Raw genomic sequence first — 57259 nt, forward strand, 5'->3', positions numbered from 1 at the left:
GCCGTCGACATCCTCACCAAGCGGACCACCGCCCGACCGTCCGTCCGCCGCTACCTGCGCTCCAGCGACCTCATCATCAACGGGGCCGAGCTGCCGGCACGGTGGCGCGGTACGCGCTACCTCATCACCGAGGACGACCTGAGGTTCGTCCTGCGCCCCGGCACGGTCGTCGTCGACCTGGTGGGCGGCTGCGCCACCAACCGCACCGCCGTGGAACCGATCGTCGAGTGCACCGACCCCGCCGAGCCGTACATCGTCCGCAACGGCGTCTGCCTGGCGTCCGTCTGGGGCTGGCCCCTCCTGGGATTCCGGAGGGAGTCCGCGGAGCGCTACAGCCGGCAGATCACCGACGTCCTGCTCGGCGAGGAGGGGCTGATCGACGGGCCGGCCGCCGCGTCCCCCGGCATCCAACGCGCCTTCGTGGCAGGCCCGATGGTGTCCGGGCCGCTGTCCGGGCGGCCCTCTTCCCAGTAGATGGCACTCAGTGCCAGACTCTGGGGATGATCAAGCGATCGACCGAGGCGACGGACCACGTCTGGGCGCTGCTCGGCGGCGACCCCGCCCGCACGGCGGCCGTCCACTTCGGCGGGCCGGCAGGCACGCTCCAAGCACGGCTCCCCGTACGGGAGATGGCCCGGTCGACCGTGGCGGTCTGCGCCCTGGCCGCAGCCGAGCTGGCCGCCGCGCGGCGCGGCGGCGGCCCGCTCCCGGCCGTACGTGTCGACGACGGCGCCGTGGCGGCCGCCTTCGTCAGCGAACGCCACCTGCGCGTCGCCGGCCGGGCCGCCACCCCCTTCGCGCCGCTCTCCCGCTTCTGGCGCACCGCCGACGGCTGGCTGCGCACCCACGCCAACTACCCCCACCACCGGGCCCGGCTCCTGGCCGCCCTCGGGCAGCCGGACGCCGGCGCCGACGGGGACGAGGCCCTGGCCGCCCGCGTCGCCGACGTCCTCGCCGCCCGCGAGGCCGCGCAGGCGGAAGAGGAGATCCACGCGGCCGGCGGGCTGGCCGTCACCGTGCGCACCCCGCACGAGTGGGCCGTCCACCCGCAAGGGGCCGCCGTCGCGCAGCGGCCCCTGCTCTCGCTCGAGCGGATCGCGGACGCCGCCGTGCGTACGCCCGGCGGTGGGAGCGGCGGGCCGCCCGCGCTTCCCGCCGAGGGGCTGCGCGTGCTCGACCTGACCCGGGTCATCGCCGGCCCCGTCGCCACGCGCACCCTCGCCCTGCTCGGCGCGGACGTGCTGCGTGTCGATTCCCCATCCCTGCCGGAGAGTCAGGAGGCCCACGACGACACAGGGTTCGGCAAGCGCTCCACCACGCTCGACCTCGCCCGGGCCGCCGACCGCGCCACCTTCGAGGAGCTGCTCGCCACCGCCGACGTCGTCGTGACCGGCTACCGGCCCGGCGCGCTGGACCGGCACGGCCTGTCGCCGCAGGCCCTGGCCGAGCGGCGGCCCGGGCTGGTCATCGGCCAGTTGAGCGCCTGGGGCACGTACGGGCCCTGGGGCGGGCGGCGCGGCTTCGACAGCCTGGTGCAGGCCGCGTGCGGCATCGCCGCCGTCGAGGCCGGGCCGGACAACCGGCCCGGCGTGCTGCCCGCCCAGGCCCTGGACCACGGCACCGGGTACCTGCTGGCCGCCGCTGTGCTGCGGGGCCTCACGGACCAGCGGACGGTGGGGGGTACGTACCTGGCGCGGCTCGCTCTCGCGCAGACCGCGGCGTGGCTGGCTCGTTCTGTGGGGCGCGACGAGCAGGACGCGTCGCCGACGGGTGCCTATGAGGTGGAGCCCTGGTTGCTGGAGCGTCCTGGGCCGTTGGGGCCGGTGCGGTACGCGCGCTCGCCCGTCGCCTTCGACGGTCGGTCGCTCGACTGGGCCCGGCTTCCGGGGCGTTGGGGTGCCGACGCGCCTGTCTGGGGCGGGGACCAGGGACCGCACCGTCCCGGTCCCGCCCGCCGGTTCGTTCCGGCCGAGCGGGGAACCGATCATGAAGGGCGCCGACCGCACGGCCGCCCGTAATCCGCCTGTGAGAAGTCGAGGTTGCCGTGGCCACTACCGTTCGACCCGCTGTCCTGGCGCTGCCGGCGGCGCGTCTGGGGAGCGAGAATCCCTTGCCTCCGCTCCTGCCCCCTCGTGACGTGCATCAGGACATGCGAGCTGTCGATGCTCTGCCCGTCGACATGGTGCGGCAGATGCGGTACGCGCCCCTGCGTTCCTTGTTGCCTGTGCGTCGGCTCGATGATTACGGGCGTGAGCGCCACCCCGCCGAATTCGACGCGGTCGTTCTGGAGAACGACCGGCTGCGCGTCACCGTCCTGCCCTCGCTCGGCGGTCGCGTGCACTCCCTCCAGCACAAGCCGACCGGCCGATCGCTCCTCTACACCAACCCCGTGCTCCAGCCCGCCGGCTTCGCCCTCAACGGCGCCTGGTTCTCCGGCGGCATCGAATGGAACATCGGCGCCACCGGGCACTCCACCCTGGCCGTCGCCCCGCTGCACGCCGCCCGCGTCCCCGCGCCGGACGGTGGTCACATGCTGCGGCTGTGGGAGTGGGAGCGGCTGCGCGACCTGCCCTTCCAGGTCGACCTCTGGCTGCCCGAAGGCTCCGACTTCCTGTACGTCGGCGTGCGCGTGCGCAATCCGCACGACCGGCCCGCGCCCGTGTACTGGTGGTCCAACACCGCCGTGCCCGAGGGGCCGCGCACCCGCGTCCTCGCCCCGGCCGACACCGCCTGGCACTTCGGGCACGAGCGTGCCCTGCGGCACGTCCCGGTGGGTACCGACGGCACGTATCCGCTGCGTGCGGAGCGGCATGGCGATTTCTTCTACGACCTTCCCGAAGGGGAACGGCGGTGGATCGCCTCCCTGGACGAGGACGGGCGGGGGCTCGTGCAGACCTCCACCGATCTGCTGCGGGGGCGCAAGCTCTTCTTCTGGGGTACGGGAGCCTCCGGCCGGCGGTGGCAGCGCTGGCTCACCGAGCCCGGCACCGGCGGCTACGCCGAGATCCAGGCGGGGCTCGCCCGTACCCAGTTCGAACATCTGCGGCTGGAGGCGGGCGGCGAGCTGGCGTGGCTCGAGGCGTACGGGCCGCTGGCGGCCGACCCCGGCCGGGTCCACGGGGCCGACTGGGCGGCCGCCCGCGCCGAGGTCGCCGGGCGGCTGGAGGAGGCCCTGCCGCGGGCCACCGTGGACGCCGCGTACGCCGCCTGGCGGCCGTACGCCGACCACGAGCCCGGGGAGACGCTGGCCACCGGTTCGGGATGGGGCGCCCTGGAAGTCGAGCGCGGCGGGCTCGACCTGCCCGGCACACCGTTCCGGGCCGCGACCCTGGGCGCCGAACAGGCGCCGTGGCTACGACTGTTGCGCACCGGAGCCTTCGCCGAGGACGGCCCCGAGCCCGGCCCCTCCCTGGTCTCACCGCCCTGGCGGGAACTGCTGGAGGCCGCCGAGCCCGGGCCGTCCGCCGCCTACCACCTCGGCATCGCCCAATGGCACGCCGGCGACCGCTCGCAGGCCGTCCGCAGCTGGGAGCGCGCCCTGCGGGCCGGGCTGACCTGGCCCGCCCTGCGCGCCCTGGCCGCCGCCGACCAGGCGGACGGCCACCCCGAGCGGGCCGCCGACCGCTACGCCGCCGCCGTGACCGAGGCCCGCGCCGCCAGGGTCTCGCGCGCCGCCGCGACCGCGCTGGCGGGCGAGGCGGTCCCCGCGCTGCTGGACGCCGGGCGGGCCGACGACGCGGCCGCCGTGCTGGCGGCCGCGCCGCCCGCCGCCCGCGCCCACGGCCGCTTCCGGCTGCTGCGGGCCCGCGTCCTGCTCGCCCAGGGCGACGCGGCGGGTGCCCGCGCCGTCTTCGACGAAGGATTCGACATGGACGACGTGCGGGAGGGCGAGCACACCCTCGCCGAGGTCTGGTACGCCGTCGCCGAGCGCCTGGTGGCGGGGGAGGGCCCGGTCACCGAGGCCGTACGGGCCCGCGCCCGCGAGAGGCATCCGCTGCCGGCGCGGTACGACTTCCGTACGGGCTGAGGAGTCAGCCCGGGCGGCGGTCCACGTACTCGAAGACCGAGCCGTCCGGGTGGCGGGCCACCAGGTTCCGGCCGATCGGCGTCGGCAGCGGGCCCGCGATGATGTCGGCCCCCACCGCCTGGAGATCGGTGAGGGCCTCGTCCACGTCCGTGACGGCGACCGTCGCGGTGATCTTCCGCAGGACGGAGAGCTCCGCCTCCGGCCCGCTCATGAGGAAGAAACAGCCGACGGCCGCCACCGCCACCCCTCCGCGCCGGAAGCGCAGCGCCTCTTCCCCCGTCAGCCGTTCGTACACCGCGATCGCCGCTTCCAGATCGGCGACGCACACCCGTAGCGAAGTCCCCAGAATGTTCATGGAAGGCAGGCTAGTTGACCCTGCAGAGCAGTTCGCCGTTGAGTACGGAGAACCACGCGTCCTCGTGACGACCCCACTCCCGCCAGGCCCGGGCGATCGCCTCCAGGCCCTCCCGGTCGGTGTGGCCGCCCGCGAGCGCGAGGTCGGCGTAGGGGGAGGAGAGCGTGCGGTCCGCCCACAGGCCGCTCCACCAGGCGCGCCGTTCCTCGCCCGCGTAGCACCAGGCGCCCGCCGTCGCGGTGACGTCGGTCAGGCCCGCCTGCCGCGCCCAGGACAGCAGCCGGCTCCCGGCGTCCGGCTCCCCGCCCTGGGCGCGGGCCACCCGTACGTACAGGCGCTGCCAGTCCTCCAGGCCCGGCACGCGCGGGTACCAGGCCATGGCCGTGTAGACCACGTCGCGGACGGCGACGAGGCCACCGGGGCGGCACACACGGCGCATCTCGCGCAACGCGGCCACCGGGTCGTCGAGGTACTGGAGCACCTGATGGGCGTGGACGACGTCGAAGGAGCCGTCGGGGTAGTCCAGGGCACGTACGTCGCCGGTGGTGAACTCGGTGTTGTCCAGGCCCCGTTCACGGGCCGCCGCCCGGGCGTGCGCCAGGATGCCCGGGGCCGCGTCCAGGCCCGTCACCCGGCCCTGCGGGACCAGGGCCGCCAGGTCCGCGGTGATGCTGCCCGGACCGCAGCCGATGTCCAGGATGTGCTGGTGCGGCTTCAGCTCGGGCAGGAGATAGGCGGCCGAGTCGGCGGCCCTGCGCCTGCCGTGCGACCGCAGCACCGACTCGTGGTGGCCGTGGATGTAGACCGTGCCGGCCTCGTTCCGCTCGTTCCGTTCCTCGGGCATGGTGGTCCCTTCGCCGCCGGATGCAGTGGGCCTCTTCACGGTACGCACTGTTCTCGCATGGTGAGAAGCCCGTCCCGCGATACGGACGGCCCGTCACCCGCCCGCCCGTGTCGGCCCGCCGCGCACCCCGTGATCTGCGAAGGTGGACGGAAGACCCGCCGGGGTAGGTACGGAGGTACGTACGGATGCAGCAGGGCTCTGCGGCACCCCCCGCCCTCCCGGCGCCCGAGCGCCAACTGCCCGTCCTGCCGGAACTCGCCGCGCGCCTGGCCGAAGCCGCCGGCCGCCCGGGACCGGAACCCCCCGGCGGCGGCCCCGACCTGCGCACCGCCGCCTGCGCCTACTGGGCCCGGCGCGGCCTGCACACCGCCCCCGAGTACGTCCTCGCCGGCCCCGGCCCCCGGCCCCTGCTGCTGGCCCTGTTCGCCTCGGCGGGCGGCGAGGTCCTGCTCAGCCGGCCCTGCGCCGCCTGGTACGGCCCGCTCGCCCGCCTCGCCGGCCGGCTCGCCTACCACGTGCCCGTACCGGCCGAATGCGGCGGCGTGCCCGACCCCTTCGCCTTGCTGGAGACGGTGCGGCGCATTCGCGCCGAAGGCGGGCGGCCCCGCTTCCTCGTGCTGTCCGTCGCCGACGACACCACCGGCACCGTGGCCCCGCCGGAGATCCTCCACGAGGTCTGCGAGGCCGCGGCCGCCGAAGAACTGACCGTCATCAGCGACGAGACCTGGCGCGACGTCCTGCACGACCCGCACGCCACGGTCTTCGTCGGACCCGCCGAGATGTACCCCGACCGCGTCGTCGTCCTCACCGACCTCGCCGGCCCCTTGATCCCCGGCGCCTGGCCCGTGGCCGTCGCCCGCTTCCCCGCCGGCGGCGCCGGGCCGGCCCTGCGCGCGCGGGCCGCCTCGCTCCTGACGGCCCTGGGGGCCGAACTGCCGCCGCCCGTCGCGGCCGCGGCCCGCTGGGCGCTGACCGAACCCGGGCCCGTACGCGAGCGCACCACCGCCACCGCACGGCTGTACGGGGCGCTGGGCGTCGCGGTCCGCGAGCGGCTGGACGCCGCCGGGGTGCTCTGCCGGCCGCCGCAGACCGGCCCCCACCTCTACGCCGACCTCGGCGAACTGCGCGACGCCCTCGCCGCGCGCCGCATCACCGACTCCGTCGAACTGGAGGGCTATCTCGGGGCCGTCCTCGGCCATCCCGTCCCCGGGGGGCACCGCTTCGGCGACGCGCCGGACGCGCTGCGGGTCCGGCTCTCCACGGCGCCGCTGCTGGGCGCCTCCGAGGAGGCGCGGCAGCGCGCCCTGGACGCGGCCGACCCGGTGGCGGAGCCGGATGTCGCGGAGGCGTTGTCCACTTTTGGATCGGCGTTCAGTGAACTCGCCGGTATCTGATCTACCGTCGAGCGGTGAGCGTGCCGCGGTGCCCCCGCCCGGGCCCGCCTGCCGCACCGCCCAGGTTCCGGTTCCCCACGAATGGAGCCCCAGATGACCGAACAGACCGAGCGGCCCCTCGCACAGCCGCGCCCCCTCGGCGAGATCCGCTCCTGGCCCCGGTCGTTCGCCGACCGCCTCACCGCGCCGCTGCCGGGCGTGCGCGCCCTGGCCCGCCTCGCCCGCGAGGGCCGGCTGCGGCCGAGCGCCGAGGCGCTGCTGGAGCTCTCCGAGCTGCCCTTCGAGCCCGGCCCGCTGCCGGCCGTCGACGCCGCCTCGCTCGCCGTCACCTGGGCGGGGCACGCCAGCTGGGTCCTGCGCGTGGGCGGGCTCACGGTCCTGACCGACCCGGTCTGGTCCCGCAGAATCCTCGGCACCCCCGCCCGGGTCACCCCGGTGGGAGTGGCGTGGGAGGACCTGCCGAGGATCGACGCCGTCGTCATCAGCCACAACCACTACGACCATCTCGACGCCCCCACCCTCAAGCGGCTGCCCCGCGACACCCACCTCCTCCTCCCCGCCGGCCTGGCCTCCTGGGCGCGCCGCCGCCGCTTCACCCGCGTCACCGAACTCGACTGGTGGGAGGCCGTGGAGCTGCCCGGCCCGGCCGGCCCGGTCCGCTTCGACTTCGTCCCCGCCCACCACTGGAGCAAGCGCACCCTGACCGACACCTGCCGCTCACTGTGGGGCGGCTGGGTGCTCACCGCGCCGGGCGGGCGGCGCGTGTACTTCGCGGGGGACACCGGCTACGGCTTCTGGTTCGAGCGGATCGGCCGCCGCTACCCCGGCATCGACGTGGCGCTGCTGCCCATCGGCGCCTACGACCCGCGCTGGATGCTGGGGACGGTGCACACCGACCCCGAGGAGGCCGTACGCGCCTGCCAGGACCTGGGGGCCCGGGTGATGGGGGCGATGCACTGGTCGACCTTCCTGCTGTCCGCCGAGCCGCCCATGGAGCCGCTGCGGCGGGTGCGCGCGGCCTGGGAGGCGGCGGGGCGGCCCCGGGAGGACCTGTGGGACCTGCCGGTGGGGGCCTCGCGGGTGCTGCCGGCCCTGTGACGCGCCGCTACCCGCTCCAGGCGAAGGTGAAGCGGTTGGCGCCGTGGCCGGTGCAGGTCAGGAACGAGGGGAAACGGCTGGCCCGGGTGTCGACGCCCACGACACCGGTCGGCTCGTCGTAGGTGAAGTACACCGATCCGTTCGCCACGACCTCCTCCCCGCGCCGCACGACGAGCTGCACCGGCACGCCCTCCCTGATGCCGAAGTCCCGGGCACCGGCGCCGGATTCCAGGTGGACGTCGAGGCCGTCCGGGGCGCGCAGGAACCGCAGCGTGACCGCCCGGGCCGGATCCGGCACGGCGGCGAGGTCCACCCGGACCGCCCGGCCCCTGGGCCCGTCGGGCGCGGCCACCGCCAGGCTGTGGAAGCCGCCGGCCGCCACCAGCATGACGTTCTCGCCCTTCGCCGCCGTGAGGATGCCCGACACCTGCCCGTCGCCGTCCTTGCCGGCGCCCAGCAGCGCGCCGTCCCGCGTCACCACGAGACTGTGCAGATAACCCGCGGCGATCGCGGCGATCTTCCGGCCCTGAGCGGCCCTGAGGATGCCCGACACCTGGTGGTTGCCGTCCCGGCCGGCGGCCAGCAGCCGGCCGTCGTCGGTCAGTGCCAGGCTCTGCAGGGCGGCCGCCGCGACGGCGACGACCTTGCTGCCCTCGGCCGCCTCCAGGATGCCGGACACCTGCCCGTCCTCGTCCCGCCCGGCGGCCAGCAGCCGCCCGTCCCGGGTCGCCGCCAGGCTGTGGAAGTCACCGGCGGCCACCGCCGCGACCTGCCCGCTCCTGGCCGCCGCGAGGAGCCCAGAGACCTGCCGGTCACCGTCGTGGCCGGCGCCCAGGAGGGTCCCGTCGTCGGTCACCGCCAGGCTGTGCACGCAGCCGGCCGCCACGGCGGTGACCTTCTGGCCCCGGGCGGCCTCCAGGAGGCCCGACACCTGCCGGTTGTGGTCCTTGCCCGCGGCCAGCAGCCGCCCGTCGCGGGTGACGGCCAGGCTGTGGAACCCGCCGCCGGCCACCACCGCCGCCCGGTGGCCGCGCGCGGCCGCGAAGATGCCCGACACCTGCTCGTAGTCGTCCAGCCCCGCCGCGATCAGCCGCCCCTCCTCGGTCACCGCCAGGCTGTGATAGCCGCCCGCCGCCACGGCGACGACCTTCCTGTCCCGCGCCCCGCGCACGATCCCCGGCACCTGCCCCTGAAGGCTCAGCCCCGCGGCGAACAGCTGCCCGCCGGCGCGGGTCGGTACGACCGCCATGAGCCCTCCTGTCGATTGCGACACGGTGAGGTCCACGCTGGTCGCTCGCACGGGCGGCGGCACGCGAGGCAAGGCCGAACAGGTGAGCGCCGCCCGGCGCCCTCAGCGCAGCCGGCGCCGCAGCGTCGGCACCGCGCCCACCGCCAGGGTCAGCAGCACCGCCGCCACCACGCCCTCCCACGGCCGGGCGAACAGCGCGCCGCCCACCACCCCGATGACCTGGTACGTGGCCGCCCACGCCAGGCACGCGGGGAAGTCCCCGCGCGCGAAGCGCGCCGCCGGCACGCGCGCGAGCAGACAGGCCAGCATCACCGGGACGCGCCCGGCGGGCACCAGCCGGGACAGCACGAGCACGGTCACCCCGTTCTCCTCCAGCCGCGCCCGCGCCTGCGCCAGCCGCTCGGGCGCGGCCCGTTCGCGCAGCCGCCGCAGCCAGCGCGAACCGCCTCGCGAGCCGACGCCGCGCTCGCCCAGCCAGTACAGGCCCATGTCGCCGAGGAAGGCGGCGGACGCGGCGACGAGGAAGACCCACAGCAGCGAGAACGGCGAGCTCTGGTGGAACGCCACCACCGCCGCGGAGCTCACCAGCGCCCCCGTCGGCACGACGGGCACCAGCGCCCCGAGGACCACCAGCACGAACAGGGAGGGATAGCCGACCGCCTGCTGCGTCGACTCCGGCGGCACGGACCGTTGCGCCGCCTCCGCCACCATCCCCGCGAGGACCGCCGTCACGGCCGCACCGACTCGCCGTGCGCCGGCCGGTGGACGGCCGTCCCGGGCGCGTACCGGGCCGCCTGCCGGGCGAACTCCTCGCCGGGCGCGTGGAATTCGTACGGCCGCACCGCGTCCATGCCGATCGGCCAGAACGTGCCGTAGTGCACCGGCACCGCGCTGCGGGCCCCCAGCAGGGCCAGCGCCCGCGCGGCGCGGCGCGCGTCCAGATGGCCGTGGCCCAGGAACGGCCCCCAGCCGCCCACCGGCAGCAGCGCCACGTCCACCGGGCCGACCTCGTCGGCCATCGACGCGAAGTAGGCCGTGTCCCCGGCGAAATACGTGCTCGCCGCGCCCCGCACCACATACCCCAGGGCCGGCGCCCGGTGCGGCCCGCACGGCAGGCGCCGCCCGTCGTGCTCGGCACGCACCGCCTTCACCCGCACCTCCCCGACCGCCACCTCGTCCCCGGGCGCGGCCTCGGTGACCGCCAGCCGGCGCTCGGCCGCCAGCCGGCGCAGGCCGCGCACGGCGGCGGCCGCGCCGCGCGGCACGATCAGGGCGGTGCCGGGGGCGAGCCGGGCCAGCGACGGCAGATGCAGATGGTCGGCGTGCAGATGGGAGACCAGCACCACGTCCGCGACGGCCGCCTCGGGCGGCGGCACGGCACCCCTGCGGCGGCGCAGGTGCGCCAGCCGCCGCCCGAAGAGCGGATCGGTCAGGACCCGGACGCCGGAGTCCTCCACCGTCACGGTGGCATGTCCCCACCAGGTGATTTCCATGGGCGCGTTCGGCACGTTACGAGCGTGCCTCGAGAACGTGCACGCACAGCGGAATCCCGTACGCCGGATGCGTCGTCTCGCGCTCCCGGCGCATGCCGAGCTTGCGCACGACCCCCTCGGCGGCGGTGTTGCCGACGGCGTGCACGCTGACGACTCTCGCCAGCCCCCGGTCCCGCAGCGCGAAGTCCAGCACTGCCCGCGCCGCCTCGGTCGCCAGCCCCTGTCCCCAGAACGGCCGCCCGAGCCGCCACCCGAGCTCCACGGCCGGCAGGATCTCGGGCAGGAAGGCGGGCACCGACAGTCCCGCGAAGCCGGCCAGCCGGCGGCCGGCCCGGTACTCCACGGCGAAGAGCCCCACCCCGCGCTCCTCCCACTCCCGTTCCCACGCGGCGATCCGCTCCTCGGTCTCCCGCCGGTCGCGCACCGACCCGTCCCCGATCCAGCGCATCACCTCCGGGTCGGCGTTGATGGCCGCCATGGGCGCGATGTCGTCCTCGCGCCAGCGGCGCAGCGTCAGTCGGGGCGTACGTAGGCAGGTCATGCCGCCATCCTGCCCAGCCGCCGGACCGAAGCCACCCCGGGCGACAGATCCGGCCACCGCGGCCGGAACACCCCCGAGGGGTCTAGGCTTTGAGGCGCAACGGTCATCGCGCGCAAGGGCTGGTCGGTCCCGGTGAGTGAACACACGTCCCCGCACGGACCGGAGCCGCAGGCCAGGGCGTGCCCGTGGTGCCACGGCTCCGGATACACCACGCGCGCGCTCGCCTACACCGTCGGCCCCCATCCGTTCAGGGGCCCGGCCGAGACCGTCCACCGCGCCGGCCAGTGCCCGCACTGCCGGGGCGCGGGCACCTACGACTCCGCCCTGGACCCCACGCTGGACCAGGCCCGCCGCCCGCCGCGGCCGCCCACGTGAAGTCGGGCCTCCGCCGCCTCCGGTGGCCGGAACCGGAGGTATCGTGACCGGATCCCTTCCGGAGTGATCCGGGCCACCCTGCCGCCCGGCGCGGCCGCCCTACCCTGCAGGCATGGGGCATCTGCGCAGCGTCGTCCGCCGTGCGGGCAGGCTGGTCAAGGAAAGATGGCTGGGGGCGGTCCTGCCCTGGGCCGTGTCCACCGTCACCATGCTCGCCCTCGCCGGCGTCCTGCCCGACTTCCGGCTGCGGCCCGCCGGCGGTGACGGCGCCGCCCGCTTCGTCCTCGCCGCCGCCCTGGGGGCCGGGGCCTTCGGACTGCTCACCGCCGTCGTCTGGCCGGTGCTCGTGCGCGCCTTCCTGCTCGTACCGGCCTGCGTCCTGGGTCTGCTGGTCTTCTTCCTCAACGGCTCGCTGCTGGTGACCGCCCTGGCCCTGGTCCCCGTCGGCGGGGGCACCGCCGAACCCGAGACCGCGGTCGTGGTCGCCGCCGTGGTCTCCGCCGCGTCCTCCGCGGCCGGGGGGTTCGTCGCCGTGCGCGACGACGGCGCCTACCGCCGCCGCCTGGCCCGCCTCGCCGACCGCAAGCGCCGCCGCCGGGGCCAGCCCACCGGCCGGCACTCCTCGCCCGGCACGGTCTTCCTGCAGCTCGACGGCGTCGGCCACGACGTCCTGTGCGAGGCGCTGCGCGAGCGGACCGGCGCCCGCGGCCGCCGCAAACCCCCGCTGATGCCGACCGTGGCCGCCTGGGCCGCCGACAGCCACCGCCTCACCCCCTGGCGCACCGACTGGTCCAGCCAGACCGGCGCCAGCCAGCTGGGCATCCTGCACGGCTCGAACGAGGACGTGCCCGCCTTCCGCTGGTACGAGAAGGAGACCGGCGAGGTGATCATCAGCAACCGCCCCGCCGGCGCCGCCGAGTTGCAGCGCCGCGCGGCCGCCCGCACCGGCGACCGCGGGCTGCTGAGCGCCGACGGCGCCAGCCGCGGCAACCTCTTCACCGGCGGCGCCGACCAGCTCGCGCTCGTCCTGTCGGTCGCCGCCCGGCGCGGCCGGCACAACCGCTCCCGGTCCGGGTACTTCGCCTACTTCTCCGACCCCGCCAACGCCACCCGCACCGCCGTCTCCTATCTCGCCGAGATCCTGCGCGAGATAGGCCAGTCCACGCGCGCGAAGTTCCACCGCGAGACCCCCCGCCTGGGCCGGGGCGGCCTCTACCCCTTCATCCGTGCCTTCGTGACCGTCGTCGAGCGCGACGTGATCGTCGCCGCCGTCATCGGCGACATCCTCTCCGGGCGCACCTCCGTCTACGCCGACCTCGTCGGCTACGACGAGGTCGCCCACCACTCCGGGCCGCGCGGCCGCGACACCCACCAGGTGCTGCGCGGGCTCGACCGCGCCGTCGCGCTGATCGCCAAGGTCACCGAGCACGCCCCGCGCCCGTACCGGATCGTGCTCCTCTCGGATCACGGCCAGAGCCCCGGGGAGACCTTCGCCGCCCGCTACGGGCTGACGCTCCAGGAGCTCGTACGCACCGGGCTGGGCGGCCCGGCCGGGGGGAGGGAACCGGTCGTGCTGGCCTCGGGCAACCTCGGCCTGGTGTCCTTCCCGGACCTGCCGGGGCGGGCGAGCCGCGAGGACATCGAGCGCGACCACCCGGGGCTGCTGCGCACGCTCGCCGACCACCCGGGGGTCGGCTTCCTGCTCGTACGCTCGGCGGAGCGCGGCCCGGTCGTGCTCGGCGCCGGCGGCGGCGAGCACTACCTGGACACCGGCGAGGGCGCCGAGCGCAGCCCGCTGCGCGGGCTGGGGCCCGGCGCGGTGGCGGCCGTCCGCCGGACCGCGGGCTTCCCGCACGCGGCGGACATCATGGTCAACTCCGCCTACGACCCGGTCACGGGCGAGGTGCACGCCTTCGAGGAGCAGATCGGTTCGCACGGCGGGCTGGGCGGCGAGCAGAGCCGTCCCTTCCTGCTGTGGCCGCGCGAGCTGAGCGCGCCGGTGCGGGAGGGCGAGGAGCTGGTCGGCGCCGAGGAGGTGCACCGCGTGCTGCGGCGCTGGCTGTGCGAGGCGAGTGGGCGACCGCAAATACCGGCCGGGACGGTTGCGGCCGAGCGGATTCCGCTTGAGTGTGCCCCGGTGGACGAATCACGGTCCGCGACCCCCGCGACAGCACCTTTTGCGGTCGAGGGCCCGGCCGTGCGGGACAAAAAATTCTAATTTTGCGCCTCGGCGGCCTGCGGTCAATATGTGCTGTCGCACATACCTGTGCTCTTGCATGGGTGTGCGATGTCGCCCCAGAATCGGCGACCTGCCCGCAGCACGAGAGGCGCACCTCCCATGCACGACTCCGACGGCGCACCCGCACGCCGTTTCGGCCTCCCCACCGCCATCACCCTGGTCATGGGGAACATCATCGGCGGCGGCATCTTCATGCTGCCCGCCTCGGTCGCCCCTTACGGCACGGTCAGCCTGCTGGCGTTCGGGGTCCTGACGATCGGCGCGATCGCGCTGGCCCTCGTCTTCGGCCGCCTCGCCGGACGCTTCCCGCGCACCGGTGGTCCGTATGTCTATGCACGCGAGGCGTTCGGCGACTTCGCCGGATTCCTGTCCGCGTGGTCCTACTGGACGATGACGTGGGTGAGCAACGCCGCCCTCGCCGTCGCCGGCGTGGGCTACCTCCACGTGCTCACCGGGGGCAAGGAGTCCAAGGGACTGGACCTCGCCCTGGCCCTGGCCCTGCTGTGGCTGCCGGCGCTGGCGAACCTCGCCGGCACCCGCTGGGTGGGCGCGGTGCAGATGATCTCCACGGTGCTGAAGTTCCTGCCCATGCTCTTCGTGGCGGTCGTCGGCCTCTTCTTCTTCGACCCGGACAACCTCGGTCCCTTCACCACCGGCGGCGGCAACTGGACCGGCGGTCTGACCGCCTCCGCCGCGATCCTGCTCTACAGCTACGTCGGTGTGGAGTCGGCCGCGATCAGCGCCGGCGAGGTCCGTGACCCCGAGCGCAACGTCAGCCGCGCGAGCGTCATCGGTACCGTCGGCGCCGCCGTGGTCTATCTGCTGGGCACCGTCTCCGTCTTCGGCACCGTCGCCCACGACAAGCTGGTCGACTCCACCGCCCCCTTCTCCGACGCGGTCGACGCGATGTTCGGCGGGCACTGGGGCGGCACGCTGATCGCCCTCGCCGCGGTCATTTCCATCACCGGAGCGCTCAACGGCTGGACGCTGATGAGCGCCCAGATGCCCTACGCGGCGGCCAAGGACGGGCTGTTCCCCGCCATGTTCGCGACCAAGCGGCGCGGCGTGCCGACGGCCGGTGTGCTCGCCGCCGCCGCGCTCGCCTCGGTGCTGACGATCGTCAACTACACGGTCGGGGTGAGCGGGGTCTTCGAGATCCTGGTCCTGATCACCACGTTCTCCGCCACCGTCCCGTACCTGCTGGCCACCGCCGCACAGGTGTACTTCCTGCTCACGGGTGCGCGCGACAAGGTCCACCCCGGTCGCATGACGCGCGACATGGTGCTCGCCCTCGGCGGCTTCGCCTTCTCCTTCTGGCTGGTGGCGGGCGCCGGGTACGCGGCGGTCTACCAGGGCGTGCTCTTCCTCTTCGTCGGCATCCTCGTCTACGTCTGGATGGCGGCCCGACGCAAGACGGGAGACGACGCGCAGGCGGCGCAGGCCGGCAAGGGCAAGGCCGAGACCGAGGCCGCCGAGCCGGAGCTGGTGGCCTGACCCCGAGCCTCCAGCCGAGCCTGAGGGCTTGCTCCGACCGCCCGATCCGGCGGCCGGAGCAAGCCCTCAGGCCGTGACGCCCCCGTCGAGCACGAGCTCGGTGCCGACCGCGTAGCCGGCCTCCCCGGAGGCCAGGTACAGCACGGCCGCCGCGATCTCCTCGGGGGTGCCCGCCCGCCCCGCCGGCACCTCCCGGCTCATCCGCTCGGCCTTGTCCGCGTCGGACTCGCCGGGACGGGAGGACATCGAGGTCTGGACGGGACCGGGGCTCACGGCGTTGATCCGCACGCCGTCCCCGATGTGGTCCAGGGCGGCGCCACGCGTCAGCGCGGAGACGGCGGCCTTGCTGGCGGCGTACGCGCTCAGGCCCGGCAGGCGCTTGTGGGCGCCGAGGTTGGACGAGATGTTCACGATGGCGCCGCCGCCGTGGGCCCGCATGTGGCCGATCTCGTGCTTCATGGACAGCCACAGACCGGTCAGGTTGGTGGCCATCAGTGTGTGCCAGTGGTCCTCGGGGATGTCCGCGAGCTTCGTCGGCGGTATGAACGTACCGACGTTGTTCACGGCCACGTCCAGCGTGCCGTAGCGCGCCACCGTCCGTCCGACCAGGGCCTCGACGTCCTCGGAGCGGCTCACGTCGGCGGTGACGGCGGTGGCCTCGCCGCCCTCGGCCTCGACGAGGGACACGGTCTCCTCCAGCGGCTCCGGGCGGCGCCCCGCGACCACGACCCGGGCGCCCTCGCGGGCGAAGGCGAGCGCGATGGCCCGGCCGATGCCGGTGCCGCCGCCGGTGACGAGAACGGTCCGGCCGGTGAAGCGTGCGGTCATGGGGTGACTCTCCTCAGCGTAAGAAAGCGATAAGCGATATGAGAACGATCGGTCTTGAATGAAGGCATGCCGCTGCCGCCCCGGAGGCGGGGCGGGTGGGCGAGGGGTCAGTCCAGCAGGGCCAGCGCCTGGTCGGCGGCGTCCCGCGGCAGGCCGGGCGAGGGGTTCACCTTGCCGACCACCCGCAGCCCCTGCAGGAGCACCAGCAGCATGCGGGCCAGCGCGACCGGGTCACGGCCGGCGGGGAGTTCACCCTGGGCCGCGGCCCGCATGAGGGCCGAGGTCAGCGCCGTCTCCACGGAGTGCCAGCTCTGCTCGACCCGGCGCGCGCTCTCCGCGTCGTGCGCGCCGAGCTCGACGGCCGTGTTGGTCACGAAGCACCCACGCCGCAGCTCGTCGCAGGCGGCCTCCTCCGCGAAGCGCCGCACCAGCGCCCGCACCGCGGGCAGCGCCGGCCCCGGCTGCGACAGCTCCTCGACGAAGCGCGGCCCGTGCTGCTCGCCGTAGCGCTCGAGGGCCTTCAGGTAGAGCTCGCGCTTGCTGCCGAACGTGGCGTACAGGCTCGCCCGGGCGACGCCGAGATGCGCCACGAGGTCCGCCATCGACGTCGCCTCGTAGCCGCGCCGCCAGAACAGCTCCAGGGCTGACTGCAGGGCGGCGTCCGGATCGAATTCCTTGGTTCTGGCCACGTCGATGATCTTAGGAGTATCTGGAACGATCGGTCAATAAAGAGTTCTCGTAGCCTTGCGACAGTCCAGAGAGGGCGAGTGGGAGGGAACGCATGACGCCGCACGAGGGGCAAGGACGGCTGGACCTCAGGAGCAGGGGCCTGGACCGGTGGCCGGCGCTGCCGGGAGGGTTCGAGGGGATGACCGAACTCCACCTGGACGACAACGCCTTGACGGCCGTTCCGGAACCCCTGCGCACCGCCGACGACCTGCGGCTTCTGAGCCTGTACCGCAACCGGCTGGAGTCCGTACCGCCGTGGATCAGCGACTTGAGCGGCTTGCGGAGCCTGAACCTGGCGGCCAACAGGCTCACGACCCTGCCGGAGGAGATCACGGACCTACCGGGCCTGCACACGCTGGACCTGGGCCACAACAACCTCACCGAACTCCCCGATTCCCTGCACCGCCTCACGGGCCTGGACCGCTACCTCTACCTCAGCAACAACCGCCTCACCACGGTCCCGTCCACCCTCTGCCGCCTGACCCGCCTGCGCTACCTGAACATCACCGACAACCACCTCACAGCCCTCCCGCAGGACATGGGTGACCTCGCCGCGCTCCGCGAACTACGCCTCTACAACAACCGCCTCCACACCCTGCCGGACTCCCTGGGCCGCCTGACCGCACTGCGCGAAGCCCACCTGATGGGCAACGCCCTCACCACGCTCCCGGAGTCCCTCGGCAACCTGACGGCCTTGCGCGAACTCCGCCTCATGGACAACGCCCTGACACACCTCCCCCGCTCCACCGGCCACCTGAAACGCCTACGCCTCCTGGACCTCCGCAACAACCACCTCACAACCCTCCCCGAATCCCTCTCGACCCTGCCCCAACTCACCCACCTCGACCTCCGCAACAACCACCTGACCGACCTCCCCGAGTCCCTCTCCCACCTCCCGTCCCTCGAAAAGCTGGACCTCCGATGGAACCCGATCACCAACTGGCCGAAGTGGTTCGCCGCCCTGGAGCAACGGGGGTGCGCGGTGTTGTGTTGAGGGGGAGTGGGCGACCTTGTGGCCGCAGCAGCCCGCCGACCTTGCCCTGCCAGGGGTGACAGCTGACGACTCCCCGACTAGTCTGAATATCGTACTAGTCGGGATCGTGGGTGGGAGGGGACCGGTGTCGGTGGCTGCACCACAAGCGGCGTGGGCGCGCGCGTTTCTGCAACTTTGCCTGCTCGGCGTCCTGGAGGCCGAGGGAACCAGCTACGGCTACGCGTTGTTGAGTCGCCTGTCGGTAGCCGGGCTGGACACCGTGAAGCCGGCAACCCTCTACCCCGCGCTGACCCGCCTGGCGGAGGAGGGCGCGGTGGAGGTCGAGTGGGCGGCCGGGGAGAACGGGCCGGGGCGAAAGTACTACCGCATCACTGAGGAGGGGCGAAGACGCCTCGGTGAGCAGCGCAGGGCATGGGGCGAATTCAACGCCGCGATAACGGAACTGGCGGGAGGTAAAGAAGCATGACGTCCAGGACGTGCATCCAGTGGACGCGCAAGGAGGACGAGAGGTGGGCCGCCGTCTTCGAACTCCACCTCGTCACGGAGTACCACCCGCAGAAGAACCTTGCGGACCAGGCCCTGTCCGAGGTCCACGAGATGGTGACCGAGGCCGGCAGGTCGGCGGAGGACTTGCTCGGCGACCCGCGGCAGTACGCGGCTTCGGTTGCGGCCGATCGTCTCGATGAAACGCACGCGGGCAAGCGCGACTTGCGGGGCGCGACTGCCGGTGAACGATTCACCACTGCTGTCGTGATGGCCGGATTCATGGGGCTCACGCTGTCCGCAGTTCGCTGGATCAGTGACGGCTTATGGGTGAAGGTTTCGTTCGCGTCTTCGGCGGCTGCCGGCGCGCTTGCAGCGGGTGCTGTGATTCTCTGTCTGGCTGTAGCGCTTCGTGCTGCGGGCCGGATGCGGGCCATGTGGGCATGTCTCGGAGCGTTCATCGTGATGGTGGCGTGCGGGATGATCGCGGCGACCGTGTTGCCTCAGTATCTGCTGTTCTCACTGCCGATTCCGGTGCTGTTGGCGGTATCGGTGGCGGTGATGGTCGGCGCCCACTGGCTGCCCGATGCTACCGCTGACAGATGGTTCAGCTCTCGCCATGGCGGGGACGACGCGGCGTGGATGGGTCGCCTGGACGGGCTGCTGCGCGGTCGGCACGGCATCCCGGTCAAGGACGCCCGCGAGTACGTGACCGAAGTTCGCTCACACCTCAGCAGCGCAGAGTGCCGCTCTGCGCAAGAGGAGTTCGGCGACGTGGAGACCTACGCAGCCCGGCTGGCCAACGGCCCGCGCCGGGAGCAGCGGATCCAACGCCGTAAGGCCCATGCGGCCGGGGTGTTCGCGTTGTTGCTCGTTGTGGCGACCTTCGACCGGCTGCTCGATCCGGACGTGACCTCGTTCTGGTTCTGGCTCGCGACGCTGGCCGTAGCCTATGCGCTGGTCGATGCTGTGATGCTGTACGGAGATTTCCGCCGCCGAGGGCAATGACGGGCGGCAGGCAATGAGTGGATGTGGAGAGGGGCGTTGCCCGCCGCCCGCTTGAAGGCATCGATGTCGCGGGAGACGACCAGCAGCTTTGCCGCCTCGGCAACACCACCGAGTTCCTTGATCGCTTTGCATGCCTTGGACGTCGGGATGAAGGCAGCACCCACAGCCGCGACGCACTTGGTGTACTTCCAGGTGGTGTCCCACCAGCCGTACGCAACGATGTCCGCCCGAGCCGCCTGAGCCGATTCGCCGTTCAGCAGTACCCGCAAAGTGACGGCCTGGGACTCCTTGTCCCCCGGGTAAAGCGCCTCAACCACCTTGCTCCATCGTGCGCTCCTTCGGGAGCGCGGCCAGACGGTCGTCCAGACCCTCGGTCTGGATCTTCGGCACGCCGACAGCCGACTCGACGCTGTGGGCAGCCTGCGTAGTGGCAATGGCGCGATCGTGCTTGGCCTGGCTGGCGGAAGCCAGCGGGGCGGTGACACCCAGGGCTACGGCCGCCATGACCGAGGTCGCTGCAACGCTCACGTCTGCGGAGAGACGTGCTACGTACTCGGCCGCCACCCTCTTCGTCGCCCACGGCCCGGTGAGGGGGTACACCGTCCAGACCAGCACGGCATGCGCGGAGGCCGAAGGGCAGAGATCGTGTAGGTGCACGCGTACGCGAACACACTTCGACGCCAGTGCCTGGGTGCTTGTCCCGTCCGGGTGACCCGTGAGGACGGGCGCTCATTTCAACCCGATGCGAGGTAGACCATGGACATGCCTGGCGAATTCGAGAAGCACTTCAGCAAGGCGCTGCCGGCGATGCTCGACGCCCTCACCGACGAGAACAGGCAATGGTTGGAAAGCCAGCCTCGGAAGGTGCAGGAAGAGATCGCGGCGCAGTGGGGTGAGGCGGAGGATCTGGCGGGTAGGGGGGTCGAGGCCGGGGTGCGGACCGTGTCGGTTGGGGAAGCGGGTCTCAACGACACGGAAGCGGGGCCCATCATGGCATCCCGGAATGCCAACCTGCTCGTCCAGGAGAGGCGGGGGATCAGTGGCGGGCCGTAGGTCTCCTGTGACGGGCGCGTCGTCCCCGTGGGACCGTCACGGCATGCGAGCTGTCAGCGCGCCGCGGCGCACGCGGCGCACCGCTCCGCGGGCCAGGAGGGTGCCGGTGGCCCGGTGCAGCGCCACCGTTCCCAGGAGCGGGTTGCCCTCGCGTGATCCGGCCGCACCCGGGGGAAGGGCGTTGCGGCGGGCGAGCGAGGCGGTGAGCAGTTCCTCGTAGCGACGGGCGGCGTCCTGGGGGGCGAAGGCTTGAGCGACGCGTTCGCGGGCGGCCACCCCCATCCGGGCGCGCAGCTGCTGGTCGTCCATGAGTCGCAGCAGAGCGGCGCTGTAGGCGCGGACGTTGTCGCGCGGTACCAGGAGACCGTCGACGCCGTCGCGAATGATCTCGCGTGGGCCGTGCGGGCAGTCCGTGCTGACCACCGGCAGTCCGCAGCGCATCGCCTCCGTGATGGTCATGCCGAAGGACTCCTGCGCCGAGGTGATCGCCGCTATGGACCCCTTGGCCCACTCCGGGTCCAGCCGGGTCACGGCCCCCATGAGCCGCACCCGGTCGCCCAGGCCGCGGCGTTCGACGTCGGCGGCGAGGCGGTCCTTCTCGGGGCCGCCGCCGTAGATGCGCAGGGACCAGTCGGGGCGCTGGGCGCTGATCCGGGCGAAGGCTTCGATGAGCATGTCGTAGCGCTTCACCCGGGTCAGGCGTCCGGCGGCCACGATGACCTTGGCGGTGGGGTCGGCCGCGGCCGCCGGGGTGCTGGGCACGCTGTTGGGAATGGCCGTGATCATGTCGTGCGGAAGGCGCAGGCCGCTGCGGTGCGCCCGGGCATCGGCCCGCGTCATCGTCACCAGCGCGTCGAGACGCGGGTACCAGAGTTGCAGTTGGCGGCGGAGACGGTGCGGATGGGTGTCATGCGTGACGTGTTCCTGGCCGATGCGCAGGGCGTCGCGCGGGCCGAAGCGGGCGAGCAGGACGTTGAGTCCGGTGCGGGCGCTGATCACGGCCTCCGCGTCGGTCGCGGCCAGCCAGTCGATGATCCGCTGCTCGGCGAGGCGGTGGTACTGGCCGGCGCGACTCTCGCCCGCGGGAAAGTAGACGCCGGGCTGTTTGGCGCGCGGATCGGCCATGTCCGACGCGGAGGGGCGGCGGTCCACCAGAGCGGTGAGGGGCATTCCCGGTGGCGGCTCGAGCAGCGGTCTCGCCCGGTGCCGGAAGACGGAGACGAGGCGCACGTCGTGCCGCTCGGCGAGGGACGCGGCCAGGTTGAAGGTGGTTCTGGTCGTGCCACCGATGGCATAGGCGTTGTGCAGCAGAAACGCGATGCGCATGGAGATGCCGTCCTCAGCTTTTCTCTGTTCTTAAAGGGCCGGGGCCCCAAGTCGGGCACCACCCAAGAAACGCTAAAAGCGGGTGACCGCTGAATCATCGGCAGAAAGTCGACGGCGTGCGGTGACGAAAGGATGAGTCACTGCTGCGGAATATACTTTGGTATAGCGCTGCGGCCTGTAGCGGTATGCCGGGCCTTTCGGCGACGTATGCTTCGCCGTTGTGAGCTGGAAAGAAATGTCCCGTGTCCGTCGTGATCGCATCACCGATGCGGCGGTCGTGATCGGGGCGGCGGGTCTTTCGATGGCCGTGGGCTACGCCCGGGCGCGGGGTGTGTGGCTGTACCCGCGGCTCACGTCGGTCGTCCCCCTGGCACTGGACCATGTCCTTCCGCCGCCGCTCAAGGGCCGCACGGATCTGCTGGTGCCGCTGGCGGCTAGTGCGCTGTTGTGGTGGCGGCGCCGGTGGCCGGTCCCCATCGCGGTGGTGCTGGCGCTCTTGTCGGCCATCTGGCCGCTGATCCCCGCCGCCCTCGTCGCCTTGTTCACCGCGGCCGCCCTTCGCCCCTGGCGGACCACGCTCGCTGTCACGGCGTGCGCGCTGCTGCCCTTCGCGCTGTACCTGGCGCTGCACTCGCACCTTGTCGGTGTGAGGATGCCGGCGGCGGCACCCACGGGGACTGTCCTGGTGGGCGTGCTGGTGAGCGCGGCCGTCGGCTGGGGCCTGTTCGTACGCGCGTCGCGCGAGAGCACCGAGCACGCCAGGAGGGAGGCGGCCTTGCGCGCCGACCACGTCCGTCAGCGCGAGCGCGAATCACTGGCCCGCGAAATGCACGACGTCCTCGCACACCGCCTGTCCCTGCTGAGCCTGCACGCGGGAGCACTGGAGGTGAACCCCGGCGCGCCCGCCGACCAGGTCAAGCAGGCGGCAGCGGTCATCCGCACCAGTGCCCACCAGGCTCTGGAGGATCTGCAGGAGGTGCTCGGCGTGCTGCGCGCCCCCCTGACCGACACGACACGGTCCGAACCGCCCCAGCCGGTGCTGGCCGATCTGGTCCACCTGGTGCAGGAGTCGCGCACGGCAGGCATGCGGATCGACCTGGACGAGTCGGTCACCGACGGAGCGACAGCGCCCGGTGCCACGGGGCGGACCGCGTACCGGGTCGTACAGGAAGCCCTGACCAACGCCCGCAAGCACGCCCCCGGCCAACCTGTGACGATCACGGTCCACGGAGCACCGGGTGCGGGACTGACCGTGGAGGTGACCAACCCGGTGCCCGAAGGCACCAGGCCCTGCGTCCCCGGGGGCGGGCTCGGCCTCATCGGCCTCCAGGAGCGCGCGGCCCTGGTCGGCGGTTCCCTCACCTACGGTCGGGATGGACAGACCCATCGGGTCCTTGCGCGGCTGCCGTGGCCCGCATGATCCGGGTCCTGCTCGTCGACGACGATGCCCTCGTCCGCGCGGGCCTGCGCATGGTGCTCGCCTCCGCCGACGACATCGAGGTCGTCGGTGAGGCCACCGACGGCGGTGAAGTCGAGGCACTGGTGGATCGGCACACCCCCGAGCTCGTCCTCATGGACATCCGGATGCCCACCGTCGACGGTCTGGAGGCCACCCGCCGCCTGCGGGCCCGCCCCCGGGCGCCGGAGATCGTGGTCCTGACCACGTTCATCAGCGATGACTACGTCCTGCGCGCTCTCCAGGCCGGAGCCGCGGGTTTCCTGCTCAAGCACACCCACCCCGACCGGATCATCGACGCGGTACGCCGGGCCGCGGCCGGCGAGCCGGTCATGTCGCCCGAAGCTCTGGGCCGGCTGATCGGTACGGTGACGACCGGCCCACGCGGCACCCCCGTACCGGCACCGGCACGGGTAGGTGAAGGTGAAGCTCATCGGCTTCTCGGCCTTCTCGGAGACCGTGAGCTGGAGGTCGCGGTCGCCATCGGCCAGGGAAAGACCAACGCCGAAATCTCGTCCGACCTCTATATGAGCGTGCCCACCGTCAAATCCCATGTTTCGCATATCCTCGCCAAACTCGGTCTGAACAACCGCGTGCAGATCGCCCTGTTGGTCTACCGCTCCGGCAGAGTGTGATCCCGACAACGACCGCCCCCCCACCGCCCCCCATTACCTGTCCGGTAATCGCCCACCCACCCCCCGTCCCGGCACAGTGAGTGCAGCGCCTCCCGGACCCGCGCACTCGGGTCCGGGGGAGCGTAGGGCCGGGGTTGCCGGCTGGTTCTGTTGTTGCTGTGTGGTGTTGAGGAGAGTGTCATGTCGCAGTACGAGAGCGCCGTCGTCCGTTACTTCGAGGCCTGGAACGCCGTGGACGCCGAGGCGCGGGGCAAGGCCGTTGCCGCCGCGTGGAGCGAGGACGGGAGCTACACCGACCCGCTGGCCGATGTCCGCGGGCATGAGCAGGTCGGTGCCGTCATCGCGGCGGCGCGGGAGCAGTTTCCGGGGTTCGAGTTCCGGCTGAGCGGGGTCGTCGACGGGCACCACGACACGGCGCGGTTCTCGTGGGAGCTGGTGTCGGTGGCCGACGGGGCCGCGCCGGTGGCGGGGTCGGATGTGATCACGCTGGCCGAGGACGGCCGGATCCGCTCCGTCCTCGGTTTCCTCGACCGGGTGCCGGCTACGGCGTGAAGCCCTGCCTCAAGGCGGCGGCCGTCTCCGCATCGGCGGGGAGGAAGGTCTCCAGGGCCAGTTCGGAGACGGTCACGTCCATGGGGGTGTTGAAGGTCGCGATGGTGGAGGTGAACGACAGGGTCCGGCCCGCGTGTTCGATCACCATCGGCAGGGCGAAGGGAAGCCCCGTCCCTTCGCCCACCGCCATCTCGGCGGTGCCGCCCTCGGGCAGCGGGTAGGCGCTGACCTCGTCGTAGAGGGCGCGCAGCGGGGCGGAGCGCATCAGGGCCAGCTGGCGTTCCATCTGGTGGAGCAGATGGCCCCGCCACTCGCGGTAGTTGCGGATGCGGGGGGCGAGGCCCTGCGGGTGCATGGTGATCCGCATGGCGTTGAGCGGGGGAGCGAGCAGCGGTTCGGCTATGCCCTCCATCAGCATGGCGATGCCGCTGTTCGCGGCCAGTACCCGGTAGGTGCCGTCCACCACCAGCGCGGGAAACGGCTCGTAGCCCTTCAGGAGCCGCTCCAGCCCCTCCCGTAGGCCGTCCAGCGCCGGGTCGTCCATCGGGCGCTCGGGGTAGTGCGGGGCGTAACCGGCCGCGACGAGCAGGGCGTTGCGCTCGCGGACGGGGATGTCGAGGTGGTCCGCGAGGCGCAGCACCATCTCCCGGCTCGGCCGCGAGCGGCCCGTTTCGATGAAACTGATGTGCCGGGCGGAGGAGTCGGCGCGCAGCGCCAGTTCCAGCTGGCTGACCCGCCGCCGGTCCCGCCATTCGCGCAGCAGCGCGCCCACGCCTACGCCCACGCCCGGCTCCGGGGCAACCGCAACAGTCGTCATGGGCCCGACCGTAACCCGAGCGTTCGCGCCCGTTACCCCAGATCGAAGGCGTTGCGCAGCCCGAGGCCGAGCCGGAACTCGTCCTGCCGCCTGAACCCCTCGAGTTCGGGCGCCCGGTAGAGGGGTGTGATCGTGCACCGCTCGGCACCGGAGCCCGCCTCGTCCAGCAGGGCGTTGACCGCCGCGCGGGCCGAGGCGTTGGCGCCCTCCATGGTGGCCAGATCGATGTCGACGGCCACGTAGTCGCCGGAGAGGAAGAGGTTGGGGATCGCTGTGCGGGCCTCGGGGCGGTTGTACCAGGTGCCGGTGGGGTGGATGAACAGCTGCTCGTCGTTGGTGGGCCGCGGGCCGAGCTCGACGGCCGGGTCCAGGAACCAGGAGTGCAGCTTCGCGTCGCTCAGGACCGTGCGCCCGGTGTCGTTGAGGCTCGCCTTCATCTGGGCCCACACCTCGCGGGCGACCTCCTCGCGGGTGCACTGCTTGGCGGTCTTGCCGTAGAGGATGCCGGGCCGGTCCCACTCGGAGACGTCGACGGAGAGGCAGTCCGCCACCGTGCCGTCGCCGTAGTCGCGCCGGAAGTCCCGTCCGGACCAGTACTGCGCCTGCCCCACGGAGGTGATCGACCACGGCGAGTCGATGTGGTTGATGTGGCCGTGAATGATCGGTGTGGGCTCGGTGAGATAGAACTGGATTCCCGTCATCCAGTCCGTCTCCAGCTTGTCGCACCGCGCCAGCCGCGGGTCCGCCGCCCGGACCTGTGCGTTCCAGGTCGTACGGGCGTGCTCGACCGGCATCGCGGAGACGAAGTGATCGGCGGTCACCGACTGCCGTGCCCCGCTCGCGTCCCGCAGCACGGCCTCGGTGATCCGCCCGCCGGCGAGCCGCAGGTCGCTGACGCCCCAGCCGGTGCGGAACTCCACGCCCAGCGACCGCAGATGGGTGACCCAGGGGTTGATCCACGCCTCGTTGGTAGGGGCGTTGAGGACCCGGTCCGGCTCGCCGTCGGCGCCCCGGCCCATCGCGTTGAACAGGAACGCCTCGATGCAGGTGGCGACGGTCTTGGTGCTGGCGACCTCGGCCTTGGTCGCGACGATGTTGCGCGTGATGCCGACGGCCAGCAGCTGCCGGTAGTTCGCCGACATCCGGGCGGCCTTGGTGAACTCGAACCACGGCACGCGTTCCCACTCCCGCGTCCTGCGCCGCTCGCAGCTGGTGAACCAGACCAGCAGCCGCCCCACGAAGTAGGCGATCTCATGGGCGGGCAGCCGTGCGAACGTCTCGCAGAAGGCCGTCATCATGCGCAGGAACGCGTCCGGCGTGAGCACCGGTGGCGCCTTGCCGATGCTCGCGAACGGTATCTGGATGTCCTCGCGGCCTCCGGTGCGGGCCAGCATCACCTCGCTGGATGCCACGAGGTTGTCGTGGCAGCCGCCCGCGTTCCCGGGGAAGGGGATGCGGCGCAGGGTGTCGGGCAGGTTCCGGTAGAAGCCGGGGATGAAGCGGAAGCCGTGTTCGCCGGGGAGCGGTCTGCGGCCGCCCTTCGCGCTGCCCGGGACGTCCATGCTGCGCGCCTTGCCGCCGAGGGCGGACTTGCGCTCGTACACCGTCACCTGGAAGCCGCGCTCGGCCAGTTCGTGCGCGGCCGTGAGCCCGGCGACGCCGCCGCCGAGCACCGCGACGGTGCGGCCGCCGGTGCGCCGTCGGGGCTGTGCGTGGGCCGTGCCGGCGAGTGCGGCCGTGGCGCCGAGCGCCGTCGCCCCGCCGAGCGTCGCCGTCGCGGCGGCGGCGGTCGCGCCGCCCAGGAACCCTCTGCGTGTGCTGCCCGCGCGATCCACCATGCCTCAGCCCCTACCGCCAGTAACTTGTCAGGTCCGGCGCCGGAGCATAAGAGCGTCCCCCTCGACCCGGAAGGCAGGTGGCGGCTCATCCGCGCCGTCGGCCGCACATTGGCGCGAAACCGCTGCCACCCCATGGGACGCTTGCATCACCGCCGGATCGCGGCGGCACGATCACGGGGCGACGACGAGACGAAGGGATGCGCGATGGCAGTCGAACCGCTCTCGCAGAAGGACGTGGAGGAGCGCCTCCAGGAACTGCCCGGCTGGACCACGGACGGCGACCGGATCACGCGCACGTACTCCTTCGGCAGCCACTTCCAGGCGGCGGCGATGGTGATCCATATCGCGCAGATCCAGGAGGAGCTCAACCACCACTCCGACCTGACCCTGGGCTACAACACCGTCTCCCTCGCCGTGAACACACACAGCGTCGGCGGCAAGGTCACCGGCCTGGACGTGGAACTGGCCCGCCGTATCGAGGCGATCGCCCCCGGGCACGGGGCACGTTGACGCACGACGGCCCCGGGACGGCGCAGGCGTCCCGGGGCCGCGGGAGTGGCGCGGGTGGCCGGCGGTGGCGCCGGACCCGGCGCGTCAGCTGAAGTCGAACTCGGCCGGGTCCGGGCCCAGCCGCGTGCCGTTGTCCAGGCCGGCGATCGCGGCGAGGTCGTCGGCGTCCAGCTCGAAGCCGAAGACGTCGGCGTTCTCCCGGATGCGGGAGGGGGTCACCGACTTCGGGATGACCACATTGCCGAGCTGGATGTGCCAGCGCAGGACGACCTGCGCGGCCGACCTGCCGTGCTTGGCGGCGACGCGGGCGAGCGTCGGGTCCTCCAGCAGGCCCCGGCCCTGGCCCAGCGGTGACCAGGCTTCCGTCACGATGCCGTGGCGCGCGTGGAAGGCGCGGAGCTCGGCCTGCGCGAAGTTCGGGTGCAGCTCGACCTGGTTGACCGCGGGGACGACCGAGGTCTCGGCGATGACCCGCTCCAGCTGCGCGGGCTGGAAGTTCGAGACGCCGATGGCCTTGGCGCGGCCGCTCTCGGCGATCTCCACGAACGTGCGGAAGATCGTCAGGTAGTCGTCGCGCATGGCCCGGGGCCAGTGGATGAGGTAGAGGTCGACGTAGTCGAGCCCGAGCCTGCCGAGCGAGGCGTCGAACTCCCGCAGGACGCTCTCGCGCGTCCACGTCTCGGAAGCGCTGTTCCACAGCTTCGTGGTGACGAACAGTTCGTCACGGGCGATGCCCGAGGCGGCCAGCGCCTTGCCCGTGCCCGTCTCGTTCTCGTAGATCGCGGCCGTGTCGATGCTGCGGTACCCCGCTTCGAGGGCGGTCGTGACAGCGGCCGTCGCCTCGTCGTCCGGGACCTGCCACACGCCGAAGCCGAGCTGCGGCATCTCGACGCCGTTGTTGAGGGTGATGGTGGGGACCTTGCTCACGGGCAATCGATCCTTACGTCCGTCGGATGAACACTTACCCCATGGTCAACCCGTAGCTTCCGGATCGCATTCCCGATACACCTAATTTTTCCGGGCAGGGGGACAACGGGCCACGTCAGGTGGCGTACAGCGCGTCGACTTCCCTCGCATAGGCTTTCTCGATCGCCTTCCGCTTGAGCTTCAGCGTGGGCGTCAGCAGCCCCTGGTCCTCGGTGAACCGGCTCGCCAGGATGCGGAACGTGCGTATCGACTCGGCCTGTGAGACGAGGGTGTTGGCGGCCACCACGGCCCGCCTGATCTCGGCCTCGAGCTCCGGGTCGTGCACCAGTTCGGAAAGGGGTGGCAGGGGCTTGTCGCGCAGGGCCATCCAGTGCGCCACCGCCTCCTGGTCGAGGGTCACCAGGGCCGCGACATAGGGGCGGTCGTTGCCGACGACGAGGCACTGGGCGACCAGCGGGTTGGCCCGGACCCGTTCCTCCAGGGGGTGCGGCGAGACGCTCTTGCCGCCGGAGGTCACCAGGATCTCCTTCTTCCGCCCGGTGATCGTCAGATAGCCGTCCTCGTCCAGCGCGCCCAGGTCACCGGTGGCCAGCCAGCCGTCGCGCAGGACGAGGTCCGTGGCGCGCCGGTCGCCCAGATAGCCGGAGAACACCTGGCCCCCGCTGAGCCAGATCTCGCCGTCGTCGGCTATGTGCACGCTCGTACCGGGCACGGGCCGGCCCACGGTGCCGAAGCGCGTACGCTCGGGCGGATTGGCGACGGCGGCGCCGGTGGTCTCCGTCAGCCCGTACCCCTCGAACACCATGATGCCCGCGCCCGCGAAGAACAGCCCCAGCTCCCGCTCCATCGCCGAGCCGCCCGACATCGCGTGCCGCACCCGCCCGCCGAGCGCCTCGCGGATCCGGGCGTAGACCAGCTTGTCGAAGACCTGGTGCTGTACGCGCAGCGTGGCCCCGGGCCCCGGGCCCCGGCCGAAGGCCTTGTCCTCCTGGGCCCGCGCGTACCGCACCGCGACGTCGACGGCCTTCTCGAACGGCTTGCCGCGGCCCTCCAGCTCCGCCGTGCGCCGGGCCGAGGCGAACAACCCCTCGAACACATAGGGGACGGCGAGGACGAACGTCGGCCGGAACGACTGCAGGGCGGGCAGCAGCGCGGCGGCCGACAGCTGCGGCTGATGACCCAGCTTGACCCGGCCGCGCACCGCCGCGACCTGCACCATCCGGCCGAAAACATGGGCGAGGGGGAGGAAGAGCAGGGTGGATGCCTCGTCACCGGGACGCGAGTGGAAGACCGATGCGTACCGGCGCAGGACGTTGTCGGCCTCGGCCATGAAGTTGGCGTGCGTGAGCACACAGCCCCGGGGACGGCCCGTGGTGCCGGAGGTGTAGATGACGGTCGCCGGGGAATCCGGGGTCACAGCCATGCGGTGCCGGTGCACGACCTCGTCCGCGATGCGCGTCCCGGCCCCGGTGAGCTCACCGAGCGCGCCCGCGTCCAACTGCCAGAGGCGGACCAGGCGCGGCAGCCGGTCGATGACCGAACCGATGGTCATCGCGTGGTCCTCGTGCTCGACGACGCAGGCCGAGACGTCCGCGTCGTGCAGCATGCCGAAGACCTGCTCGGTGGAGGACGTCGGGTACAGCGGTACGGGCTGGGCGCCCACGCACCACAGCGCGAAGTCGAACAGCGTCCACTCGTACCGGGTCCGGGACATGATGGCGACCCGGTCGCCGAACCGGACCCCCTGGGCGATCAGGCCCTTCGCCAGCGCCAGGACCTCGTCCCGGAACGCGCCCGCGGTCACGTCCCGCCACCGGCCGTCCCCGCCCCGGCGGCCGAGCGCCACGCGGTCGGGGTCATCGGCGGCATAGTCGAACACGACGTCCGCCAGTCCTCCGACGTGGGGCGCCGTCACCAGGGAAGGGACGGTGAACTCGCGCAACCTCTCGCTCCTCGCGACGCTCCGCACAGCGCCGTGACCGTACCCGATACCGTCCCCCCGCGAACCCCTTCGACCGGCCTCGTCTCGTGTGATGGACCGGGTCCGACCGGATCTGCACCGAAACTCTTCGATACCTCTCCCAGGTGTGCACGCGGTTGTCCTCAACCGTTCCGGGGCCCGTCGGACCCTCTGACGCTCCGGCTGCCCCTCAGCGGCGGGAAGCGCCGACCCGGCCGCCGGGGTCGAGGCGGTCCAGAGGCAGCCACAGCACCGCGGCGTCGCCGCGAGCGGGCGGCGCGTTCGTCGCCCGCAGCGCCGACAGCTCCCCGTCCGCCAACGCTCTCCCGTACACCCGTACCTCATCCAGATCCCCCTTCAGGAACGCGCGCGCGTCCGGCTTCTGCCCCAGATGCACCCCGAACGTCGAGTTCCGGCTCACCGACCCCGGCACATCGGGCACGGCGCTGGACACACCGTCCACGGTCAACGTCAGCTTCCCGCCCGTACGACGCAGGGCCAGGTGATGCCACCGCCCGTCGCCGTACCCGCCCGTCGACCGGACCGTCGCCGTCCGGGACGGGCCGGGCCCTTCGGCGAGCGCCGTCACCTGCCCGGCGATCCGCCCCTGCCCCGGCTCCCCGCGCAGTGCCACCTGCGGTGCCCCGCCGACGCCGCCCATCCACAGCAACGGCTGCTCGCCCCCGGCCTCCGTGGCGCGGTAGCGGAACCACAGCGCCGCCGTGAAGTCCCGCGCGCCCAGCGGCAGCGAGGCCCGGAAGGGCAGGCGCACGGCGTCGTCCTCGCCGTCGAACCCGAGCCCGGCGCCGAACCGGCCCCCGACCGGCCGCCCGCCGCCGAGCACATCCGCACCCCGCCCGCCCGGCGCCCGGTCCGGCGTCGTCGGGTCCGGCCCCCGCCGGGCGCCCAGCCACCCCTCGGTGAACCGCGCGAAGCGGATCTCCTGCCGGGCATCGGCCTTCCCGGCCTCGTAGAGCAGCCCCGTCGTGCCCTGCCCGATGACCGTCATGTCGGAGTAGCCGGACCAGTCGGCGGTGACCCGTCTGCCACGCTCGGCGCTCTCCCAGGTGCGCCCCTGGTCGTAGGAGGAACGGATGGTCAGCGTGCGGCGGCGGTCGGGGTCGGCGGGCGCCGAGAACAGCCAGCGCCCGGGCCACAGCGGGGCGACCGCCCCCTGCACCATGGGCGAGTACAGGTCGGGCAGGGCCCGGAACGGCGCGGCGAAGCTCGCTCCGCCGTCGCGGCTGACGGCCTCGTCGCGATGGCCGAGCTCCGTGCCGTCCTGCTCCCGCCCGTTGACATACACCGCGCCGTCGCTCCGCTCGGCCAGGGTCAGCTCGGAGGGCTTCTGACGGTAGGTGCGGTCGGTCGTGACCTGGTGCGTGTCCACCGCGCCGAGCCGCCAGTGCGCCCCGCCGTCGTCGCTCAGCGCGAGCGCCGCGTGGTTGGCCGAGGTGCGGGACCCGTCATGGCTCTCGGCGTTGAGGCCGATGACCAGGCGGCCGCGGTGCGGCCCCCGGGCGAGCTGGATGCCGTGGCCCGGGCCCGTCGCGTACCAGGAGTTCCAGCCGGCGGGCCGGATCCTGGGCGTCAGATCCCTCGGCCGCGACCAGCTGAGGCCGTCGTCGTCGCTGTACCGCAGGTGCGGGGTGCGGTCGCAGGGCACTTCGCAGTTCCCGGCATCGCGGCGGCCCTCGTTATAGGTGGTGGCCAGCACGATCCGGCCGGTGCGGCCGTCCACGACGGGCGCCGGGTTGCCGTGCGTGTCCCCGTGGCCGGGGTCCACGATCCGCAGCGGCTCCCAGCTGCGGCCCCCGTCGGTGGAGCGCTTGAGAACGAGATCGATGTCGGTGGCATCACCGCAGTTGTCCTTTCTCCCCTCGGCGAAGGCGAGGAGCGTGCCCCGGGTCGTGGTGACGATCGCCGGGATGCGGTAGCAGGCATAGCCGTGCCCCGGTTCCCGGCCGGCCTTGAACAGGACCTGTTCCTCGAACCCGGCGGACGCCGGAGCGAGGGACGCCCCGGGCTCCCCGGCGGCCGCCGGCGTGAGGCAGAGGGCGAGCAGCGCACCGCACAGAACGGCGGGGGCGGCAGCGGCCCGCCATCCGACGCGGGGGCCGGGCAGAGGGCCCGACGGGATCAGGGGAGTGGGAACGGGCCGCCGGTAACCGATGGGAGGATGCGCCGCCATGGCCCAGCCCTTTCGCGTCAAGGCCGTTTCAGGCCCCACGTGTCCGGTGCGCCACCGTACGGGGCAGGCGTCGCTCCCACAACGACCGTCCGGCAAAACGACTCACACGGGTCGCAATATCACCTTGCCCTGGTTGGCGCGGGCTTCGATGATCTCGTGCGCCTTGGCCGCGTCCTCCAGCGGCAGCTCGACGTGCACCCGCGGCCGCACCCGCCCGGAGGCGTACAGCTCCCACAGCTCCCGCCGCCACCGCTCCATCAGCTCCGGCCGGTCCCGGGCTATGAGCGCCATCTGGAAGCCGATGGCCGATTTCGCGCCCACCAGCAGGTCGTACGCCTCGATGGTTCCGCCGCCGGAGCTGTAGGCCACCAGCCGGCCGCCCGGCGCGAGCGCGGCGAGGGCGGGAGAGAGCAGCTCGCCGCCGACGGCGTCGAGCACGATGTCCACCGGCTCGCCCCACGACGCGTCCTCGTACGTCACGACCTCGTCGGCCCCCAGCGACCGCACGAAGTCCGCCTTGGCCGCCGAGCCGACCGCCGCCACGACCCGGCCCGCCCCGCGTGCCTTGGCGAGCTGCACGGCCAGATGGCCGGAGCCGCCGGCCGCGGCCGTCACCAGCACCGACTCGCCCTCGGCCGGCCGCGCGGCCTCGTACGCGCCGAGGGCGACCAGGCCGCACCGCACGAGCGCCACGGCGTCGGCGGCGTCCACGCCGGGAGGGACCGGGGACGCCATGGCGGCGCGCAGGACGGCGTGGTCCGCGTAGCCGTCGGCGAAGCACAGGCCCGTGACCCGATCGCCGACCGCGAAGCCGGTCACCTCCGGGCCGACGGCGATGATCTCGCCGGCCACCTCGCCGCCCACGCCCGCGGGCAGCGGCATCCCGCCCTCGCGGACCTTGCGGACGACCGGCAACGTGACACCGATCGCCTCGGTCCGCAGCAGCAGCTCCCCCGGCCCGGGGCTGGGCACCGCCGTCTCCTCGACGCGCAGAACCTCGGGGCCGCCGTACTCGTGATACCGGACGCGCCGCATGGGCACACACCTCCACTGACACATACACACACTGACGGGACGACAGACCGGACCGGCATAACGTTGGGGCTCCCAATATTGGGAGCCCCAACGTTGGTGGTCCCTATGGTACCCGACTTCGTTGGGAAGTCCAATGGTTTGTTGGATACGCTCACCCCATGACCGCCATGAACTCCGCGAGCTCCACGGCAGGCCCGGCAGGCCCGGCAGGAACAGCAGGAGCAGCAGGCCCGGCAGGAGCAGCAGGCCCGGCAGGAGGCGAGTCCTCCGCCGGTGAGCCCGCCCTCGCCCGCATCCGCACCCTCCCCAGCTGGCTGCTCAACCGCGCCTCCGCCCGGGGCCGTCGCCTCGTCGCCGAGGCGCTGGCCCAGGACGGCATGCGCATGCCGCACCACGCCGTGCTCTCCGCGGTCGCCGACCTCGGGCCGGTCGCCCAGGCCGAGCTGGGCCGGACCACCGGCTTCGACCCCAAGGACATGGTCGGCATCCTCAACGACCTGCAGGCCCAGGAGCTCATCACCCGCGCCCCCGACCCCGCGGACCGCCGCAAGAACGCCATCGACCTCACCCCCGCCGGCCGCCGCCGGCTCGCCCGCCTCGCCAAGCTGGGCGACGAGGCGAACGAGGCGCTCCTCGCGGCGCTCTCGCCCGCCGAGCGTGAACTCTTCCTCGCTCTCCTCACCCGCGTGGTCGAGGGCGACGACTGAACTTCCCCCCAAAGCCGGGGCGACGACGCGCCGGATCTGGTGGGATGTCACCCGCAAGTGGGGCGAAGGTGGAGAGCCGGAGGCGTGGCGGCCGTCCGCCGGCCCCCACTGGCCGTACACAGGGCGTGAGCGCGGAAAGAGCCAAGCGGGAACAGGCAAGGCGCACGGGCGGACGAGAGGCGAGAGCGGGCCGCAGGAGAGGCGGGAACGGCCGGACGAGAGGCGGGAACGGGCGAGCAGGCGCGCACGAACAGGCGGACAGGTGCGGTAAGCGGACGGCCGGGCGCGGTAAGCAGTAAACGGAACGCAAGCAGCCGAACGCAGCCGACGCAGCCGACGCAGGCGAAGCGGCCGACGCACACGCCGCCGTCAGCAGCGAAGGCAACGCAAGCACCGGGCAACACAGGCACCGGCAACGCAAGCACAGGCAACGCAAGGGCAAGACGCGCCAGCACAAGGCAACGCAAGCGCAAGACGCGCCAGCACCAGGCACAGAAGCACCAGGCACAAGCACCAGGCACACAAGCACCAGGCAAACGCACGGCAAGGACCAAAAAGAACAACAAGGCGAAACGGGGTGTCGCGTGAATCTGCAGCAGCTGCACTACACCTCCACCGCCGCCACGGGCCCGGACGGCTCGGGCTTCCGCTTCACCGCCGCGAGCCCCGAACTGCCCATCACCCTGCTGGGGGAGGCGGAGCAGCTGATCGGCTACGAGCCCCCCTCCGACGCCCCCGACTGCCCGTCGCCCGAGGAACTCGCCGGGTTCCCCGTCGCGTTCAGCCACAACAGGCTCTCCGACGGCAGCCGTCTGCTGTGCCGGACCATCCGCACCGGCCCGGGCCGTGGTGGCCGTCACGGCAACTTCCACGCCCACGCCGTGCGGCTGCCCGAGGGCGGCGGGCTGCCCGGCGGCCTACTGCCGATCGAGGCGTGGGAGTCCCCGTCCTGGGCCGACCGGACCCCCGGCGACGGCGTGCCGGAGCCGCTGGCCGCGCTCACGCCCGCGCGGCGCATCGACAAGAAGGGGCTGTTCGACTTCGTCCACGCCCGCGCGGACCGCCTCGAGCACTTCCTCGCGGACGTACGGACCCTCTTCCGCACCCCCGACGCCCCACAGCTGCTCGTCATCGAGCGGGACAGCGCCCACACCGCGCTCTGGATCGCCATCGCCAGCGCCGTCCTGCCCCGCGAGCTCGCCGACCGGCTCACCTTCACCACCTACACCCGCCGCCCCATGCTGGCCCGGCAGCAGATCGTCGGCGCCTACCCCGACGCCGATTTCGACTTCGTCTCCGCCGCCGCCCAGCGCCGCTACCGCGTCCACGACTGCACCGGAGGCTCCTCCAGCCCCGCCCGTGCCGAACGTGACCTCTGGGCGGCCGTCGCGGCCCGCATCTGGCTCGCCGGCCACCCCGCGCTGTTCGCCGAGGCGTCCCGCCGCGGCGGGCCCGGAGCCGGACGGGACTCCGGGGACGAGGCGGAGCGCCTCGCCGCCCTGGCCGCCCGCGAAGGCATCACCCTCGACTCGAACGGTCGTACGGCCGCGGCTCGCTGGGCCCGCCAACACCTCTCCCGCGACGGCGTCGACGACCCCCTCGGGAGCCGGCTCCTCGCCACCCTCGCCGCCGGCGGCACGGACCGCACCCCGGAGGAGTGGACGGTGCTCGCGTCGCTCACCGACGAGCTCTCGACGACGACGTCGTCCCGCTCCTCCCTCGCCCCCCTCCGGCGCGACCTGCGCGCGGAACTGGACCGCGCGGCCGACACTCCCCAGACGCCGCTCGTCCGCTTCCTGACGCTCCTGCGCCTCGCCGAGGCGCTCAGAGTGGACCGCAGCGCCGTCATGCCCGTCCTCACCGCCCGTCTCACCGCCGCCCTCCTCGACGAGACATCCCCCGACCGCAAGGTCGTACGGGCCGCCCTCGACACCCACCCCGCGCTGCGGACCGCGGTGCTCGACGCCCTCGACCGCACCGCGGCCACCGAGGACCCGCGCGCCCTCACCCACCTGCTCGCCGCCGAACTCCCCGGCGCCGACCTCACCGGCCGGCCCCATCTGCGCATGGCCGCCGCCATGGCCGAGGACTCCGCGCCGTTCGTCGACTACAGCTACGGCCGCGGCTACGGCTACACCTGCAACTACGACGACGACCAGGACGACGACAAAGACGGCCAGGGCTACGAACAGGGTTACGACCGGGGCTACGGCCAGGGCTACGACGAGGACGACGGCCGTCCCAGCCCGGCCCACACGCAGGACGAAGCCGGCCCCGACGGCCCCCGGCCCACCGCCCGCCGCCACGACGCGGCCCCCCAGGACCCGCCTCCCGAGCAGGACCGGATCGCGCTCCTGCACAAGCTCATCGAGGCCGCCGACCCCGAGCACCAGGACGCCCCGTCCGTCCTGCGCACCGCCTACCGGCTCGTCTGGGGCGACGAACCGCTGGGCTCCGACGAGGCCGTCGTCCTGCTCGACACGATCCCGGCGGCCTCGCACCAGGCCGCCGGCCTCGCCCAGCCGTTCGTGCGCGCCGCCCTCGACAGCACCCCCGACGACCCCGCCGCCCCCCTCCTCGCGAAGAGCCTCCTCAAGAGCGTCCTGGTCAGCGGCGCCGACCTGACCCCGCGGGAACGGGCCGCGCTGCTCCTCCTCGAACAGGCCGGTGACCTCGAGACCGGTGAGGCCCTGCCCGGTTACACGGCACGCGTGGTCGGCCTGCGCCGCCAGGCCGCCCCGCTGGAAGCCGGCATCGAGCAACGCCTCAGCGACGCCCTGGCCCGGCGGCTGCTGTGCATGGACCCACCCCCCGCCCCCGGCGAACTGCCCGACCTCATCCACTCCGACGACCGGCACCTCCTGCACGCGTACGCGCGCGAGGCGCGCGGCGCCGCGGTGGCCGGCCTGCTGCGCCGCGAGCGCACGTACGTCGCCGTGTGCTTCGTCGCCTGGCACACCGCGCCCGACGTGAGCGAGCTGTGGGAGGAGATCCGCGCCGATCTGCTGGCGTCGGTGCTGCGGCCCGAGGTGCGGCGGATGTCCACCGAGGACGTGGAGGAGATCCGGCGGACCCTGCGGCAGGTCGGCGGCCCGTGGGCGGAGATGTTCCACGAGTGGGACCGGTTCGGGGTGCTCGGCAGGCTCAGCGGCCGCTGGCGCGGCCGGCCCGGCGGCTGCAAGCACGGCCGCCCGTAGGCCCCGGCACTCCTCTCACCGCGGTATCCCTCTCACCCCGCGACGACGCGTCTCACCCCAGGAGGACGCGTTCCACCCCAGAACGGCGCGTCTCATCCCAGGACGACGCGTCTCACCCCAGGGACCCAGGGCCCCGAGGACCCAGGGACGACGCGTCTCACCCCAGGACCACGCGCTCTTCCCCCGCGTAGACGTTCATCGACGCACCGCGCAGGAAGCCGATCAGCGTCATGCCCGTCTCGGCGGCCAGGTCGACGGCGAGTGACGACGGCGCCGACACGGCGGCGAGCACCGGGATGCCGGCCATGACCGCCTTCTGGGCCAGCTCGAACGACGCCCGGCCGGAGACCAGCAGCACGGCCCCGGACAGCGGCAGCAGCCCCTGCTGCAGGGCGCGGCCGACGAGCTTGTCGACCGCGTTGTGCCGGCCCACGTCCTCCCGTACGTCCAGGAGCTCGCCGTCCGGTGAGAACAGGGCCGCTCCGTGCAGGCCGCCGGTGCGGTCGAAGACGCGCTGGGCCTCGCGCAGCCGGCCGGGCAGCAGGGCCAGGAGCTCCGGCTTCAGGCGCACGTCCGCCGGGCCGTCGGCGAGGGGCCAGCGGGCGGTGGTGCGCACCGCGTCCAGGCTCGCCTTGCCGCACAGGCCGCAGGAGGAGGTGGTGTAGACGTTGCGTTCGAGGGTGATGTCGGGGACGGACACGCCGGGCGCGAGGCGGACGTCGACGACGTTGTACGTGTTCGCGCCGTCGTCGGTGGCGCCCGCGCAGTAGACGATGTTCGCCAGTTCGTCCGCGCTGCCCAGCACCCCCTCGCTGACCAGGAACCCGGCCGCGAGCGCGAAGTCGTCGCCGGGGGTGCGCATGGTGATGGCGAGCGGCTTGCCGTTCAGCCGGATCTCCAGCGGCTCCTCGGCCACGAGCGTGTCCGGGCGGGTGGTGACGGCCCCGTCCCGGATGCGGATGACGCGGCGTCGTTCGGTGACCCGTCCCATGTCGATCAGTCCCGGTGGTCGGTGGGTTGGCGGTGGACGGTTCATTCTCGCGGGTGCGCGCGGGGCGCCCGCGCCCGGCCGGGCGCCGGCACGTGACGTGGGCCTCATCGGCGGCAGGCGCCTCACCTTCCGTACGCCCCGTGGCTACCGTTCGGTAGGAAGCGCCAATTCCCCGCCCGACCGTGCACCGAGAGCGGAGATCACCGATGGCACCCACCCTCACCCTCAAACCCGGCACCGAGTGGGCCACGGCCTGGCAGCGCTGCCGGGCCGTCGCCCCCGAGGCCTTCCGCGAGGACCGCGTCCTCAACCTCTGGAACGGCGCCTGGCAGGCCGACGGCCGCCCGCTGCCCGCCACCACCCCGGTCGACGGCACCCCCATCGCCGGCCCGCCCCGCCTCGACGCGGCCACCGCGCGCTTCGCCGTACGGGCCGCCCTCGACCAGCACCGGGCCTGGCGCGAGGTACCGCTCGCCGACCGCAAGGCACAGGTCGGCGCGGCACTCGACGCGATGGCCGAGCACCGTGACCTCCTCGCGCTGCTCCTCGTCTGGGAGATCGGCAAGCCGTGGCGGCTGGCCCGGGCGGACGTGGACCGGGCGATCGACGGCGTGCGGTGGTACGTGGCGGAGATCGACCGCATGGTGGCGGGCCGCTCGCCGCTGCCCGGCCCCGTCAGCAACATCGCCAGCTGGAACTACCCGATGAGCGTGCTCGTGCACGCCATGCTCGTCCAGGTGCTGGCCGGCAACGCGGTCATCGCGAAGACGCCCACGGACGGCGGCGTCGCCTGCCTGACCCTGGCCAGTGCGCTGGCCACCCGCGAGGGCCTGCCGGTCACCCTGGTCAGCGGCAGCGGCGGCGAGCTGTCGGAAGCGCTCGTGCGCGCCCCGGAGATCGGCTGCGTGTCGTTCGTCGGCGGGCGGGACACCGGCGCGCGGGTCGCCACGGCGGTCGCGGACCTGGGCAAGCGCCACATCCTGGAACAGGAGGGCCTCAACACCTGGGGCATCTGGAACTTCACCGACTGGGCCGACTTCGCCCCGCGGATCCGCAAGACCTTCGACTACGCGAAGCAGCGCTGCACGGCCTACCCGCGCTTCGTCGTCCAGCGGTCGGCGTTCGCGGACTTCCTGGCCCACTACCTCCCGGCCGTGCGCGAGGTGACGCTGGGCCACCCGCTGGCGGTGTCCGACCCGGCCGGGCCGCTGCCCGAGCTGGACTTCGGTCCCCTGATCAACGCGGCGAAGGCGAAGGAACTCGGGGACCAGGTGGCCGAGGCCATCGACCGGGGCGCGATCCCGCTGCACCGCGGCGACCTCGCGGCCGGCCGCTTCCTGCCGGGCCAGGACACCAGCGCGTACGTCCCGCCCGTCACCCTCCTCAACCCGCCCTCGACCTCACCGCTGCACCACGCGGAGCCCTTCGGCCCCGTCGACACCATCGTGCTGGTCGACACCGAGGCCGAGCTGCTCGCCGCCATGAACGCCAGCAACGGCGCCCTCGTCGCCACCCTCTCCTGCGACGACCCGGTGGTGTACGAGCGGCTGGCCCCGCAGATCCGCGCGTTCAAGGTCGGCCACGGCACGCCGCGCTCCCGCGGTGACCGCGAGGAGCTCTTCGGGGGGTTCGGGGCGTCGTGGCGGGGCGCGTTCGTCGGCGGTGAACTGCTGGTGAGGGCCGTGACGCAGGGGACGACGGCGGACGAGCGCGTACCGGGCAACTTCCCGCACTACCACCTCATGCCGTAGGCGCCGCGGCTCAGCCGATGCCCTGCCGGTCCGGCCGCAGCGCGAAGTCCCGGTCGGCCGGCTCGCGCACCGTACGCTCCACGGCCTGTTCCAGGAGCGTGCGGTGGCGCTCGAGAGGCTCGCGCCGCCCGGCGGGCGCCAGTCGCGCCAGATCCTCCAGGGCGGCCATCAGCCGCCGGGTCACCTGGGGGCTGCCGACGGCGCAGCCCCGGATCTCCGCGAAGCCGAGGTCGACGAGGTCGGCCCACTCCGGTACGTCCTGCACCAGCCGGACCGTGCCCTTGCGGTCGTAGTGGTGCAGGGCGCCCAGCGGTCGCCCGGACACGGCCGCCAGGATCTGCACGATCCGGTCCAGGCACTGCACGGCCGTCGTCGGGTCGTTCACGGCCGGGGACAGGGCGCGCTGGGCGATGTCCGACAGCTGCCGCAGACCGAACCCCAGGTCCTGGTGGAACGTGCGCTCCACCCCGACGGAGACGGTGTAGCGCAGGGCCCGCTGCGGCGGCGCCACGGCCCCTCCGTGCACCGCCAGCACGGGCGTGCCGGGGACGACGAAGTCCCCGATCCGCGGGATGAGCCGCAGCACGACGCCCTGCCGCCGGGCCGCCCGCACCAGCCGCGCGATGTGCACGTCCCGCAGCACCCCGGCCCGGCCCCGGTGCGGGATCTCCGCCCCCGCCGCCGGCAGCCCCGGGTGCCCGGCGTCCGCCACCCCGTGCCGGTCCAGCACCCGGAACGATTCCCGTGCGATGCGGTCGATGACGTGGCTGATCCGCATCAGCCGCAGCGTGGAGTTCACGTACGCCACGAACAGCCCCAGGCTCAGCAGCACCATCAGCACACACGTGACGCTGGAGAACACCGGCACCGTCGAGACGGTCCGTGGGTCCTCGTTCCCCTCGTAGGAAGCCTGGACCAGCAGCGCGAAGAGGAACGTGGCGAGGAAGACGGCGAACGTGCACTTGGTGATCCGGCTGCGCACATACAGCCGCACCACCCTCGGCGAGAACTGCCCGCTGGCCATCTGGAGCGCGACCAGCGAGATCGAGAAGACCACACCGATGAAGGTCAGCATCGCCGACCCCACCGTCGTGATGATCGTCTTCATGTCGTCCGCGATCGCGATCAGCGACTCGATGTCCCCGTACTGCCCCTCCTCCCGCAGCTCCCGCACCACGAGGTTGTCCAGCTCCAGCACCCCCAGCGCCAGCACCGCCGCCCCCACCAGGCCGACGGTCGGCGTGAACCAGAAGGTGTCCCGCAGGTGCTCCCGCAGCGGCGAGAGGGGCCGTGGCCGCCGGCGGACGGCACCCGCTGCGGGGAAATGTCCCTCTTTGTCCATGATCGGACCCTATGGCGCGGAAGAAATCCCTGGTGAAAGGCGCTCCGAAACCTTGATAGAGTTATCCATGTCGCCGCGGGGAACACCCCGCGAAGACAGACACCTTGTCCGGGTGGCGGAATGGCAGACGCGCTAGCTTGAGGTGCTAGTGCCCTTTATCGGGCGTGGGGGTTCAAGTCCCCCCTCGGACACCACAGAGAAAACCCCAGCTCAGCTGGGGTTTTTCTGTTTCTCGGGCTGTAGCGTGACCCCGCCGTGTGCTCCGCTCCGCCCGGATCGGGCGCCGCGGACGCCAGTGTCAGTGGCGGCACCTACTGTGCGTGCATGAACGACAACCCACAGAAGCCGATGACGGCTCAGTGCTCAGCCCGCCCCGAGGCCACGCACAGCGCAGCCCCTCCTGAGGGGTCGGGCGCCGATGCGGAGCCGAAGGGCGTCGCGCTGTATCACGACATGCGGGTCGAAGAGGACTTCACCAAGTGCGCCACCCGCCTCTTCTCGATCCTCAAGAAAGCCGCGGCGACGAGCCCCGGCGCTCCGCGCCACCTCTACCTCGACATTCAGGGGCACCGCAACGCCGCCGGCGACTACGACGAGGACGCCTTAGAGATCATTCATGATTTCCTGCGGGGATTCCTCGGTCCGTATCTCACGGAGATCAACACACCGCTCTACCAGGCGAGGAACCCCGAGCCGCAATGTGAGGACATCCCTGATGTCCTGAACATACGGGACCCCGGCCGTGGACACGCCTACGACCACCGCGAGCTGCCCGTACGCAATCGGGACAGTCACCCCGACCGGCGCCGGTCCAGACCCCCGGTCCGGGCCATCGCCGACTATCTCGGTCTCGATGAGCCCATCTGCCTGATCTGCTGGCAGGCGCCGGTGGAGAGAGCCCATGTGGTTCCGGAGTCGCTCGGCGGTTCCAACGATGTGCGCAACTTCGCCCTCCTCTGCCCGCGCCACCACCGTGAGGCGCCCGATGTCGCGGACGCCGAGGCGTTCTGGTCCTGGGTCGACTACGCCTGTGAACGCGACGGCCATATGAAGTGGGAGGGTGTGGAGCCTGAAACGCTGGCGAAGGCGGAACGCGTCGGCCTTCACATCGAGACGTCTGGGTCAGTGCGGAAGAGCCTGCGTCATTTCGATCGGGTCCGTGACGAACTTGTGCGTCACTACGGCTGGTGCCCGGAAGACTTCGCGGGCGGCGACCACTGGGGATCACTGATGGCAGAGTTCCACACGGTGATGGACGCGGCGACCAGCACTCACTTTAACGTCGCCAAGAAGGCATCCACCGAGGCATGGGCTTTCGAAGTGGCTCGCAGACGCCTGAGAGGCTGGGCTGTGGAGCACGAGGCCGGCGATGACCGGCCGGCGGTGCCGAGCCGTCCGTCGGTTGAATTGGCGGAACGGACGGTGCGCAAGTCGCCTGACAATGGTGGCGCGCGGAGCCTGGTCGATGCCGCACGGCGGGCCGACATCGCGATCGAGGCGGCGGCACTCGTGCGCGACATCATCGGTTCGACCGGGGTTTCGAGCGCTGAGGAGGTGCTGCGGGGCATCAAAGAGGAGGTGGCAGACCGCACAGCGCAATTCGAACGTCTGGCTGATGAGTTGACGGGGTACACAGTCTGTCGGTACTGCGGCCACGCTATAGCCCGGATCGGGGACGCTCCCTGGCGCCACAGCGCTGCGGCGCCCATGTCCCGTGGCTGCCGCGCGGCCAGTTTCGACCGGGACGGCACTTGGGACGATTCCCTCGATCGAGCGTGGAAGGCGAGTCCGCCGAAGACGTATCGGTGAGCTGTCCGCAGACGCCAGTAGGGCCGCGGCGGTGGTGCGTTGTTGCCATCGTCGAAACTCGACCAGCCCCGCGCCGGACGCGCTTTCCCCGGCGTTTCCGGCGCCCCTACCGCCCCGCCCCGTCCCTCCCCGAGTCATCTCTTCCGCATTGCCCCATTGAGTCCCGGTCTTGCCGTGCCACACGATGAGGGCACAGGCGGCGGTGCCGTCCGCCGCGGGGTAGGGGGGAGACGCCAATGAACGACTACCGCGACGTCGTGGTCATCGGGGCCGGGCCCACGGGGCTGGCTCTGGCCATCGGGTTGCGTCAGTACGGGGTGGACGTCGCCTTGGTGGAGAAGGCGGACCGGGGGAAGCGGGAGGCTCGGGCCGGGATCGTGTGGCAGCGGGCGCTGGAGGTGCTGGGCGATCTCGGGTGTGCCGCGGAGGTGCTCGAGGAGGGGCTGCGGCTGCGGCGGGTGGAGGTGATCGCCGAGGGGCGGCGGGTCGGGGGGATGACCTTCGGATGCGGGGGAACGGCGTTTCCGCATCCGGTGTCGATCGAGCAGGACGCCGTGGAGCGGCTGCTCGGGCAGCGGCTCGCGGCGGTGGGCGGCGAGGTGGAGTGGTCCACGGAGGCCGTGGCGGTGCGGGCGGGCCAGGACGGGGCCGAGGTCGATCTGCGCTGCGCGGACGGAAGCACGCGGACCGTGCGGTGTGCCTGGGTGGTCGGGTGCGAGGGGGCGCGCAGCGTGGTCCGCAAGGAGCTCGGCATCCCCTTCGAGGGCGAGCGGCGGCCGAATCTGCAGTGCCTGCAGCTGAACGCCGTGGCCCAGTGGAAACACCCCTACGCCCCCGACCTCACCTATTTCTTCCTCGAGCGCGGCGTCTCACTGGGGGTGTCCCCCCGGCCCGGCGGCGGGCACCGGTTCTTCTGCTTCCGCACCGACCCGGACCCCTCCGTCGAGCAGCCGCCCGGCGTGGAGGAGATGCGGGACCTGGTCGCCGACGCCGCCCACGACCCCGGCGTCCGCCTGGTGCCCACCGAGCCCGGCTGGGCCAACCGGGCCCGTTTCCAGGACCGGATCGCCGGTTCGCTGCGCCAGGGGCGGGCGCTGCTGGCCGGTGACAGCGCGCATCTGTGGGCGCCCATCGGTGGGCACGGGCTCAACACCGGGCTGCGCGGCGCCCACAACCTCGCCTGGAAGCTGGCGACGGCGCTGAACAGCTGGGCGGCCGACCCGTACGCCCTGCTCGACACCTACGCCACCGAACAGCGGCTCACGGCACGCAAGGTGATGGGGGAGATGCGGCACAACGTGCTGGAGCTGCCGCCCACCGCGGCGACCCTCCTGGGGATGCGCGTCCTCGGGCCGCGCCTGACACGCAGCCGGTGGTTCTCGCAGAGAATACGCACGATGCTCAGCGACCTGTCGATGCATCACCAGGAGAGCGCCCTGTCGCGAGGGACGGGGGCCGGGGACCGGCTGCCGGACGGGCCCGTCACGGTGGACGGGCGTCGCTGCCGCCTGCACGACCTGCTCTCCTACGGCCGTTGGACGCTGCTGGTCGCCCCCGGCGCGCGGGGGCGCGGCGTGGACGACGACCGGCTGCGGGCGGTGACCGGCGCCTGCGCGCTGCCCGTCGAGGTCTTCCGGCCGCGGCTGGACCCGGGCGAGGGGGAGCGGCGCCTGCCCGGCCGGGCGCTGGTGCTGGTGCGCCCCGACCGGCACATCGGACTGAGTACCGACCGCGTGGAGGAGCTGGAGGCGTACATACACCGGTGGTTCGTACGAAAGGGCTAATATCCTGCAATAGGCCCCATTGAACCCCCGCCCCTTCATCCCGGACCATGTGAGCGTCGAAGAGCAATGAAGGGGACGGTGGCCACGTCGGTCGGGCCACCGCCGTTCCGCACGGGGGAGACCTGGATGAGTGACTTCTGCCGGGACGTCGTGGTCGTGGGGGCGGGCCCCACGGGCCTCGCGCTGGCCATCGCGCTGCGCCAGTACGGCCTGGACGTGGTCGTCCTCGAGAAGGAACCGAGTACCAAGCGGGAGGTGCGGGCCAGCGTCATCTGGCAGCGGGCCCTGGAGATCCTGCGCGACCTCGGCTGCGCGGACCGGTTCCTGGGCGAGGGGCTGAGCCTGTGTCAGGCCGAGGTGTACGTCCGGGGGCGCCGCGTCGGCGGCCACGAGACCCAGGTCCCCGGCACCGCCTTCCCCCAGCCGCTGGCCATCGAACAGATCGCCATCGAGCGGCTGTTGGTGGAGCGGCTCGGCGAGCTGGAGACCGAGGTGCGCTGGGGCACCGAGGCGGTGGCCCTGCGGATGGGCGTGGACGGCGCCGAGGTCGACGTGCGCGACGCCGGCGACCGGTTGCAGACCATCGGCTGCCGCTGGGTCGTGGGCTGCGAGGGCGCCCACAGCCTCGTGCGCAAGACGATGGACGTGCCGTTCGAGGGCGAACGCCGGGTGGATCTGCAGGCCGTGCAGATCAACGCCAAGGCCGACTGGAAGTTCCCGTGCGCCCCCGACACCACCTACTTCTTCCTTGAGCACCGCGTGTGCCTCATCGCCTCCCCGCGCCCGGGCGGCGGCTACCGCTTCTTCAGCTTCCTCGACGACCCCGACCCCCAGCGCGTGGCCCCGCCGGACGTCGAGGAGATGCGCGACCTGGTCGCCAGGGCCGCGCACGACCCCGCCACCCGCCTGGTGCCGACGGTCCCGCCCTGGTACAACCGGGCCCGCTTCCACGACCGGGTCGCCGCCTCCCTGCGCAAGGGACCGGCCATGCTCGCGGGGGACAGCGCCCACATGTGGGCCCCGATCGGGGGCCGCGGCCTCAACACCGGGCTCCGGGGCGCGCACAACCTCGGGTGGAAGCTCGCCGCCGTGCACCACGGCTGGGCCGCCGACTCCCTGCTCGACACCTACTCCCGCGAACAGCGCGGCACCGCACAGGAAGTGATGCGGCAGATGCGCCGCAACGTGATGGAACTGCCGCCCTCCGTCCTCACGCTGGCGGCGATGCGCGTGCTGGGGCCCGCGCTGCTCTCCAGCGACCGTATCCACCGGCGAGGCCGCGCCATCCTCAGCGAGCTCGCCCGGAACCTGCGCGAGAGCGTCCTGTCCACCGACGGGGCCGGGCGCGCCGGCCGGGGCACCCTGTGCGCCGGCGACCGGCTGCCCGACGTGCCCGTCACCCACGGCGGCCGGCAGCGCAGGCTGCACGACCTGCTCTCCTACGGCCGCTGGACCCTGCTGGAGGTCGCCGGCCGCAAGCCGGCGCCCGACGCCGCCGAGGACCTGCGCCGCGCGGTCGGCCGCTTCCCCGTGCCCGCCGAGGTGTTCCGCGTCCAGCCGCCCCAGGACGGCGGCAAAGGCCCGCTGGCACGCGGCTCGTTGCTGCTCGTCCGGCCCGACGGTCACATCGGCCTGCGGGTGCGGACCGGCGATAACCAGGCGCTGGACGCCTACCTGGACCGGTGGTTCGTCCGCAAGAGCTAGCAAGAGCCAGCTAGCGTCGGGCCAGCGGTGTGCGTACGGCCCCCGTCAGACCCCCGTCCGTATCGTCAGCCGCGACGGGCCGTGGAAGACCAAGTCGTCCGCCCACCGCACCGGTTCGTCCGCCAGGGCGAGCCGGGGCAGGCGCCGCAGCAGCTCGCCCAGCCCGATCTCCGCCTCGGCGCGCGCCAGCGGGGCCCCGACGCAGTAGTGGATGCCCATGCCGAAGCCGGTGTGCCGGCGGGCGTCACGGCGGATGTCCAGGCGGTCGGGGGCGTCGAAGTGCTCCGGGTCCCGGTTGGCCGAGCCCAGCACCAGCACGACCTTGCCGCCCTTCGGTATGTGGCGCCCGCCGACCTCCCCGTCCTCGCCGGCCCACCTGCTGATCATCTGTACGGGCGAGTCGTACCGCACGAGCTCCTCCACCGCCTCCCGCATCAGCTCCGGCCGCGTACGCACCAGGGCGAGCTGGTCAGGGTGGGCGAACAGCGCGAGCAGGCCCTTGGCGATCAGGTTCGTCGTCGTCTCGTGGCCCGCCGTCAGGAGGTGGATGCACGTGCCGACCAGTACCTCGTCCCCGAGCGGCAGTTGCTCCTCCGCGTGCAGCATGGCCGCGATCAGATCCGCCGCGTTCGGGCTGCGCCCCGCCCTGCGACGGGCCAGCTCGGCACGGAAGTACGCCTCCAGCTCCCGCGCCGCCGCGTCCGCCACCTGGAACCCGTCGGCCCGCCGGGCCACGCGCGAGCTGGTGGCCTGCTGCAGGTCCACGGCCTGCGCCCGGAACCAGGGGCGGTCCTCGCGGGGCACGCCCAGCAGCTCGCTGATGACCAGGATGGGCAGGGGCGCGGCGAAGGCGTCGACCAGGTCGGCGGCGGGCTGCCGGGCCAGGTCGGTGACCAGGTCGGCCGCCAGCCGCCGGATGCGCGGACGCAGACCTTCCACGATCCGCGGCGTGAAGGCCTTCGCCACCAGCGCGCGGACCCGCGTGTGCCGCGGAGGGTCCATGAAGACCATCCAGTTGGCCGTGGTCCGTCGCAGATGGGGGCATTCCTCGGGCAGCCGGGCGGGCGGCGCGCCGCGGCCGTAGAGCCGGTTGGTCAGCACGCGCGCCACGTCGTCGTGGCGGAAGAAGTACCAGGCTCCCTCCGACAGATGGACCGGGTCCCCCTCCCGGTATCGCCGGTAGAGCGGGTACGGATCGGACAGGTCGACGTCCGCCGTACGGAACGGGGGCAGGCCCGTCGTGTTCTCGCCGCCCATCACGCGCCCCGCATCCTGTCCGCCCACGCACCGGGCTCCGCGGGCAGCCGGGCGCCGCACCAGGCGACGTGGCCGTCCGGGCGTACGAGCACGTACGGGCTGCCGTAGAGCTCCGCCACCGCGCGGTGCGCCTCCAGCCGGACCGTCTCCAGGGGCACGCGCCGCCGCGCGAAGGCGTCCTGCGCCGCCTTCTCCGCCGCCTCCGTGCCGTGCGCCTCGGTGAAGCACAGCAACACGAAGGCGCGGCCGAACAGGTCGAGGGTGGAGGCGCCCTCGCCGAGCCACGTGTGCGGCGCCCGCGCCCCCGGGACGGCCTTCGTACGCCAGTCGCCCTCGCCCTCACCTTCGTCGCCGCCGGCGATCAGCGGTGAGGTGTAGCGGAAGCCGAAGTGCACGTCGGGGGAGTCGAATTCCTCGCGCACCCCGCCCCGCTCCATCCCGGCCGACAGCTCGGCCCTGGCCCTGGCGCCCTCGGCCGAGTCCAGGAGGATCTCCCCGGGCAGCTCCCGGCGCATCGTGCGCATCAGATGGACGTTGGCCTCCTCCAGGCTGCGCTCGGCCACCGGGCGGCGCTCGGTGGCGTACGCGTCGAGCAGCCCCGGCCCCGCCCATCCGGCCAGTTCGCCGGCGAGCTTCCAGCCGAGGTCGGCGGCGTCGGCGATGCCGGTGTTCATGCCGAACCCCCCGGACGGCGACAGGGTGTGCGCGGCGTCGCCCGCGAGCAGCACCCGGCCGTCGCGGAAGCGCTCGGCGACGCGATGGGTCAGGTACCAGACGTTCTCGGAGAGGATCTGCACGGGCGTCTCGGGCGCGATGGCCGCCCGCACCATGGTCAGGGCGTCCCCGTGCGCGGCGGGCTCCCCCTCCCGCACCCCCACCGTCAGCCGGTACAGCCCCTGCCCGTCCATCGACCGCAGCGGGAAGCGCAGCGCCGGCGGCCGGGTGAGGAAGTACACCAGGGCGTTGCGCTCGCCCAGTTGCCCGCGCAGCCGGGGGGCGCGGAAGAGGATGTTGCGGAAGACGCGGGTGGCGTGGCGGCGCGGCGCCTCGATGCCGGCCGCCTTGCGTACGGGCGAGGCGGCGCCGTCGCAGGCCACCAGGTAGCGGGCCCGCACCGTCAGGGTCGTCCCGCCGTCCGCCAGGTCCGTCAGTGTGGCGCTGACCCCCTCGGGGTCCTGGGTGAAGCCGTCCAGCCGGCACCGCAGGCGCAGCGGGCCGTCCGGGTGGACGCCCACCTCCCGGGCGAGCAGGGGTGCCAGCCAGTGCTGCGGGCACGGATGCTCGGGCTCGGGGGTGTAGGGGAGCTCCGGGCGGCTGTCGGCCGTGCCGAAGTCCAGGCGGTGGATCTCGTGGTCGCCGACCGCCGTGACCCAGGCGATGTCCAGCGGGTGGTCGCCGGGCCAGCCGGCGGTCCGGATCCGGCCGGCGACGCCCCAGCGGCGGAAGAGCTCCATCGACCGCGGGCCGACCGTGCCGACCTTCGGGTGGGCGATCGTGCCGTCCGAGGCCTCGACCTCGATGAAGTCGACGCCCCGCTGCCTCAGGTCCAGGGCCAGCGCCATGCCGACGGGGCCCGCGCCCACGATGAGTACCTCGGTGTCGTAGTTCCTCATGGCTGTTCCCCACTCCGGCGGAAGAAGTCGGCGTAGAAGGCCATCATGTCGGCGACCTGGGCGGGCACCGGCCCGCACTTCCCGGCCGTGGCCGCCACGTGCTCGAAGCGCAGCGCGAGCGAGCGCCGCGCCACGTCGGGCCGGGGGGTGAACGCCGGAGCGGCGTCCAGTTCGAAGGTGGGGCCGGCCGTGCGGCCGCGCCGCCCCGACTCCATCGTGACGAGCAGCTCCGCCAGCGGGCGCATCACACCGGTCATCACGTCGATGGAGGCGTTCATCAGCTTCGAGCGGCGCAGGCTGCCGTCGGGGCTCTCCCCGAAGTGCTGCGCCATCAGGTGCAGCATCAGGTGGTACGAGCGGTTGAAGAGCCGGGCCACCGTGCGGGCCTCGGGGTCGGTGATCTGGTCCTTGGCCGCGTCGCCCGCCCCCAGCGTCGGGTTGCGCAGCACCGGGTAGGCGGGGTTCCAGGGCACCAGCCGGCCGTGCGGACCGGCGACGCGCTCGCTGGTCAGCACCTCGCCGATCCGCAGGAAGCTGTGGAAGTGGGAGGTGTCCGAGGGCGCGGCGGAGCCCAGGACGCCGCCCTCGCCCTGTTCGCTGATGAAGTCGACGGCGAACAGCGCGCTGGAGAGGTCGTCGACCTCCAGCTGGTAGTCCGGGTGAACGGTGTTGACCGACTCGCGCATGAACACGTGGTGTTCCCCGCCGCCGCGCCCCTTCTCCACCAGGAACAGGTCCGGGACGCGCTGGAGCCCTTCGCGGATGCCCGCGTACAGCTCGCTCACCGAGCCCCAGGTGAAACCCAGCGGGCGGACGGCGTCCGGGCCGGTGCCGCCCTCCCGCCGGACCTCGGGGGTCAGGCCCGCCGGCTGTTCGATGGCGATGTAGCGCTGCACGCTGCCGACGCTCAGCCCCTCCAGGGCGAAGTCCAGCGGCACCGGCAGCTCGCTGTTGATCGTCGCGAAGTCGATGAGCGGCACGTGGAAGGGCTCGCCCATCGCCATGATGATGTTGTTGACCAGCAGGAAGTGGATCATCTCTTCGCGGGCCACGTTCAGCAGGCCGCCGCGGATCCCGTCGTCCAGCGTCGCCCCGCCCTGCCCGCAGGCCAGTTCGAGCTGCTCGGCCGTCCATTGCCCCCGCCGTACGTACTCCCGGCCGGCGCCGTGGGTGGGCACCGAGAACGCCGCGTACAGGTACTGCAGCATCACGGCCAGCTCCAGGGTGGCCGCCTGCTTCAGCACGGTCCACAGTTCGCCGCGGGTGGCGATGGCCGGGCCCCGGCCGAGCACGGCGGGGACGGTCAGCGGCGGGCGCACCCGGGCCTGCTGGTTGCGCAGGTACGCCAGCAGCAGACGGGCCTTGGGGTCGGACAGGTCGCGGGTGGGCGGCATGTAGTACGTCTTCGCCTTGTTGCGCGGGTCGCACATCTGCCACACCAGCTCCGCGTACGTCTCGACCTTGCAGCGGTCGGCGAGGCTGAAGACCTCCGAGCGCATGAAGGAGGAGACGTGCTCGTAGTAGGCGAAGATCTCCCGGTGCAGCAGCTCGAAGTCGACGCTGTCGCGGGGGATGTCGTCCAGGTGCCAGTCGTCGGGCAGGACGCGAACGGCCAGGGAGCCGGCGCCCGCCCAGTAGCCGAGCGCGTCCTCGTCGTCGTACGCCGTCCAGGCGGAGCCCGGCCCGCCGGGGTCGGCGGGGGCCGGCAGGTCGGCGGGGCCGGTGGAGAGCAGGACCCGGCAGGTGCCCGCCCGTTCGCCGCGCAGGGTGAGCAGGCCGTGCCCGTGCTCGTCGGTCTCGACGACGCATTCCTCGGCGTAGGCGTCCGCACCGCCGCGCATCTCCAGCACGACCGCGTCGCCGCGGCGTGCCCCGGGGCTCCCGGCGACGGCGTCGCCGGGCAGGGCGCGGGGGTTGAAGTACTGCCGTACGCGCACGGGCCCGGCGCTCGCCGGGCGGCCGCGCACGTAGGACCGCAGCGGTACCTCCACCGCGTGGTCGCGGTGCCGGGCGCGGTCGCGGTGGTGCACCACCACCAGGGCCTCGTCGCTCTGGACGTTGACCTCCCGCTCGGTGAGCAGCGTCGTCCGCCGCCCGTCGGGTGACGTGCCGGTCAGGCACAGGGCCTCGTCGGCGGCGGCCTCCCAGCCGGGTTCGGCGTCCACGGTGACCAGGCCCGCGGTGCTGTCGGTGTCCCCGGTGTACGAGGCGGCCGGTACGCGCGCCACGAGCCGGTCCGTGCCGGCCGTCCGCAGCTCGAGGTCGCCGGCGTCCAGCGGCGGGCCGAGCCGGTGCAGGGGGCCGGGGCCCGCCTGGCGGGCCCGGCAGGTGACCGGCACCGCGGTGATCATGTCGAGTCCGGCCCGCCCCCGGGCGAGGTGGACCGTGAGGTGGTGCAGCCCCCCGCCGCCCGCCCCCGGACGGGGGGCGAGCAGCCGGCCGGCCGGATACGTGCGCAGTTCGTGCGCGTACCAGGGGGCGATCGTCCCGCGCACCCGCCAGTGGCTGGGCGTGTCGGGGACGAGGGGGGAGGCCATGTTGTCCAGCGCGAACCGCACCACCAGGCCGTCCGCCTCCTCCAGAGCCGCGCGCAGCGCGTCGACGGCCGGGGAGAGCCGGGCGTCCGGCAGCCACCGCGGCCCTGGTCCGGTGTCGTCGGCGCCGTCCGGGGCGTCGCGGCCCGTGACCACGAACTGGTGGACGGCGCTGTAGCGCAGGTGGGGTGCCAGGACGTGCTCGCCCACGTCGAGGATGTGCCCGAAGTCCACCCAGCGCGGCGGCTGGAAGCCGTGGACGGGGCCGGTGAGCATATAGCCGTCGTCGTGCGAGCGCCCCAGGCGGCCGAAGCCGAACTGGCCGATCATCAGGGCCGTGGTCCACCGGGAGGCGGGGTCGAGGTCGAAGACCCGGGCGCGGTTGACGGTGGTGCGCAGGTAGTCGTTGTAGTGGCCCCAGACATCGACGCCGCGGCCGACGACCGGGTCGGTGGTGTCCGGCGGCCCGTCGGCGACCTCCGCCGACACGATCCGGGCGTCTATCAGGAAGTGCCCGTTGCCGTCGAAGTTCCAGCCCTTGGCGAGGCTGAACTCCCCGTCGGGGCAGGGCCGGCCCGACGCGTCGAAGTGCGGGCCGCGCCGTTGCAGGTAGGCGTGGTACTCGGCGGCCGGCCGGTCGGCGGGGAAGGGCCCGTCGTCGGTCAGGGCCCGGTTGGTGGCCAGGTCGGCCAGCCCGCTGCGCGGGCCGGTCGGCAGCTTCGTGGTGGCGGTGCCGGCGAAGTGCAGTCGCGGCAGGTCGAAGACGCTCATCACAGGGCTCCCGCGGGGTTGGGCCGCCCGGTGACGGCGGTGGGGCGGTGGGCCGGCCGGTAGCGCTCGACGTCCTCGACGGCCCGCAGGGCGGACTCGATCGCTCCCTCGATCCAGGCGGGCGCCGTGGAGCAGTGCTCGCCGGCGAAGAAGAGCCGGTTGACCGGGCGGGCGGCCCGCAGGCGCTCCTCCTCGCACTCGGCGGGGCTCTTGCCCCAGCGCGTGGCGCAACCGCCCCCGCTCCAGGGGTGGTCCCCCCAGGCCACGCTCACCGCGTCGAGCACCATGCCGGGCGTCATCAGCTCGGGATGGACGACGCTGAGCTCCTCCAGGACGACGCGGTGGCGGCGGCGGGCCGACATCCTTCCCAGCCGGGCCGCCTCGTCGCCGATCGTGTAGCTGGCCAGCAGGGTGGCCCCCCGGCCCGGATCGCCGTCCACGGGCGGGTAGTACGTCTGCCGGATGCGCCCGCCGGTGAAGGAGGCGCCGCCCTGGATGCCGCCCTGCCGCCAGAACGGCTCCCGGCAGTGGAAGGCCACCTTGGTGGCCGGGCAGTAGACGACGTCCCGCAGGACGGCCAGCTTGTCCTCGTCCAGGCCGCTGAGGCGCATGCGGCGCATGGCGGGGAAGGGGACGGTGCTGACGACGAAGTCCGAGCGCCTGACGACCGTGCGGGAACCGGCCCGGACGTGGACCAGGACGTGGTCGCCCCGCACGTCGATCCCTGTGACCCGGCGGCCGGGGATGATGGGCCCGCGGATCCGCGCGGCCAGGCGGTCCGTCAGCTGGTCCATGCCGCCGTCGAGCCGCAGCAGGTCGGGGCTGGTCTCGGCGAGGATGTCGTCGAGGAAGCTGTTGAGCCTGCCGCTGCAGCCGGCCCGGATGCCCGGGTGGGCGGAGAACAGCGAGTGCAGGTCCACCCGGTCGCGTCCCCGCCCGCGAAGATGCCGGGTCAGGTCGACGCGCGCCACCAGGTCGAGCAGTTGGCGGCGCAGGTCCTCGCGGAGCGCCTCGCGCAGGTCCGGCGGTGCGATGGCGTCGACAATGGCCGTCAGCCACGCCCCGAAGACGATGGTGCCGTGGTCGTACCGGTGGCCGGGCAGGTGCCGCTCCAGCTCGCGCCGGAAGTTCTCGCGCAGCGGCCCGGCCGCGTCCCGGATGCGAATGAAGCCGGCGGCCGTCTGGAGGAATGCGTTCTCCTCCGACATCAGCGTGGTGAAGGCGCGGAGTTTGCCTTCGAGGCCCATCATCCTGATGTATTCCAGGGTGTTGTGGTGGTGGGTCGGAATGCGCATGGCGCCGAGTTCGACGGACGGTGCGCCCGGGGTGTCGCCGAACCGGTGGGTGTGGATGCGCCCGCCGATACGGGTGTTGCCTTCGAGGATCTCGACCCGGTAGCCGAGCCGCTCCAGCTCGTACGCCGTCACGAGGCCGGAAATCCCGGCGCCTATGACGGTGACCCGACGGGTGTCCTGTTCGAATTTATCGAGCGCGTGCACATGCCAAACTCGCGAGCTGCCGGACATTGAAGCTTCCCCCCGTAAACGTGCATGTATTCCCCGTTTGAGCCTACATAGCGTTTTCCTGTACGTAGGCCCTACACAATGGTATTTCAGGTCACCCTCATTCCCGCGGTGGATTTCCCGGGAGGCGTCGACCAATGCGTAGACGCCATACGCATAAAAGCGGTCCGGGATCATCCGGATAAGTCGTGGAACAATGCGCCGGGTAAAGTCGGGTGCGCCTGACGGGTGTCGCCAATCACGCGGCACTCATCCGTGCCGCCTACCCGTACTCCATCGGGAGTACGGAAAAGCCCGTACCCAAGTACGACGACGAAGGGCCCCGCGGCAGGCATGGTTGAGGTCATGGAGCACGAGGGGACCGAGCACAGAGCCGGGCGGGAACACGGGGGCGGAGCCGAGCACAGAGGCGGCTCGTGAGCGCGCTCGTGGCATCGGTGCTGCTGTGCCTGGTGTCCGCCGTCTGCTACGCCGGGGCGGCCATCGTGCAGGAGCGCGTCGCCGCCACGGGCGACAGCGGCGCGTACGCCCCGCTGCGCCGCGCGGGGTGGTGGGCCGCGGTCGCGATGACCGCGCTGGGCGCCGGCCTGCATGTCGTGGCGCTGGCGTACGGGCCCCTGAGCCTCGTTCAGCCACTGGGCGCGCTGACGATCGTCTTCGCGCTGCCGATGGCCGCGCTGTTCGTCCACCGGCCCGTCGGAGCGGCCGGCTGGCGCGGCGCGTTCCTCGCCACGGCGGGCCTGGCGGGGCTGCTGAGCCTGACGGGACCGCCGAGCGCCGAGTCCATCGACGGCACCCAACGCCCGGCGCTCGCCGCCGGGGTACTGGCCGCCGTGGTCCTCCTCGCGTTCGCCGCGCGCTGGACGCGCCGGCCCGTCGTACGCGGCGTGGTCCTGGCGACGGCGGCCGGTGCCGCCTTCGGGATGGGCTCGGTCTTCACCAAGGCCGTGGCCGAGGACTGGACCTCCCATGACGCGGACGTCGCCGCCCTGCTGCCGAGCGTCGGCATCATCGCGCTGTTCGCCTCGGCCGGCATGCTGCTCTCCCAAGCCTCCTACCGGGGCGCGGGCCTGGCGGCCCCGCTGGCGACCGTCACCGTCGTCAATCCGGTGGTGGCGGCCGCCGTCGGCATCGTGGTGCTCGGCGAGGCCTTTCGCTTCGGCGTGACGGGCGGTCTGCTGGCCGGTGCGGCGGGGGCGGTGGCCGCGGCCGGGGTGGTGACGCTGACGCTGCAAAATGCGACCAGGGCGACGGATGCCGGGAACAACGAGCTCAGCGCCCCCGGTCCCGATGCGGTAGGCGCCCCCACACCGGATGGCGTAGGCGAACCCCGGGTGCCCGGAGCCCGGCAGCCCGGACGGTGTCTGGTTTCCACCCGTTCGGGCCCGAAGTCCCGCTGAAGGGCGGGCGCCTGCGCCCGTCGCCGGTCCTCGACGGCCCGGGCGACGCGGCATGGCGCCCACGGGGCGGCACGCGTCACCATGGTGATCCGGGCCGACCCCCTCCCCAGGAGCCACCGTGGACTTCGACGTCGTCGTGGAGATCCCGCAAGGCAGCCGCAACAAATACGAGATGGACCATGACTCGGGGCGCATCCGGCTCGACCGCATGCTGTTCACCTCGACCCGCTACCCGGCCGACTACGGCTACATCGACGCGACGCTCGGCGCCGACGGAGAGCCGCTGGACGCGCTCGTGCTGGCGGGCGACCCCACCTTCCCCGGCATCGTCATCCGCTGCCGTGCCATCGGGATGTTCCGGATGAGGGACGAACAGGGCGAGGACGACAAGGTGTTGTGCGTCCCCTCCGGCGACCCCCGTCACGAGCACCTCCGGGACCTCAGACATCTGCCCGAGTTCGACCGGCTGGAGATCCAGCACTTCTTCGAGGTGTACAAGGCCCTCGAGCCCGGGAAGTCCGTCGCCGCCGCCTGCTGGGCCGGCCGCGACGCCGCCGTCACCGAGATCATCGCCTCCCGGGTGCGCGCCGAGCGGGCGGGGGAGAGCGCGTTCTGGTGACGCCGTAGGGGCACGGCGATGCGATAGACAGGGGCCATGGTCACGACCGACCGGCGTGCCGGAGCCGCCCCCGGCACCACAGGCGCACCGTCCCTGCTCCGCCGCACCATCCTCCTCGCGGCCGTCGCCCTCGCCTACGCGGCCCTCCAACTGTGCTTCGCCGTCGCCCACATGGACCTCGGCTGGGACGAGAGCGTCTACCTCTCGCAGGTGGACCCGCGCCGGCCCGCCGCCTTCTTCAGCGCGCCCCGCTCGCGCGGCGTCACCGTCCTCGTCGCACCCGTCATCGCCCTCACCCCCTCCGTCACCGCCCTGCGCGTGACGCTGGCGCTGGCGTCCGCCGCGGCTCTGTACGCCGCGTTCGCGGTGTGGGAGCCGCTGCTCGGCCGGGCCCGCGCCGCCCTCGCGGCACTGCTCTTCGCCGGCCTGTGGATCACCGTCCTCAGCGGCCCCGAGGTCATGCCCAACCTCTGGGTCGCCCTGGCCTCCCTCGCCGCCGTGGGCTGGTTCCTGCGGGCCCGCGACGACGGCCCCCGGCGCCGCCGTGCCCTCGTGGGCCTGGCCGCCTCGCTGGCCGCCGCCGCGCTGCTGCGCGCTCCCGACGCCGGCTGGCTCGCCCTGCCCCTGCTCATCGCCTGCGCGGGCGTGCCGGACTGGCGGCGGCCCGCCACCGTGGCAGCCGTCACCGGCGGCCTCGCGGCGGGCGGCGCCCAGTGGGTGGCCGAGGCGTACGTGCGGTTCGGCGGCGTCGGCCGGCGGCTGTCGGTCTCCAGCGGCACCGAAGGCGGCATGGGCGAGCACCCGGG

General features: G+C 73.0%; 48 protein-coding genes and 1 tRNA gene (2 of these 49 only partly in view). 26 read left to right on the top strand and 23 right to left on the bottom strand.

Annotation, left to right across the window (positions count from 1 at the left end):
• The 3 genes in view from ABZ956_RS12880 to ABZ956_RS12890 are tightly spaced (at most 26 nt apart) and all read left to right on the top strand, a layout consistent with a single transcriptional unit that may run on beyond the window.
• On the top strand, positions 1 to 474 hold the final stretch of the coding sequence (locus ABZ956_RS12880) for a hypothetical protein (protein WP_361891253.1). 930 nt of this gene lie to the left of the window's left edge; only the last 474 of its 1404 coding nucleotides appear in the window; the start codon falls outside the window, past its left edge; its stop codon occupies positions 472 to 474.
• 26 nt (positions 475 to 500) lie between these two features.
• Positions 501 to 2018, top strand: coding sequence for a CoA transferase (locus ABZ956_RS12885; RefSeq protein ID WP_361891256.1), 1518 nt, complete (start codon positions 501 to 503; stop codon positions 2016 to 2018).
• 26 nt (positions 2019 to 2044) lie between these two features.
• Positions 2045 to 4027: a DUF5107 domain-containing protein gene (locus ABZ956_RS12890; RefSeq protein WP_361891258.1), complete on the top strand. Its 1983-nt coding sequence runs from the start codon at positions 2045 to 2047 to the stop codon at positions 4025 to 4027.
• A 4-nt stretch (positions 4028 to 4031) separates the two neighbouring features.
• On the opposite strand, the gene ABZ956_RS12895 is transcribed toward ABZ956_RS12890, so the two are convergent.
• Both ABZ956_RS12895 and ABZ956_RS12900 read right to left on the bottom strand, forming a co-directional pair.
• Complete coding sequence (locus ABZ956_RS12895; protein WP_361891261.1) at positions 4032 to 4382, bottom strand: VOC family protein; 351 nt, start codon at positions 4380 to 4382, stop codon at positions 4032 to 4034.
• A 10-nt stretch (positions 4383 to 4392) separates the two neighbouring features.
• Complete coding sequence (locus ABZ956_RS12900; protein ID WP_361891264.1) at positions 4393 to 5226, bottom strand: class I SAM-dependent methyltransferase; 834 nt, start codon at positions 5224 to 5226, stop codon at positions 4393 to 4395.
• Between the two features lie 185 nt (positions 5227 to 5411).
• On the opposite strand from ABZ956_RS12900, the gene ABZ956_RS12905 reads away from it, so the two are divergent.
• Both ABZ956_RS12905 and ABZ956_RS12910 read left to right on the top strand, forming a co-directional pair.
• Complete coding sequence (locus tag ABZ956_RS12905; RefSeq protein ID WP_361891267.1) at positions 5412 to 6620, top strand: aminotransferase class I/II-fold pyridoxal phosphate-dependent enzyme; 1209 nt, start codon at positions 5412 to 5414, stop codon at positions 6618 to 6620.
• Positions 6621 to 6713: 93 nt separating this feature from the next.
• Positions 6714 to 7718: an MBL fold metallo-hydrolase gene (locus tag ABZ956_RS12910; protein ID WP_361891270.1), complete on the top strand. Its 1005-nt coding sequence runs from the start codon at positions 6714 to 6716 to the stop codon at positions 7716 to 7718.
• 7 nt (positions 7719 to 7725) lie between these two features.
• On the opposite strand, the gene ABZ956_RS12915 is transcribed toward ABZ956_RS12910, so the two are convergent.
• The 4 genes from ABZ956_RS12915 to ABZ956_RS12930 all read right to left on the bottom strand — a co-directional run bounded on the left by ABZ956_RS12915 (position 7726) and on the right by ABZ956_RS12930 (position 11001).
• Positions 7726 to 8967: a hypothetical protein gene (locus ABZ956_RS12915; RefSeq protein ID WP_361891273.1), complete on the bottom strand. Its 1242-nt coding sequence runs from the start codon at positions 8965 to 8967 to the stop codon at positions 7726 to 7728.
• 102 nt (positions 8968 to 9069) lie between these two features.
• Positions 9070 to 9678, bottom strand: a complete 609-nt coding sequence (locus tag ABZ956_RS12920; protein WP_361891488.1) for a VTT domain-containing protein — start codon at positions 9676 to 9678, stop codon at positions 9070 to 9072.
• 17 nt (positions 9679 to 9695) lie between these two features.
• Positions 9696 to 10460 carry an MBL fold metallo-hydrolase gene (locus tag ABZ956_RS12925; protein ID WP_361891491.1) on the bottom strand — a complete coding sequence of 255 codons (765 nt, stop codon included), beginning with the start codon at positions 10458 to 10460 and terminating at the stop codon, positions 9696 to 9698.
• Between the two features lie 16 nt (positions 10461 to 10476).
• Positions 10477 to 11001: a GNAT family N-acetyltransferase gene (locus tag ABZ956_RS12930; protein WP_361891276.1), complete on the bottom strand. Its 525-nt coding sequence runs from the start codon at positions 10999 to 11001 to the stop codon at positions 10477 to 10479.
• Between the two features lie 132 nt (positions 11002 to 11133).
• On the opposite strand from ABZ956_RS12930, the gene ABZ956_RS12935 reads away from it, so the two are divergent.
• The 3 genes from ABZ956_RS12935 to ABZ956_RS12945 all read left to right on the top strand — a co-directional run bounded on the left by ABZ956_RS12935 (position 11134) and on the right by ABZ956_RS12945 (position 15109).
• Entirely contained in the window at positions 11134 to 11376 is a 243-nt protein-coding gene (locus tag ABZ956_RS12935) for a hypothetical protein (RefSeq protein ID WP_361891278.1), read from the top strand.
• A 112-nt stretch (positions 11377 to 11488) separates the two neighbouring features.
• A complete protein-coding gene (locus ABZ956_RS12940) occupies positions 11489 to 13594 on the top strand; it encodes a hypothetical protein (protein WP_361891281.1) in 2106 nt (701 codons plus the stop codon).
• Positions 13595 to 13714: 120 nt separating this feature from the next.
• Positions 13715 to 15109 (top strand): amino acid permease, encoded by a 1395-nt coding sequence (locus tag ABZ956_RS12945; protein WP_361891284.1) that lies wholly within the window; start codon positions 13715 to 13717, stop codon positions 15107 to 15109.
• 66 nt (positions 15110 to 15175) lie between these two features.
• On the opposite strand, the gene ABZ956_RS12950 is transcribed toward ABZ956_RS12945, so the two are convergent.
• Positions 15176 to 15937 carry a glucose 1-dehydrogenase gene (locus tag ABZ956_RS12950; protein ID WP_361891287.1) on the bottom strand — a complete coding sequence of 254 codons (762 nt, stop codon included), beginning with the start codon at positions 15935 to 15937 and terminating at the stop codon, positions 15176 to 15178.
• Between the two features lie 107 nt (positions 15938 to 16044).
• Positions 16045 to 16626 (bottom strand): TetR family transcriptional regulator, encoded by a 582-nt coding sequence (locus ABZ956_RS12955; RefSeq protein ID WP_361891290.1) that lies wholly within the window; start codon positions 16624 to 16626, stop codon positions 16045 to 16047.
• Positions 16627 to 16718: 92 nt separating this feature from the next.
• Here ABZ956_RS12955 and ABZ956_RS12960 point away from each other — a divergent pair, with 92 nt between their 5' ends.
• The 3 genes from ABZ956_RS12960 (at position 16719) to ABZ956_RS12970 (ending at position 19151) form a co-directional block, all read left to right on the top strand.
• Complete coding sequence (locus ABZ956_RS12960; protein ID WP_361891293.1) at positions 16719 to 17660, top strand: leucine-rich repeat domain-containing protein; 942 nt, start codon at positions 16719 to 16721, stop codon at positions 17658 to 17660.
• Between the two features lie 130 nt (positions 17661 to 17790).
• Positions 17791 to 18126 carry a PadR family transcriptional regulator gene (locus tag ABZ956_RS12965; RefSeq protein WP_361891296.1) on the top strand — a complete coding sequence of 112 codons (336 nt, stop codon included), beginning with the start codon at positions 17791 to 17793 and terminating at the stop codon, positions 18124 to 18126.
• Positions 18123 to 19151 carry a hypothetical protein gene (locus tag ABZ956_RS12970; RefSeq protein WP_361891299.1) on the top strand — a complete coding sequence of 343 codons (1029 nt, stop codon included), beginning with the start codon at positions 18123 to 18125 and terminating at the stop codon, positions 19149 to 19151. The genes ABZ956_RS12965 and ABZ956_RS12970 overlap by 4 nt, the downstream gene beginning before the upstream one ends.
• On the opposite strand, the gene ABZ956_RS12975 is transcribed toward ABZ956_RS12970, so the two are convergent.
• A complete protein-coding gene (locus ABZ956_RS12975) occupies positions 19094 to 19468 on the bottom strand; it encodes a hypothetical protein (RefSeq protein ID WP_361891301.1) in 375 nt (124 codons plus the stop codon). The two genes, ABZ956_RS12970 and ABZ956_RS12975, sit on opposite strands and share 58 nt — an antisense overlap.
• Positions 19461 to 19679 carry a hypothetical protein gene (locus ABZ956_RS12980; protein WP_361891304.1) on the bottom strand — a complete coding sequence of 73 codons (219 nt, stop codon included), beginning with the start codon at positions 19677 to 19679 and terminating at the stop codon, positions 19461 to 19463. The genes ABZ956_RS12975 and ABZ956_RS12980 overlap by 8 nt, the downstream gene beginning before the upstream one ends.
• 234 nt (positions 19680 to 19913) lie before the next feature.
• Between ABZ956_RS12980 and ABZ956_RS12985 the strand changes: the two genes are divergently transcribed.
• Positions 19914 to 20204: a hypothetical protein gene (locus ABZ956_RS12985; RefSeq protein WP_361891307.1), complete on the top strand. Its 291-nt coding sequence runs from the start codon at positions 19914 to 19916 to the stop codon at positions 20202 to 20204.
• Between the two features lie 36 nt (positions 20205 to 20240).
• Here the strand turns inward: ABZ956_RS12985 and ABZ956_RS12990 are convergent, their stop codons facing one another.
• Positions 20241 to 21530 carry a glycosyltransferase family 4 protein gene (locus tag ABZ956_RS12990; RefSeq protein WP_361891310.1) on the bottom strand — a complete coding sequence of 430 codons (1290 nt, stop codon included), beginning with the start codon at positions 21528 to 21530 and terminating at the stop codon, positions 20241 to 20243.
• A gap of 220 nt (positions 21531 to 21750) precedes the next feature.
• Between ABZ956_RS12990 and ABZ956_RS12995 the strand changes: the two genes are divergently transcribed.
• The 3 genes from ABZ956_RS12995 to ABZ956_RS13005 all read left to right on the top strand — a co-directional run bounded on the left by ABZ956_RS12995 (position 21751) and on the right by ABZ956_RS13005 (position 24173).
• The gene (locus ABZ956_RS12995; protein WP_361891313.1) at positions 21751 to 22950 is read left to right on the top strand and encodes a histidine kinase; all 1200 of its coding nucleotides are present in this window, start codon (positions 21751 to 21753) and stop codon (positions 22948 to 22950) included.
• A complete protein-coding gene (locus ABZ956_RS13000) occupies positions 22947 to 23621 on the top strand; it encodes a response regulator transcription factor (protein WP_361891316.1) in 675 nt (224 codons plus the stop codon). The genes ABZ956_RS12995 and ABZ956_RS13000 overlap by 4 nt, the downstream gene beginning before the upstream one ends.
• A 180-nt stretch (positions 23622 to 23801) precedes the next feature.
• Positions 23802 to 24173 carry a nuclear transport factor 2 family protein gene (locus tag ABZ956_RS13005; protein WP_361891319.1) on the top strand — a complete coding sequence of 124 codons (372 nt, stop codon included), beginning with the start codon at positions 23802 to 23804 and terminating at the stop codon, positions 24171 to 24173.
• Here ABZ956_RS13005 and ABZ956_RS13010 read toward each other — a convergent pair.
• Positions 24163 to 24990: a helix-turn-helix transcriptional regulator gene (locus ABZ956_RS13010; protein WP_361891321.1), complete on the bottom strand. Its 828-nt coding sequence runs from the start codon at positions 24988 to 24990 to the stop codon at positions 24163 to 24165. The genes ABZ956_RS13005 and ABZ956_RS13010 overlap by 11 nt on opposite strands.
• A gap of 32 nt (positions 24991 to 25022) precedes the next feature.
• Complete coding sequence (locus ABZ956_RS13015) at positions 25023 to 26828, bottom strand: FAD-dependent oxidoreductase (RefSeq protein ID WP_361891324.1); 1806 nt, start codon at positions 26826 to 26828, stop codon at positions 25023 to 25025.
• A gap of 204 nt (positions 26829 to 27032) precedes the next feature.
• Between ABZ956_RS13015 and ABZ956_RS13020 the strand changes: the two genes are divergently transcribed.
• Positions 27033 to 27338, top strand: a complete 306-nt coding sequence (locus ABZ956_RS13020) for a 4a-hydroxytetrahydrobiopterin dehydratase (RefSeq protein WP_361891327.1) — start codon at positions 27033 to 27035, stop codon at positions 27336 to 27338.
• Positions 27339 to 27422: 84 nt separating this feature from the next.
• Here ABZ956_RS13020 and ABZ956_RS13025 read toward each other — a convergent pair whose 3' ends face one another.
• From ABZ956_RS13025 to ABZ956_RS13040, 4 genes are all read right to left on the bottom strand, one after another.
• On the bottom strand, positions 27423 to 28265 hold the full coding sequence (locus ABZ956_RS13025) for an aldo/keto reductase (RefSeq protein WP_361891330.1): 843 nt from the start codon (positions 28263 to 28265) through the stop codon (positions 27423 to 27425).
• 115 nt (positions 28266 to 28380) lie between these two features.
• Complete coding sequence (locus ABZ956_RS13030) at positions 28381 to 30207, bottom strand: AMP-dependent synthetase/ligase (RefSeq protein ID WP_361891333.1); 1827 nt, start codon at positions 30205 to 30207, stop codon at positions 28381 to 28383.
• 208 nt (positions 30208 to 30415) lie between these two features.
• A complete protein-coding gene (locus ABZ956_RS13035; protein ID WP_361891336.1) occupies positions 30416 to 32416 on the bottom strand; it encodes a sialidase family protein in 2001 nt (666 codons plus the stop codon).
• 102 nt (positions 32417 to 32518) lie between these two features.
• Positions 32519 to 33451 (bottom strand): NADP-dependent oxidoreductase, encoded by a 933-nt coding sequence (locus tag ABZ956_RS13040; protein ID WP_361891338.1) that lies wholly within the window; start codon positions 33449 to 33451, stop codon positions 32519 to 32521.
• Positions 33452 to 33609: 158 nt separating this feature from the next.
• On the opposite strand from ABZ956_RS13040, the gene ABZ956_RS13045 reads away from it, so the two are divergent.
• Both ABZ956_RS13045 and ABZ956_RS13050 read left to right on the top strand, forming a co-directional pair.
• Positions 33610 to 34158: a MarR family winged helix-turn-helix transcriptional regulator gene (locus tag ABZ956_RS13045; RefSeq protein WP_361891341.1), complete on the top strand. Its 549-nt coding sequence runs from the start codon at positions 33610 to 33612 to the stop codon at positions 34156 to 34158.
• Between the two features lie 584 nt (positions 34159 to 34742).
• Positions 34743 to 37355 (top strand): GTPase-associated protein 1-related protein, encoded by a 2613-nt coding sequence (locus tag ABZ956_RS13050; protein ID WP_361891343.1) that lies wholly within the window; start codon positions 34743 to 34745, stop codon positions 37353 to 37355.
• A gap of 157 nt (positions 37356 to 37512) precedes the next feature.
• Here ABZ956_RS13050 and fdhD read toward each other — a convergent pair whose 3' ends face one another.
• Positions 37513 to 38346: a formate dehydrogenase accessory sulfurtransferase FdhD gene (gene fdhD / locus ABZ956_RS13055; protein ID WP_361891345.1), complete on the bottom strand. Its 834-nt coding sequence runs from the start codon at positions 38344 to 38346 to the stop codon at positions 37513 to 37515.
• A 206-nt stretch (positions 38347 to 38552) separates the two neighbouring features.
• Between fdhD and ABZ956_RS13060 the strand changes: the two genes are divergently transcribed.
• A complete protein-coding gene (locus ABZ956_RS13060; protein WP_361891347.1) occupies positions 38553 to 40097 on the top strand; it encodes an aldehyde dehydrogenase family protein in 1545 nt (514 codons plus the stop codon).
• A 10-nt stretch (positions 40098 to 40107) separates the two neighbouring features.
• On the opposite strand, the gene ABZ956_RS13065 is transcribed toward ABZ956_RS13060, so the two are convergent.
• Positions 40108 to 41439, bottom strand: a complete 1332-nt coding sequence (locus ABZ956_RS13065; RefSeq protein ID WP_361891350.1) for a DUF2254 domain-containing protein — start codon at positions 41437 to 41439, stop codon at positions 40108 to 40110.
• A gap of 106 nt (positions 41440 to 41545) precedes the next feature.
• Between ABZ956_RS13065 and ABZ956_RS13070 the strand changes: the two genes are divergently transcribed.
• From ABZ956_RS13070 to ABZ956_RS13085, 4 genes are all read left to right on the top strand, one after another.
• A tRNA-Leu gene (locus ABZ956_RS13070) sits at positions 41546 to 41633 on the top strand.
• A gap of 130 nt (positions 41634 to 41763) precedes the next feature.
• Positions 41764 to 43248, top strand: a complete 1485-nt coding sequence (locus ABZ956_RS13075; protein WP_361891353.1) for an HNH endonuclease — start codon at positions 41764 to 41766, stop codon at positions 43246 to 43248.
• 236 nt (positions 43249 to 43484) lie between these two features.
• Positions 43485 to 45032, top strand: a complete 1548-nt coding sequence (locus tag ABZ956_RS13080) for an FAD-dependent monooxygenase (protein WP_361891356.1) — start codon at positions 43485 to 43487, stop codon at positions 45030 to 45032.
• A 126-nt stretch (positions 45033 to 45158) separates the two neighbouring features.
• Positions 45159 to 46736: an FAD-dependent oxidoreductase gene (locus tag ABZ956_RS13085; protein WP_361891359.1), complete on the top strand. Its 1578-nt coding sequence runs from the start codon at positions 45159 to 45161 to the stop codon at positions 46734 to 46736.
• Positions 46737 to 46781: 45 nt separating this feature from the next.
• On the opposite strand, the gene ABZ956_RS13090 is transcribed toward ABZ956_RS13085, so the two are convergent.
• From ABZ956_RS13090 to ABZ956_RS13105, 4 genes are read right to left on the bottom strand one after another with little or no spacing between them, the layout of a single operon-like run.
• Positions 46782 to 48020 carry a cytochrome P450 gene (locus ABZ956_RS13090; protein WP_361891361.1) on the bottom strand — a complete coding sequence of 413 codons (1239 nt, stop codon included), beginning with the start codon at positions 48018 to 48020 and terminating at the stop codon, positions 46782 to 46784.
• Positions 47993 to 49606, bottom strand: a complete 1614-nt coding sequence (locus ABZ956_RS13095; RefSeq protein WP_361891364.1) for an FAD-dependent monooxygenase — start codon at positions 49604 to 49606, stop codon at positions 47993 to 47995. The genes ABZ956_RS13090 and ABZ956_RS13095 overlap by 28 nt, the downstream gene beginning before the upstream one ends.
• Positions 49603 to 52911: a ferritin-like domain-containing protein gene (locus ABZ956_RS13100; protein ID WP_361891367.1), complete on the bottom strand. Its 3309-nt coding sequence runs from the start codon at positions 52909 to 52911 to the stop codon at positions 49603 to 49605. Before ABZ956_RS13100 ends, ABZ956_RS13095 begins: the two co-directional genes overlap by 4 nt.
• Positions 52911 to 54410, bottom strand: coding sequence for an NAD(P)/FAD-dependent oxidoreductase (locus ABZ956_RS13105; protein ID WP_361891370.1), 1500 nt, complete (start codon positions 54408 to 54410; stop codon positions 52911 to 52913). Before ABZ956_RS13105 ends, ABZ956_RS13100 begins: the two co-directional genes overlap by 1 nt.
• A 440-nt stretch (positions 54411 to 54850) precedes the next feature.
• Between ABZ956_RS13105 and ABZ956_RS13110 the strand changes: the two genes are divergently transcribed.
• From ABZ956_RS13110 to ABZ956_RS13120, 3 genes are all read left to right on the top strand, one after another.
• On the top strand, positions 54851 to 55834 hold the full coding sequence (locus tag ABZ956_RS13110; protein ID WP_361891373.1) for a DMT family transporter: 984 nt from the start codon (positions 54851 to 54853) through the stop codon (positions 55832 to 55834).
• 118 nt (positions 55835 to 55952) lie between these two features.
• Complete coding sequence (locus tag ABZ956_RS13115; protein ID WP_361891376.1) at positions 55953 to 56453, top strand: inorganic diphosphatase; 501 nt, start codon at positions 55953 to 55955, stop codon at positions 56451 to 56453.
• 36 nt (positions 56454 to 56489) lie between these two features.
• A protein-coding gene (locus ABZ956_RS13120; protein WP_361891378.1) for a hypothetical protein crosses the window boundary here: on the top strand, positions 56490 to 57259 show its 5' portion. The gene runs 724 nt beyond the window's last position; the window shows 770 of its 1494 coding nt (coding positions 1–770); the start codon lies at positions 56490 to 56492; the stop codon falls past the right edge of the window.

This window comes from Streptomyces sp. NPDC046261 (assembly GCF_040646235.1).
Classification (GTDB): domain Bacteria; phylum Actinomycetota; class Actinomycetes; order Streptomycetales; family Streptomycetaceae; genus Streptomyces.

Coding starts and splice junctions, on each gene's coding strand:
- ABZ956_RS12900 (WP_361891264.1), bottom strand. CDS start 5,226: ATGCCCGAGGAACGGAACGAGCGGAACGAGGCCGGCACGGTCTACATC.
- ABZ956_RS12925 (WP_361891491.1), bottom strand. CDS start 10,460: ATGGAAATCACCTGGTGGGGACATGCCACCGTGACGGTGGAGGACTCC.
- ABZ956_RS13075 (WP_361891353.1), top strand. CDS start 41,764: ATGAACGACAACCCACAGAAGCCGATGACGGCTCAGTGCTCAGCCCGC.
- ABZ956_RS12985 (WP_361891307.1), top strand. CDS start 19,914: ATGCCTGGCGAATTCGAGAAGCACTTCAGCAAGGCGCTGCCGGCGATG.
- ABZ956_RS13095 (WP_361891364.1), bottom strand. CDS start 49,606: ATGAGGAACTACGACACCGAGGTACTCATCGTGGGCGCGGGCCCCGTC.
- ABZ956_RS12940 (WP_361891281.1), top strand. CDS start 11,489: ATGGGGCATCTGCGCAGCGTCGTCCGCCGTGCGGGCAGGCTGGTCAAG.
- ABZ956_RS12950 (WP_361891287.1), bottom strand. CDS start 15,937: ATGACCGCACGCTTCACCGGCCGGACCGTTCTCGTCACCGGCGGCGGC.
- ABZ956_RS12960 (WP_361891293.1), top strand. CDS start 16,719: ATGACGCCGCACGAGGGGCAAGGACGGCTGGACCTCAGGAGCAGGGGC.
- ABZ956_RS13035 (WP_361891336.1), bottom strand. CDS start 32,416: ATGGCGGCGCATCCTCCCATCGGTTACCGGCGGCCCGTTCCCACTCCC.
- ABZ956_RS13020 (WP_361891327.1), top strand. CDS start 27,033: ATGGCAGTCGAACCGCTCTCGCAGAAGGACGTGGAGGAGCGCCTCCAG.
- ABZ956_RS12990 (WP_361891310.1), bottom strand. CDS start 21,530: ATGCGCATCGCGTTTCTGCTGCACAACGCCTATGCCATCGGTGGCACG.
- ABZ956_RS13085 (WP_361891359.1), top strand. CDS start 45,159: ATGAGTGACTTCTGCCGGGACGTCGTGGTCGTGGGGGCGGGCCCCACG.
- fdhD (WP_361891345.1), bottom strand. CDS start 38,346: ATGGGACGGGTCACCGAACGACGCCGCGTCATCCGCATCCGGGACGGG.
- ABZ956_RS12920 (WP_361891488.1), bottom strand. CDS start 9,678: ATGGTGGCGGAGGCGGCGCAACGGTCCGTGCCGCCGGAGTCGACGCAG.
- ABZ956_RS12885 (WP_361891256.1), top strand. CDS start 501: ATGATCAAGCGATCGACCGAGGCGACGGACCACGTCTGGGCGCTGCTC.
- ABZ956_RS12910 (WP_361891270.1), top strand. CDS start 6,714: ATGACCGAACAGACCGAGCGGCCCCTCGCACAGCCGCGCCCCCTCGGC.
- ABZ956_RS13005 (WP_361891319.1), top strand. CDS start 23,802: ATGTCGCAGTACGAGAGCGCCGTCGTCCGTTACTTCGAGGCCTGGAAC.
- ABZ956_RS12970 (WP_361891299.1), top strand. CDS start 18,123: ATGACGTCCAGGACGTGCATCCAGTGGACGCGCAAGGAGGACGAGAGG.
- ABZ956_RS13080 (WP_361891356.1), top strand. CDS start 43,485: ATGAACGACTACCGCGACGTCGTGGTCATCGGGGCCGGGCCCACGGGG.
- ABZ956_RS13060 (WP_361891347.1), top strand. CDS start 38,553: ATGGCACCCACCCTCACCCTCAAACCCGGCACCGAGTGGGCCACGGCC.
- ABZ956_RS13000 (WP_361891316.1), top strand. CDS start 22,947: ATGATCCGGGTCCTGCTCGTCGACGACGATGCCCTCGTCCGCGCGGGC.
- ABZ956_RS12930 (WP_361891276.1), bottom strand. CDS start 11,001: ATGACCTGCCTACGTACGCCCCGACTGACGCTGCGCCGCTGGCGCGAG.
- ABZ956_RS13065 (WP_361891350.1), bottom strand. CDS start 41,439: ATGGACAAAGAGGGACATTTCCCCGCAGCGGGTGCCGTCCGCCGGCGG.
- ABZ956_RS12895 (WP_361891261.1), bottom strand. CDS start 4,382: ATGAACATTCTGGGGACTTCGCTACGGGTGTGCGTCGCCGATCTGGAA.
- ABZ956_RS13040 (WP_361891338.1), bottom strand. CDS start 33,451: ATGCGGCGCGTCCGGTATCACGAGTACGGCGGCCCCGAGGTTCTGCGC.
- ABZ956_RS12905 (WP_361891267.1), top strand. CDS start 5,412: ATGCAGCAGGGCTCTGCGGCACCCCCCGCCCTCCCGGCGCCCGAGCGC.
- ABZ956_RS13015 (WP_361891324.1), bottom strand. CDS start 26,828: ATGGTGGATCGCGCGGGCAGCACACGCAGAGGGTTCCTGGGCGGCGCG.
- ABZ956_RS13010 (WP_361891321.1), bottom strand. CDS start 24,990: ATGACGACTGTTGCGGTTGCCCCGGAGCCGGGCGTGGGCGTAGGCGTG.
- ABZ956_RS13045 (WP_361891341.1), top strand. CDS start 33,610: ATGACCGCCATGAACTCCGCGAGCTCCACGGCAGGCCCGGCAGGCCCG.
- ABZ956_RS13100 (WP_361891367.1), bottom strand. CDS start 52,911: ATGAGCGTCTTCGACCTGCCGCGACTGCACTTCGCCGGCACCGCCACC.
- ABZ956_RS12915 (WP_361891273.1), bottom strand. CDS start 8,967: ATGGCGGTCGTACCGACCCGCGCCGGCGGGCAGCTGTTCGCCGCGGGG.
- ABZ956_RS12945 (WP_361891284.1), top strand. CDS start 13,715: ATGCACGACTCCGACGGCGCACCCGCACGCCGTTTCGGCCTCCCCACC.